General features: G+C 67.8%; 48 protein-coding genes and 4 tRNA genes. 29 read left to right on the top strand and 23 right to left on the bottom strand.

Annotated features, from left to right (window positions below):
- Positions 1–552 precede the first annotated feature (552 nt).
- Both B5F79_RS11160 and B5F79_RS09780 read left to right on the top strand, forming a co-directional pair.
- Positions 553–1,773 carry a hypothetical protein gene (locus tag B5F79_RS11160; protein WP_206391113.1) on the top strand — a complete coding sequence of 407 codons (1,221 nt, stop codon included), beginning with the start codon at positions 553–555 and terminating at the stop codon, positions 1,771–1,773.
- 133 nt (positions 1,774–1,906) lie between these two features.
- Positions 1,907–5,449, top strand: a complete 3,543-nt coding sequence (locus B5F79_RS09780; RefSeq protein WP_087220916.1) for an RCC1 domain-containing protein — start codon at positions 1,907–1,909, stop codon at positions 5,447–5,449.
- A gap of 360 nt (positions 5,450–5,809) precedes the next feature.
- Here the strand turns inward: B5F79_RS09780 and B5F79_RS09775 are convergent, their stop codons facing one another.
- The 6 genes from B5F79_RS09775 to B5F79_RS09750 form a co-directional block, all read right to left on the bottom strand.
- The gene (locus B5F79_RS09775) at positions 5,810–6,022 is read right to left on the bottom strand and encodes a DUF3006 domain-containing protein (protein ID WP_087220913.1); all 213 of its coding nucleotides are present in this window, start codon (positions 6,020–6,022) and stop codon (positions 5,810–5,812) included.
- 2 nt (positions 6,023–6,024) lie between these two features.
- Entirely contained in the window at positions 6,025–7,671 is a 1,647-nt protein-coding gene (locus tag B5F79_RS09770; RefSeq protein WP_087220910.1) for an S-layer homology domain-containing protein, read from the bottom strand.
- Positions 7,672–7,827: 156 nt separating this feature from the next.
- Positions 7,828–9,228 carry a site-specific integrase gene (locus B5F79_RS09765; protein ID WP_087220905.1) on the bottom strand — a complete coding sequence of 467 codons (1,401 nt, stop codon included), beginning with the start codon at positions 9,226–9,228 and terminating at the stop codon, positions 7,828–7,830.
- A gap of 2 nt (positions 9,229–9,230) precedes the next feature.
- A complete protein-coding gene (locus tag B5F79_RS09760; RefSeq protein ID WP_087220902.1) occupies positions 9,231–9,428 on the bottom strand; it encodes a hypothetical protein in 198 nt (65 codons plus the stop codon).
- Between the two features lie 5 nt (positions 9,429–9,433).
- Positions 9,434–9,820 carry a helix-turn-helix domain-containing protein gene (locus B5F79_RS09755; RefSeq protein ID WP_087220899.1) on the bottom strand — a complete coding sequence of 129 codons (387 nt, stop codon included), beginning with the start codon at positions 9,818–9,820 and terminating at the stop codon, positions 9,434–9,436.
- Between the two features lie 91 nt (positions 9,821–9,911).
- Positions 9,912–10,598, bottom strand: a complete 687-nt coding sequence (locus tag B5F79_RS09750) for a helix-turn-helix domain-containing protein (protein WP_087220896.1) — start codon at positions 10,596–10,598, stop codon at positions 9,912–9,914.
- Between the two features lie 273 nt (positions 10,599–10,871).
- On the opposite strand from B5F79_RS09750, the gene B5F79_RS09745 reads away from it, so the two are divergent.
- The 3 genes from B5F79_RS09745 (at position 10,872) to B5F79_RS09735 (ending at position 14,522) form a co-directional block, all read left to right on the top strand.
- Entirely contained in the window at positions 10,872–11,075 is a 204-nt protein-coding gene (locus tag B5F79_RS09745) for a helix-turn-helix domain-containing protein (RefSeq protein WP_087220893.1), read from the top strand.
- Complete coding sequence (locus B5F79_RS09740; protein WP_087220889.1) at positions 11,053–13,839, top strand: phage NrS-1 polymerase family protein; 2,787 nt, start codon at positions 11,053–11,055, stop codon at positions 13,837–13,839. The genes B5F79_RS09745 and B5F79_RS09740 overlap by 23 nt, the downstream gene beginning before the upstream one ends.
- 248 nt (positions 13,840–14,087) lie before the next feature.
- Positions 14,088–14,522: a hypothetical protein gene (locus tag B5F79_RS09735; RefSeq protein ID WP_087220886.1), complete on the top strand. Its 435-nt coding sequence runs from the start codon at positions 14,088–14,090 to the stop codon at positions 14,520–14,522.
- Here B5F79_RS09735 and B5F79_RS09730 read toward each other — a convergent pair.
- Positions 14,519–15,079 carry a DUF5714 domain-containing protein gene (locus B5F79_RS09730; protein ID WP_143786286.1) on the bottom strand — a complete coding sequence of 187 codons (561 nt, stop codon included), beginning with the start codon at positions 15,077–15,079 and terminating at the stop codon, positions 14,519–14,521. The genes B5F79_RS09735 and B5F79_RS09730 overlap by 4 nt on opposite strands.
- Before the next feature lie 115 nt (positions 15,080–15,194).
- On the opposite strand from B5F79_RS09730, the gene B5F79_RS09725 reads away from it, so the two are divergent.
- The 10 genes from B5F79_RS09725 (at position 15,195) to B5F79_RS09680 (ending at position 28,674) form a co-directional block, all read left to right on the top strand.
- Entirely contained in the window at positions 15,195–15,890 is a 696-nt protein-coding gene (locus B5F79_RS09725; protein WP_087220883.1) for a metalloregulator ArsR/SmtB family transcription factor, read from the top strand.
- Between the two features lie 67 nt (positions 15,891–15,957).
- A complete protein-coding gene (locus B5F79_RS09720) occupies positions 15,958–16,386 on the top strand; it encodes a hypothetical protein (protein WP_087220928.1) in 429 nt (142 codons plus the stop codon).
- A complete protein-coding gene (locus B5F79_RS09715; protein ID WP_087220880.1) occupies positions 16,379–17,656 on the top strand; it encodes a PBSX family phage terminase large subunit in 1,278 nt (425 codons plus the stop codon). The genes B5F79_RS09720 and B5F79_RS09715 overlap by 8 nt, the downstream gene beginning before the upstream one ends.
- Positions 17,657–17,790: 134 nt before the next feature.
- Positions 17,791–18,660 carry a GIY-YIG nuclease family protein gene (locus tag B5F79_RS09710; RefSeq protein ID WP_087220876.1) on the top strand — a complete coding sequence of 290 codons (870 nt, stop codon included), beginning with the start codon at positions 17,791–17,793 and terminating at the stop codon, positions 18,658–18,660.
- A 194-nt stretch (positions 18,661–18,854) separates the two neighbouring features.
- Positions 18,855–20,390 carry a hypothetical protein gene (locus B5F79_RS09705; RefSeq protein ID WP_241147310.1) on the top strand — a complete coding sequence of 512 codons (1,536 nt, stop codon included), beginning with the start codon at positions 18,855–18,857 and terminating at the stop codon, positions 20,388–20,390.
- 436 nt (positions 20,391–20,826) lie between these two features.
- Positions 20,827–21,222, top strand: a complete 396-nt coding sequence (locus B5F79_RS09700; RefSeq protein WP_087220873.1) for a hypothetical protein — start codon at positions 20,827–20,829, stop codon at positions 21,220–21,222.
- A gap of 770 nt (positions 21,223–21,992) precedes the next feature.
- On the top strand, positions 21,993–23,744 hold the full coding sequence (locus tag B5F79_RS09695) for a site-specific DNA-methyltransferase (RefSeq protein ID WP_087220870.1): 1,752 nt from the start codon (positions 21,993–21,995) through the stop codon (positions 23,742–23,744).
- A gap of 2 nt (positions 23,745–23,746) precedes the next feature.
- Positions 23,747–26,359 carry a DEAD/DEAH box helicase gene (locus tag B5F79_RS09690; protein ID WP_087220867.1) on the top strand — a complete coding sequence of 871 codons (2,613 nt, stop codon included), beginning with the start codon at positions 23,747–23,749 and terminating at the stop codon, positions 26,357–26,359.
- 9 nt (positions 26,360–26,368) lie between these two features.
- Entirely contained in the window at positions 26,369–27,895 is a 1,527-nt protein-coding gene (locus B5F79_RS09685; RefSeq protein WP_087220863.1) for an AbiH family protein, read from the top strand.
- A gap of 32 nt (positions 27,896–27,927) precedes the next feature.
- The gene (locus tag B5F79_RS09680; protein ID WP_083526987.1) at positions 27,928–28,674 is read left to right on the top strand and encodes a hypothetical protein; all 747 of its coding nucleotides are present in this window, start codon (positions 27,928–27,930) and stop codon (positions 28,672–28,674) included.
- 11 nt (positions 28,675–28,685) lie between these two features.
- Here B5F79_RS09680 and B5F79_RS09675 read toward each other — a convergent pair whose 3' ends face one another.
- Positions 28,686–29,303, bottom strand: a complete 618-nt coding sequence (locus B5F79_RS09675; RefSeq protein WP_087220860.1) for an SOS response-associated peptidase family protein — start codon at positions 29,301–29,303, stop codon at positions 28,686–28,688.
- Between the two features lie 130 nt (positions 29,304–29,433).
- Here B5F79_RS09675 and B5F79_RS09670 point away from each other — a divergent pair, with 130 nt between their 5' ends.
- Genes B5F79_RS09670 through B5F79_RS09630 form a run of 10 tightly spaced genes read left to right on the top strand, consistent with a single transcriptional unit; the run spans position 29,434 to position 37,074 of the window.
- Positions 29,434–29,964 (top strand): hypothetical protein, encoded by a 531-nt coding sequence (locus tag B5F79_RS09670; RefSeq protein WP_087220857.1) that lies wholly within the window; start codon positions 29,434–29,436, stop codon positions 29,962–29,964.
- Between the two features lie 3 nt (positions 29,965–29,967).
- Entirely contained in the window at positions 29,968–30,984 is a 1,017-nt protein-coding gene (locus B5F79_RS09665) for a hypothetical protein (RefSeq protein ID WP_087220854.1), read from the top strand.
- Complete coding sequence (locus B5F79_RS09660; RefSeq protein WP_087220851.1) at positions 30,984–31,370, top strand: hypothetical protein; 387 nt, start codon at positions 30,984–30,986, stop codon at positions 31,368–31,370. The genes B5F79_RS09665 and B5F79_RS09660 overlap by 1 nt, the downstream gene beginning before the upstream one ends.
- Positions 31,367–31,696, top strand: coding sequence for a putative minor capsid protein (locus B5F79_RS09655; protein WP_087220848.1), 330 nt, complete (start codon positions 31,367–31,369; stop codon positions 31,694–31,696). The genes B5F79_RS09660 and B5F79_RS09655 overlap by 4 nt, the downstream gene beginning before the upstream one ends.
- The gene (locus B5F79_RS09650) at positions 31,696–32,154 is read left to right on the top strand and encodes a hypothetical protein (protein WP_087220845.1); all 459 of its coding nucleotides are present in this window, start codon (positions 31,696–31,698) and stop codon (positions 32,152–32,154) included. The genes B5F79_RS09655 and B5F79_RS09650 overlap by 1 nt, the downstream gene beginning before the upstream one ends.
- Entirely contained in the window at positions 32,138–32,323 is a 186-nt protein-coding gene (locus B5F79_RS10860; protein ID WP_143786174.1) for a hypothetical protein, read from the top strand. The genes B5F79_RS09650 and B5F79_RS10860 overlap by 17 nt, the downstream gene beginning before the upstream one ends.
- Positions 32,320–33,036 (top strand): phage distal tail protein, encoded by a 717-nt coding sequence (locus tag B5F79_RS09645; protein WP_241147309.1) that lies wholly within the window; start codon positions 32,320–32,322, stop codon positions 33,034–33,036. The genes B5F79_RS10860 and B5F79_RS09645 overlap by 4 nt, the downstream gene beginning before the upstream one ends.
- The gene (locus B5F79_RS09640; RefSeq protein WP_087220842.1) at positions 33,037–34,209 is read left to right on the top strand and encodes a phage tail spike protein; all 1,173 of its coding nucleotides are present in this window, start codon (positions 33,037–33,039) and stop codon (positions 34,207–34,209) included.
- Between the two features lies 1 nt (position 34,210).
- Entirely contained in the window at positions 34,211–35,695 is a 1,485-nt protein-coding gene (locus tag B5F79_RS09635) for a BppU family phage baseplate upper protein (protein ID WP_087220840.1), read from the top strand.
- The gene (locus tag B5F79_RS09630; protein ID WP_087220837.1) at positions 35,695–37,074 is read left to right on the top strand and encodes a hypothetical protein; all 1,380 of its coding nucleotides are present in this window, start codon (positions 35,695–35,697) and stop codon (positions 37,072–37,074) included. Before B5F79_RS09635 ends, B5F79_RS09630 begins: the two co-directional genes overlap by 1 nt.
- A gap of 365 nt (positions 37,075–37,439) precedes the next feature.
- On the opposite strand, the gene B5F79_RS09620 is transcribed toward B5F79_RS09630, so the two are convergent.
- Positions 37,440–37,793 (bottom strand): hypothetical protein, encoded by a 354-nt coding sequence (locus tag B5F79_RS09620; RefSeq protein WP_087220831.1) that lies wholly within the window; start codon positions 37,791–37,793, stop codon positions 37,440–37,442.
- A gap of 13 nt (positions 37,794–37,806) precedes the next feature.
- On the bottom strand, positions 37,807–38,709 hold the full coding sequence (locus B5F79_RS09615; protein WP_087220828.1) for a MerR family transcriptional regulator: 903 nt from the start codon (positions 38,707–38,709) through the stop codon (positions 37,807–37,809).
- Between the two features lie 189 nt (positions 38,710–38,898).
- On the opposite strand from B5F79_RS09615, the gene B5F79_RS09610 reads away from it, so the two are divergent.
- From B5F79_RS09610 to B5F79_RS09600, 4 genes are read left to right on the top strand one after another with little or no spacing between them, the layout of a single operon-like run.
- Complete coding sequence (locus B5F79_RS09610) at positions 38,899–39,114, top strand: hypothetical protein (protein ID WP_072374353.1); 216 nt, start codon at positions 38,899–38,901, stop codon at positions 39,112–39,114.
- Positions 39,111–39,338, top strand: coding sequence for a hypothetical protein (locus tag B5F79_RS09605; RefSeq protein ID WP_206391112.1), 228 nt, complete (start codon positions 39,111–39,113; stop codon positions 39,336–39,338). The genes B5F79_RS09610 and B5F79_RS09605 overlap by 4 nt, the downstream gene beginning before the upstream one ends.
- Positions 39,331–39,471, top strand: a complete 141-nt coding sequence (locus tag B5F79_RS11015) for a hypothetical protein (protein WP_158094877.1) — start codon at positions 39,331–39,333, stop codon at positions 39,469–39,471. The genes B5F79_RS09605 and B5F79_RS11015 overlap by 8 nt, the downstream gene beginning before the upstream one ends.
- Positions 39,461–40,405, top strand: a complete 945-nt coding sequence (locus tag B5F79_RS09600) for an N-acetylmuramoyl-L-alanine amidase (protein ID WP_087220826.1) — start codon at positions 39,461–39,463, stop codon at positions 40,403–40,405. The genes B5F79_RS11015 and B5F79_RS09600 overlap by 11 nt, the downstream gene beginning before the upstream one ends.
- A 182-nt stretch (positions 40,406–40,587) precedes the next feature.
- On the opposite strand, the gene B5F79_RS09595 is transcribed toward B5F79_RS09600, so the two are convergent.
- From B5F79_RS09595 to B5F79_RS09535, 13 genes are all read right to left on the bottom strand, one after another.
- Positions 40,588–40,905 (bottom strand): hypothetical protein, encoded by a 318-nt coding sequence (locus B5F79_RS09595; RefSeq protein WP_087220823.1) that lies wholly within the window; start codon positions 40,903–40,905, stop codon positions 40,588–40,590.
- Positions 40,906–41,683: 778 nt separating this feature from the next.
- Positions 41,684–42,805: an IS1249 family transposase gene (locus tag B5F79_RS09590; RefSeq protein ID WP_143786285.1), complete on the bottom strand. Its 1,122-nt coding sequence runs from the start codon at positions 42,803–42,805 to the stop codon at positions 41,684–41,686.
- A 258-nt stretch (positions 42,806–43,063) separates the two neighbouring features.
- Positions 43,064–43,138: transfer RNA gene (locus tag B5F79_RS09585), tRNA-Val, on the bottom strand.
- A gap of 150 nt (positions 43,139–43,288) precedes the next feature.
- Positions 43,289–44,671, bottom strand: coding sequence for a lysylphosphatidylglycerol synthase transmembrane domain-containing protein (locus tag B5F79_RS09580; protein WP_241147308.1), 1,383 nt, complete (start codon positions 44,669–44,671; stop codon positions 43,289–43,291).
- A 99-nt stretch (positions 44,672–44,770) separates the two neighbouring features.
- On the bottom strand, positions 44,771–45,250 hold the full coding sequence (locus tag B5F79_RS09575; protein ID WP_087220817.1) for a YbaK/EbsC family protein: 480 nt from the start codon (positions 45,248–45,250) through the stop codon (positions 44,771–44,773).
- Between the two features lie 112 nt (positions 45,251–45,362).
- Positions 45,363–46,448 carry a tRNA 2-thiouridine(34) synthase MnmA gene (mnmA, locus tag B5F79_RS09570; protein ID WP_087220814.1) on the bottom strand — a complete coding sequence of 362 codons (1,086 nt, stop codon included), beginning with the start codon at positions 46,446–46,448 and terminating at the stop codon, positions 45,363–45,365.
- Complete coding sequence (locus tag B5F79_RS09565; protein ID WP_087220811.1) at positions 46,442–47,722, bottom strand: cysteine desulfurase family protein; 1,281 nt, start codon at positions 47,720–47,722, stop codon at positions 46,442–46,444. The genes mnmA and B5F79_RS09565 overlap by 7 nt, the downstream gene beginning before the upstream one ends.
- On the bottom strand, positions 47,719–48,714 hold the full coding sequence (locus B5F79_RS09560; protein ID WP_087220808.1) for a putative ABC transporter permease: 996 nt from the start codon (positions 48,712–48,714) through the stop codon (positions 47,719–47,721). The genes B5F79_RS09565 and B5F79_RS09560 overlap by 4 nt, the downstream gene beginning before the upstream one ends.
- 89 nt (positions 48,715–48,803) lie before the next feature.
- Positions 48,804–48,879, bottom strand: a tRNA-Gly gene (locus B5F79_RS09555).
- Between the two features lie 110 nt (positions 48,880–48,989).
- Positions 48,990–49,063: transfer RNA gene (locus B5F79_RS09550), tRNA-Cys, on the bottom strand.
- 39 nt (positions 49,064–49,102) lie between these two features.
- A tRNA-Gly gene (locus B5F79_RS09545) sits at positions 49,103–49,178 on the bottom strand.
- A 92-nt stretch (positions 49,179–49,270) separates the two neighbouring features.
- Positions 49,271–50,032, bottom strand: coding sequence for an anti-sigma factor antagonist (locus tag B5F79_RS09540; RefSeq protein WP_087220805.1), 762 nt, complete (start codon positions 50,030–50,032; stop codon positions 49,271–49,273).
- Between the two features lie 30 nt (positions 50,033–50,062).
- The coding region (locus B5F79_RS09535; protein ID WP_143786284.1) for a PP2C family protein-serine/threonine phosphatase at positions 50,063–51,155 on the bottom strand (1,093 nt) is incomplete at its 5' end.

Raw genomic sequence — 51,155 nt, 5'->3', positions numbered from 1 at the left:
CTCGGAGGCGACGTAGGCTATGTAGCCCTGCTCGGCCGCCCAGTCCGAGGGCGACACGTCGGCGAAGCCGAGGTAGTCGGCGCGGGCGGGCGCCGGGGCGAGCAGGGCCCCCAGGCAGACGGCCGCCGCCGCGGCGGCCGAAAGGATCGCGTGCCTCATGCTCCTGCGCATGGCTGGTACCTCCGTTTCCGAGGGGTGCCTCAGGGGGTGCTTCAGGAAACCTTAAGCCCCGGCGGCGGGCGGGGCGTTTCCGCGGCGTCACCTTCGGCGGGCGCGCGCGGCGCGTCGGCGGGCGGCAAGCCGCGTCCCTCTCGCCGCTCTTCTCGCCGCCAGGGCCGGAAGGAACGCAAGCGCTCGGAGCGCAAATTGGCTTCGCTGGCCGAACATATCAACCTCCCCGCTCCCCCGTGGCATACGTTTTCAGGAACGAGCGTTTCCCCTGTTTCCGCGCACGTCTACCGTCGCCCTTCGATTTCTTGTCTGATTCCCGCAAGACTGCGGGACGATATGCGTTTTTATGCTGGACGCGTGTCCACGTGGAAGGAGAGACCGATGATTCGAAGAAGGTTCCTGGCAGCTCTTTCCGCGCTCCTGATGGCGGCGCTCTTCCTTCCGGCAGCGGCGCTCGCGCAGGACGACGAGGGCTACTCGATCTCCGCCGAGCGAGGCGTGTACGTCTGCACGTACCAGTCCATGGAGGAGGCGGAGCAGTTCGGGAACATCATGTACCCCGAGCTCACCGATCCCGGCGAGCGCCAGCGCTACCTCAGGGCAGAGTACGACGTCCCCGTCGAGATGGTCGGCGGGGAGGACACCTTCAGGAACGGCCTTGCCCCCTCGTGGTCCTGGACCTCTCCCGACGTGGCGGAGATTGACGGCATGCTCATAACCAGCAGCGACTCCGTCCTCTCGTCCCCCACGGGCGGTTACTTCACCGCGGTCACCATCATGATGGTCCCCATCTCTCAGCAGCCGGTCGAGAGGGCCGTCATCACCGCCACCGGGACGGACGCGGAGGGACGGGTCACGAACTTTGACATCGACCTCGTGTACGCCGCGGGCGCGGGAGGCCGCGACATAGCCGTCTCCGGCGGCTCCGGCGTGGGCATGCAGCTGATCGAGAGCCCCTGGCTCGACTCCCTGTACCAGAGCGACCCCGCCGCCCTCGCGGCAAGCGCCACGCGCCTCTCCGCAGACGACCCCGCCTGCGCCGAGCTCGTCGCCAGCATCGATGACGGCGAGGTCGTGGGCGTCTTTGACTTCAGCCTCACGGTCGGCCCCTCCCAGAGCAGCGAGGGCTTCGGCACCGCATGGGTCACGTTCCCCGTTGACGAGAAGTACGACGGCTCGTTCGTCGACGTCTGGACCTGGCGTGCCGAGACCGCCAGCTACGTCTCTGACAGGCGCCACGCCGTCCTCAGGGGAACCTACCCCGTCTTCGGCGGCAAGGTGACCGTGCCCTTCAGCAGCCTCACGCAGGTGGCCCTCTCCGTCCAGACCCAGGGCTCCACGATGTCCATGTGCCGCCTCTACAACCCCAACTCCGGAGAGCACTTCTACACGCTCTCCACCGCGGAGCGCGACGTGCTCACCTCGGTGGGCTGGGTCTACGAGGGCACGGGCTGGACCGCGCCGGCCTCCTCCGGCACCCCGGTCTACCGCCTCTACAACCCCAACGCCGGCGACCACCACTACACGACCGACGCCTCCGAGCGCGACATGCTCGTGGCAGCGGGCTGGCACGACGAGGGCATCGGCTGGTGGGGCGTCTGAGCTGCCGCGTAGCCGACACCAGCGTTCCTCGGCACGGCCGACGAGCTGACGCGGAGCCCCGCCACGCAAGAGGTCGGGGCTCCGCCGCCTCGGCCACTGGAGCCACCAAAGCCACCGGAAGAAGGGACCCACCATGAAAGGGCCAAGGGCCGAGAAGGACCGTGTGGGACGAACCTCCACGATTGCGGGCCGGCTGAGAAGCGTCCTCGCCGTCGTGCTCTCCGCGCTCCTCGTGACGGGGTCCCTCCCCGCCGCAGCCCTCGCCGCAGCGGGGCCTGAAGAGGCTACGGAAAGCGCGGATTCGGACCTCCTGGAGAGTCAGGCCACCCTGCTCGGCGAGGAGGAGCTCGGAGTCGTCCAGGTCGAGCTGGAACACGACTTCACGGCTGCCGTCGCAACCGACGGCTCGCTCTGGACATGGGGGCACAACGACTCTGGGGAGCTCGGCAACGGGACGAAGGAGGACAACCCGGTCCCCGTCAAGATCATGGACGACGTTGCCTCGGTGGCGCTGGCCAAAAGCAACGGCGCGGCGATAAAGACCGACGGGTCCCTCTGGATGTGGGGGAACAACTCATGGGGGCAGCTCGGGAACCTCGACCCGGACCCGAGCGGAAGCGACCCGACGCCCCGCAAGGTCATGGACGACGTGGCCTCGGTACGGTTTCACGGCGACTTCACCGTGAGCGCGCTCAAGGAGGACGGCTCCCTGTGGATGTGGGGCAGGAACACGAGCGGGAGGCTCGGCAACGGGAGCTGGGACGACAGCGCCGCGCCCACGAAAATACTGGATGGCGTGGCCACGGTGGAATCCTCCGCCAGCACGACGGCAGCCATCAAGACCGACGGGTCCCTGTGGATGTGGGGCGATAATTCGTACGGTCAGCTGGGCACCGGAACGCTCACAAAGAGCTATGCGCCCGTCAAGGTCATGGACGACGTTGCCTGGGTGTCGCCCGGCAACATGACGGCGGCCCTCAAGACCGACGGGACCCTCTGGACGTGGGGGCGCAACGAGTACGGAATGCTCGGCAACGGTACCACCGCTGACAGCTGCCATCCGACGAAGGTGATGGGCGACGTCTCCTCGGCGTCGATCTCGGGAATCAACGGCGCCGCCGTCAAGACCGACGGATCGCTCTGGACCTGGGGAAGCAACAACTACGGCCAGCTGGGAAGAGGTGGGGAGACGTCGACGCCCGGCAAGGTAATGGGCGGCGTTTCCCAAGCGTTCATGGAGGACAGCCTCACGTCTGCAGCGCTCGCGACCGACGGCACGCTGTGGATGTGGGGCCTGAACGACCGCGGTCAGGCGGGCAACGGGAGGACAGGCGGAAGCGTCCGCTCGCCGGCAGAAGTGATCGAGGGCGTCTCATGGGCCCAGGGGCCCATCGGCAGCAGGAATGCCGTCGTGCTGTCCGACGGATCGCTCTGGCTATGGGGGGCTAACAACAGCGGGGGAATCGGCAACGGATCGACCGAGGACTGCCCGGCGCCCGTAAGGGTGCTGGATGATGTGGTATCCGTGACGCTCGAATCCGCGGGGACCTCTGCCGCCATCCAGACGGACGGCTCGCTCTGGATGTGGGGCCACAACAAGTACGGGCAGGTCGGCGACGGAACGAAGACGGACAGAACCACCCCCGTGAAGATTAAGATCGACTCCCTGAGTACGGAACCCGACGTTCCGCTGGACCCCGACAACCCCAGCAATCCCGGCGGCATTACGCCGACTAAGGAGTTCAGGATAGGGACCCACAGCAACTCGTTCGTGCACTCCAACACGGGGACGGGCGAGAACGTGGGATTCTCAGGAGTCGACGACTACAGCCTCTCGGTCTCCGCTCATGAAGCCCTGGCAGATCTGTGCTCCTCCGCAGGTGTCCTCAACGCGGTCAAAGCGAGGGAGAGCTCGGAATGGAACGGTTCGTGCTACGGCATCGCAGCCACGATGGGGCTCACCTATGCGGGAATCCTCCCGCTCTCAAGCATAAGCAGTGGAGGGAACACGTACTTCTCGCTGCCCCTCCCCTGCCAAGACGAGAAGCTCCTCGACGCGATCACCTTCTACCAGCTCTCCCAGTTTGTGGACACGGGAGGCGACGACTTCGCCGCAATAGAGTCCGCAACGCGACCGAGCTTCATAGAAGGCCTCACCAACTATCGAGGTGAGAATAGCGAACTTCGGGACTTCCTGAAGGAAATCGTCGAGACCCCGGAAGACGGGTCGGTGCGCATGCTGGAGTACTTCTATTCAGACTCGGGGCATGCCATCCTCGTCATAGGCGCCACCTATGACGAGCGCAACGACAGATACATCGTGAAGCTCTACGACGAGAACACGGTTCCACGGGGCAAGAAGGGTGCCGAAGAGGGGATCTTCACCATCATGATCATCGATGGGGACTTCTCCGGTTTTGAGCTCATAGGCAACGACAGCAAGGTCATAGCCGACGAGACGACCTACAAGGCGATGCATCTGCTCGACCTCGACAGGCTGCCCATATACGGGGCGACAGCCACGTCCGCTGCAGAACCGCTCGCAGCCGGGGAGAAGGGCGCCTCCGTAACCATCGAGCTGGCCCTGAACCAGCCCGTGGATGTCACCAACAGCTTGGGGGAAACGCTGCGGTATGACGGCAACAAGCTCTCGGGAGACCTCGAGGTCATCGACATCTCGACGATTGCCGGAAACCAGGGCTCGGCACTCGTCATAGAAACGACGCCGAGCGAGCGCTTCACGTTCAGCTCGCCCGGCGGAACCCTCGACGCAAGCGCGTACGACGCTCAGGGCGAGTTCTGCTCTGTTTCCGGCGAGGGCATCGATGCTGCCACCGTCAGCTGGGGCGAGAGTCTTGCCATACGGGGCGACGAGTCCTACGAGCTTGAGGCGTTCCTCTCGACCGACAGATTGGTCAGCGACTCCGAGACGGGCCTGCTTTCCATCAGCGGTAACGCAAGCGGCGAGGTCAGCCTCACGAAGGATGGCGAGGGAATCTCCATCAGCGGAGAGATAGGCGGAGCGACCCTCGCCTCGCACGAGAGCGGGAGGGTCTATGAGAACGAAGGCGTCGATGTCACGACGCCCATCCGCGTGGATCACGAGACGCTGGCCGCAGGCGACTCCCCCGACTTGACAAGCCCCTACCCCGACGTACGCGAGGGCGACTGGTACTGGGACGCCGTGATGTTCGCCGATACCTCCGGCACCATGACGGGCTACGCCAGCGGCACCTTCGGCCCCGCGGACCCCATCTCCCGCGCGCAGATGGCGACCGTGCTCTGGCGCCTCGCCGACGAGCCGGACTCTGACGCGCCGCTCCTGCCGGACTGCGACCCCGAGTCCTTCTACGCCGCGCCCGTCTCCTGGGCGCTTGGGACGGGCGTCTTCTCCGGGTACGAGAGCGGGCTCTTTGGCCCGGCGGACAGCCTCACGCGCGAGCAGGCCGCGACCGTCCTCTGGCGGCGCGCGGGCGAGCCCGAGGGCGAGGCCGACCTCTCGGACTTCCCCGACGCGGAATCCGTCTCCGCGTTCGCACGGGAGGCCATGAGGTGGGCTGTCTCCGAGCACGTGATCACCGGCACGGGCAAGGGGACGCTCGACCCAACGGGCACCTGCTCCAGGGCCGAGCTCGCAACGATCCTCATGCGCATGGACGAGGCAGGCAAGCTGTAGGCGGCTCCTGACGGGGCGTTCGAATGGCGGGGCGGTCGCTCTTGTCGGCGCCGCCCCGCCCCTCTGTCTGCGACGATTGGTCTCGCTGCTGCGACAGCGCCCGGGGTCGAAACTCGCAAAAATAGTCGAAACTCGCAAAGGGAGCGGCAGTGTCGAATCGAAATCCCTTCACTCCGACCTTCGGAATGGTACCGCCGCACATGGCAGAACTTGACTTTGACGTCCCCGTCCTTCGGGAGTTCCTGCTCCAGGTGGAGCCATAGGGCGTCGCCCACGTGGCGGCTCGGATCAGACGACGCGGGCCCCTCGCTTGGATTGGCAAGGGGCCCGCGGTCCTTGTCGGCAGCTCTTCCAACCGGCCTACCGGAAGAGGTCGCGCATCTTCTTGTCTATGCGTCGCTTCCTGGCCTCGGTGCGGTCGGGGTCGAGCCTCCACTCCCCGTCCTTCTCGACGAGGCAGTCGTGCCGGCGCACGCCCTCGGGAAGCCGAGAGAGCGGGACGTCAACGAACTCGAGGTCATCCCGCTCGAGGACGGCGACGTCGCCCTCGAGCCTGTCAACGATGTAGCGCATGGCTACGCCGGAGGGTTGCAGGTCCCGCAGGGCTCGTAGCCACGCGCCTTGGCGTCACCCAGGGTGGTCGGAATCTTGGACTTGCTGAGATGCCGGCATCCGTCGAGGTGGTACTTCTCGCCGGTCCTGGTGATGTAGACCGTCATGCTCATGTCCGGGCCCGGGTCGGGCGTGGGCTCGGGGTCCGGCGTGGGCGCGGGGTCGGGGTCCGGCACCGGTGCGGGGTCGGGATCCGGTGTGGGCGCGGGCTGGGTGGCCGGCGCGGTGGAGAACCAGACCTCGTCCATGTCGCTGTAGCTGGAGACGTTGCCCTGCTGGTCCGTGCGGTAGACGTTGGCCCCGCTGGCATAGAGCATGGCGAGGACGGCCTGGGTGGGGTGGCCGTAGGAGTTGCCGGCGCCGCAGGAGATCACGGCGTTGCTCGGCGTCACGCGGCCGAGAAGGACCTGGGAGGTGCCCGTGTTGGAGCCGTGGTGGCTCACCTTGAGGACGTCGGCGTGGCCGGGCGCCACGGCGGCGAGGTCGGAGGCGTCCGCGTCCCCAGTGAGGTAGTAGGTCCTGCCGCCGTAGTCGATCCAGGTGACCGCGCTGTTCTCGTTGGTCTCCCCCTCGACGATGCTCGCGGGAGCCACGAACCTGACGCTGAGCTCCCCCGCCTGCACCACGGAGGTCCCGGCCGTCGCCGTGGTGATGGTCATGCCCTTGGCGGCGATGGTGTCGAGCAGGTTCTCCCAGGTCTGGGTGGTGCTCCCGCACGCCGGTGCGAGGATCTGGCCCACGGGGAGTCTGCTGATGACGCGGGCCATGCCGCCGATGTGGTCGGCGTCGGGGTGCGTCATGACCACGTAGTCGATGCTCCCGTAGCCGGCCCCGCGGACGTAGTCCACGACGCGCTGGCCGTACTGAGAGGTCCCGGCATCGACGAGCATGGTCTGGCCGTTGGGGAGCTCCACGAAGCAGGAGTCGCCCTGGCCCACGTCCAGGAAGTGCACCTTGAGGAGCGCGGGGCGCTCGGTCCCGCCGTCGATGAAGGCGAGGACCATCTTGGCCGCCTCGGCACGCGTGGCGCCGCCCTGCGGGTTGAGCGCGGCGGAGTCCCCCATGATGCCGTTCTCCACGCACCAGGAGACGCCCTGCTCGGCGAAGTCGGAGATGCCGGCGCTGTCGGAGTACCTGAGCAGGCGGTCGGCGTCGCTCGACACGTCGCCGCCCTGCGCCGCATGGTAGGACGCGAGGACCTTGGCGAGCTGCTCGCGCGTTATGGGGTCCGCGGGGCCGAAGCTGCCGTCGGCGTAGCCTCCGATGACGCCCTCGGCGCGCGCCCACTCGACGGCGTCACCGTAGAACGACGCCTCGGAGTAGTCGCAGTCCGGAAAGTCCGGGGCGTCGGCCTCGGGCTCGCCCGCGGAGCGCCACAGGATGGTGGCGACCTGTGCGCGGCTGACAGAGTCATCCGGGCCGAAGGTTCCGTCGGCGTAGCCGCCCATGATGCCGGTCTCGACCGCCCGGTCGATGACGCCCGTGGCCTCCGCCCAGTGACCCTGGGCGTCGGGGAACTCGCTCGCCAGCGCCGGCGCGGGCGCCGCGGCGAGCCCCAGCGCGAGCGCGACGGAAGCGAAGAGCGACGCCATGCCCCCTGCTCCCCTCATGCTTACACCATCCTCTCACCTGGCTTGCAGATGAGTGCAGCGTAGCACCCGCACCGGACGGAAACCTTAGCTGCGAGCTAATGACGTAGGAGGCCGGTTGGTCCGAAAGGGCGAATAAATGCGCAGGTAGAAGGTATCGTTTCTTTTGACCTCCTTTCAGCGGATTGCCGCCTGGTACGAATCCGGTACGAATCGTTCTTGGGGTTGCTCTGAGGTACTTTCAGGGGCGTTTTCCACGCGCTCACGAGGTGAGCTTACGAGGGTGAGTCGGCGCCCGCCGTTGATGACGCGGGGCTCGACTTGGACGATCGGAGTGACGGCGGGGGCGGCCTCGACGGGTTCGGAGAAGAGGTCGCTCACGACGTCTGCCGCCGCACGCTTGGCCTCCATGTTCACGTGGGTGTAGATCTCCATCGTGATCTCGCTCGAGGCGTGGCCGGCCAGCTCCTGCATCACCTTGGGGTGCACGCCCCTCAGGGCGAGAGTGGAGAGGTAGGAGTGGCGAAGCTCGTGGAACGCCCAGCCATTGAGGCCGAGCGTCTCGCGGTCGCGCAGCCACCATGCCTCGAGCACGTTTGGGCTGAGCCTGCCCATGGTCGTGCTGAGAACGACCGGGGTGCTCTCGCTCTGCTCCAGGCGTTTTCCGGGCTTCTCGCCGTTCTTCCTCGCCAGCCTCTCCTGCTCCGCCGCGTACTCGTCAATGCGGGCCTTCTGCGCCTCCTTGTGCATGACGAGGGCGTCTCGGACGGAGTCGGGCATGGGGAGGCGCCGCACGCCGGCCTTCGTCTTGGGGTCCTTGAGGTTCCCGAAGCAGTCGTAGGACTTGCGGATCGATATGACCCGGCTCTCGAGGTCGACGTCGCGCCACGAGAGGCCGCAGACCTCCCCGCGACGCATCCCGGTGCTGACCGCGAGGAAGTACGCGATGTCGGCCTCCCGGGTGAAGTCGAGCTGCGCTATGAACTCCCGGATGGCCTCCGGCTTGAGGGCGCGGCGGGGCTGGGTGTCCCTGCGCGGCGTGTCCATCTCGGAGCAGGGGTTCTTGGCGACGACACCGTCCTTCACGAGGTCGTCGAACAGCAGCTTAAGCGTCTTGTGGATCTGGTTGAGATAGGTGCCGCTGGCGGGCTTGCCGGAGAGGGTGTCGCCGGAGCGCATGGCGGCGTACATCTTCTCGAGCGTCTCTCGCGTGACCTTCGAGGCGTCGGCGTAGCCGATGTGACGGTTGATTGCCTTGAAGAATCGCTCGTAGGTCACGTTGGTGTTCTCGGTGAACTCGCCGGACGCACGGCGCCTCGTCATGAAGTCCTCCGCGCACTCCTTGATGGTCGTGCCCGACCTCTTGTGTACCTCGTCGTTCTCGATCTCCTTGATGAACTCGCGCAGGGCCTTCTTCGCCTCGGTGTAGGTGCCGTTGAAGCGCCTCGTGCGGGTCTTGTACTTGCCCGTGCGGGGGTCGAGCCCCACGGGGACTCGCAGCTGCCACTTGCGGCACTTGCTCTTGGGCTTGTCCTTCTCGAGCTGGACTATGGTGCCCTCGCCCGTGACCTTTGCCATGGCTACTCACCGTCCCCAACGACGACGTAGGGCGGGCGGTAGTGCCACTCGAGGTCGCGGGCGAGCTCACGCTGCCAGGGCTCGTCGAGGCGCAATGCCTCGCCGGGGGCGGCGACGAGGGCGACGGCGGGAACCTCGTTACCGGAGCCGTCCGTGAGGGAGAAGGACACGACGCTGAGGTTCTTCTCGGCCTTGGTCATGGCGCTCACCTCCTGCCCTGGGAGCGGGCGGCGCGCTCGCCGAGCTCCACATAGGAGAGGTAGCTGTCCACGAGGGCGCGGCCCTCGGGGCTGAGAGCGTCGTAGCGGGGCTGGATTCCCTCGGGCTCGGGCGCGTCGATGTCCTCGCGGCCGATGACGAGGTCGATGGAGCAGCCAAGCTTGTCCGCGATCTGCCACGCCGCCGGCAGCGGGATGCCGCAGTCGGCGCCGTCGCCGGCGCGCTCGTAGCGCGCGTAGGTGGAGCCGGGGATGCCGAGCGCCTCGGCGAACTCCTTCGCGGAGCGGTAGCCCGCCTCGCGGCGCAGGCGCTGGAGTGTTCTTTTGCCGCTGATGGGCTTGTAGGGGGTTTGGGAGGTTGCGGCTAGTGACATATACTTGTCACCGTCCCTTCTGGATTTGCCTCTGGACCGGACGCCGGGCCCGCGGGAGTGCCAGCTCCCGCGGGCCCACCTGTTTCTCCTTCTACGCCTTCGCATCACCGCCCCTCGCGCTCGCCTCGGAGTCGTACTCGACCGCGACGCCGTGGTCGACGGAGCCCCACAGCACGCGCGTGCCGTCGAGCTCGAACTCGCCGTGGGTGCGGTCGTAGGCAGCCATGATCCTCTCGATGGTCCTGTTGTCGATGAGCTCCTGCGCCTTGAGCGGGTGCTTGCCGCGCTTCTTCGCCGCCTGCTCCCGGAGGAAGGACTCGAAGGCGGCGCGCGCGGCCTCGGCGCTCTCGAACGCGACGAGCTCGCCGAAGGCGGCGCCCTCGCCCATCTCCGCGAGCATCTGGCGCTCGTACTGGTAGCAGAGAGCCTCGTAGGGGCGCTCCTCCTCGCGGCGCCTGCGCTCTCGGATCTTGGCGTCCTTCATGAGCACGAACTCGCGGAGCTCGTCGGCGAGGGCCCTCGCCTCGGGCGTGAGCCCGTCGTACTCGAGCTGCACCTCGCCGCGCATGCACGCGGGGTCGGGCGCCTCGCGGTCGACGATGGCGTCGATGGTGGTGCCGAAGATGTCCGCGAGCTGCCAGGCGCGGTCCATGGGGATCTTGTCGGGGTTGGACTCGTAGCGCGCGTAGGTGGAGGTCGGTATCTCGTACTCCACCGCGAACTCGTTGGAGTTCTTGTAGCCCGCCGCCTTGCGGAGCTTCAGAAGGTTGCTCGCCATGCCCTCCGCCTCTCTCGGATGTGTTCGTCCTGTGGAGGGGTGCCCTCGGCGCCCTCCGTGTCGTTGTTACGCTTCGCAACAGATTCTATCACTAGTTGACAAGCCGTTCAATCGTATAGGGTCATTCTACCTCAAATCTTGCAAAGAATCTCATTTGTTGACAATTCCTGTGATATTCTACCGCTGCACGGCGACGAAACGTGCCACTTCGTGACAGAAGGGGCGGAGCCGCGCGTGCGGTCCAGAGGCAAATCGGATGAGAGGGAGCGAGAGATGAGTTTCGAGGAGCTGCCGTACTTCATGACCCCCAAGCAGCTCGCCGACGTGACGGGCGAGCACGAGGGATCCATCACGCGCGGCATACGCGAGGGGCGGATCCCCGCCGACAAGGTGAACGGTCGCTGGCGGATCTGCCGCGACGTGATCTTCAAGAACGCGAAGAAGGGGGCCTCGAATGACGGAGAGGGCCGCGAGTAGCCCACACAAGGCGGGCTCCCTCGCCGACGCGCTGGCACGCGTCCCTGCGGAGCTCAAGGCCGAGGCACGCTGGGTGTGCTGGCGGCGCGAGGAGCGGAACGGCAGGGCGACGAAGCTGCCGGTGGACGCCCACAACGGCCGCATGGCCAAGAGCACGGACCCGTCGACGTGGGCCACCTTCGGGGAGGCCGTGGCCGCCGTGGGGCGCTGGCGCTGCGACGGCGTGGGGTTCGTGTTCGGGCCCGACCGGGCGTTCACGGGGCTCGACCTCGACCATGTGCTTGTCGACGGCGTGCTTGACGCGGAATACCGCTGGGTGATGGACGAGGCCGGCACCTACACGGAGGTGTCGCCCTCCGGCGACGGGCTGCACCTGATCTTCCGGGGCGCGAAGCCCGACTGGGCTGAGCGCAGCCGCCGCAGGCAGCCGGGTGGCCGGGTGGTGGAGATGTACGACCACGACCGGTACTTCACCGTGACGGGCGACGTCTTCGAGGGGCGCGGCACGCTGGCCGAGAACCCCGGGATCGTCGAGCGGGCGTACCGGACGTGGATCGAGCCGGAGGCGGCAACGGCCCAGCCCAGGCTGGGCGAGGCAGCCGCGGGCGCGGGCGCCGGGGGCATGACGGACGCCGAGCTGATCGAGCGCATGTGCTCCTCGCGCAACGGGGACGCCATACGCGCCCTCATGGCCGGCGACACCTCCGCGCAGGGCGGCGACCACTCTGCCGCCGACATGGCGCTGTGCTCGCACCTCGCCTTCTGGTGCGCGGGCGACGCGGCGCGGATGGACAGGATCTTCCGCTCCTCCGGGCTCATGCGGGACAAGTGGGACAGCAGGCGCGGCGGCACCACCTACGGCGCGCAGACGATAGAGCGCGCGATCTCGGGAGCCACGGAGTTCTACAGGCCGAGGGCCGCAAGAAGGCAGAAAGGCAAGCCCCCTGCCGCTCACAACACAAACATATGTTCGTCTGCCGACGCGGGCGGGGCACGCGGGGGTACGGGACGTGGGGCCGCCGCGGGCGATGAGGCGCCCGACTTCGAGAACGCGCCCTCCGCGGAGGGCTGGCGGGTCGATGCGAAGGGCAGGCTCTGGGCCTGCGACCGGGACGGCGAGCTCCGCCGCTCGGTGAGCTCGACGGCGCCCTGGGTGGCCACCGACCTCGTGGACGTGGACACCGGCGACGTGCGCGCCCTCGTGCGCGTGACGGTGCCGGGCGGCGTGCGGGAGCGCGCCCTCGACCGCGACGTGCTGCTCAACCAGAGCAAGATCATCGGGGCGCTGGCGCCCATGGGCGCGAACGTCTCCTCGGCCAACGCCAAGGACGTGGTGCGCTACCTCACCGACGTGGAGCGCCGCTGGGGCTGGGCGCGGCCGCGCGCGAGGAGCGTCACGCACCTGGGCTGGGCGGAGGGCGCGCTCTCCTCCTTCATGCCCTACGACGCGGGCGGCAAGGTGAGGTTCGACCCGAGCCCGGACGAGGCGGTGAAGGCCCGAGCCTTCATGGAGCCGGCCGGGACGCTCGAGGGCTGGGTCGCGGGCGTGGCGCCCGCGCGAGCCTCCTCGATGGCGTTCCGGTGCGTGATGGCGGCGAGCTTCGCCTCGCCGCTGGTCTCGCTTCTCGGCGTGCAGACCTTCATCGTGTACCTGTGGGGGCGCAGCCGCTCGGGCAAGACGCCTACGCTGAAGGCGGCGGGGTCGGTGTGGGGCGACCCGACCGAGGGAGCGGACAGCTACTTCCGGACCTTCTCAGACACGCCGAAGAGCATCGTGCGGGCGGCGGCGCTTTTGCACGACATCCCGGTGATCGTGGACGAGCTGCAGAGCAAGGGCGCCGTGGGCGGGCAGGCCGGGAAGCGCCAGGTGGTGGAGGACCTTCTGTACTCCCTCTCGCTCGGGCACGAGCGCGGGGCGCTGAACAGCGACCGCTCGATGATGCGGGCGGGAAGCTGGCACAGCCTCACCATAGCCACCGGCGAGATCCCCATCGTGGGGGCGTCGACCCAGCAGGGAGCCGCCAACAGGACGCTCGAGCTCTGCGGGGAGCCCTTCGCCGACGTGCGCGCCGCCCAGGCGATGCACCATCTCGTTGCCGCCGAGCACGGCACGGCCGGGCGCGCCTTCGTGGAGGCGCTGAGGCGCAACGACCCCGCCTTCTACGCCGGAGAGTTCCGGCGCCTGCGCGACGCCGTGGGCAAGGCTGCGAACGGCCACCCGCAGGCGGACAACGTGGCCCTCTTGGCGCTCGCCGACGCGCTCGCGCAGTTCTACGTGTTCGCGCCGGGGACGGAGTGGGCGGCGTGCCTGGAGGGCGCGATGCGCATGGCCTCGTGGGCGCTCGTGAACGCCACGGGCGCCGACGGCACCGACACCGACCTCAAGGCCATCCAGTTCGTGGCCGAGTGGCTGGTGAGGAGCCGGCTGCACTTCGAGAGCTCGGCGGAGATGGACCGGCTGGAGCGCTGGGGGTGCGTGGAGCAGTACCGTGACCGACCGGGGTTCTGCTGGTGGGTGTTCTCCTCCGTGCTCGACCGGGCGCTCGCCGACGCGAACTTCGACCGCCAGAAGACGCTGCGCCGCATGGCGGACGAGGGCCTCCTGGTTGAGGGGCGCGGGCGCGGGTTCACGCGGCAGAAGCGCTTCGGCGACACGCGCGTCTACTGCGTCTGCATCGACAACCAGGCGCTGGAGGCGCTGCTCGACCGCGCGGCGGGGGCGGCGCCCAGCGTCCCGCCGTCTCAAGGGGGCGGGCCATGTTGAGACACGAGTCAAGACGGGGGTTCCGGCTGGTGAGGGTGGCCGCGTCCGGCTCCTGTCTCTCCGTCTTGACTGGGTTGGTGGGTACGGGCCCCTCGCGCGCGGGCGGGCGCGCGCGGGCGCGCACGCGCACGGGGGCTCTGGGTCGGAAACCGGTCAAGACGTCGAGACAGGGGGGCGTTCGTCCTGCTCAGGGGCATCGTCTCTGTCTTGACCGGGCATGAGGCGGTCGGTCCGAGGGGGTGGCGGAGATGAGCTGGTGGACGGAGGAGCAGGACGACGTCCTGCGCGAGGTGAGCTTCCGAGGAGCGGAGTTCGCCGCCGCCGAGATCGAGCGGAGGTGCGGCGTGCGCCACTCCGTTCGGGCGGTGGAGATGCGCGCGAGCAGGATCCACTGCTCGCTGGCCGTGCAGACGGTGTGCCCGCAGTGCGGGGCGGTGGGCGTGAAGATCAACCGCCAGACGGGCATGTGCCGGCGGTGCACCGAGGAGTACCACCTCGCGCAGGAGCGGGCCTTCAACGAGCAGCTGGAGCGCGAGCGGGCGCACGCCGAGGACGCCGCCGACATAGACGACGTGCGGCGGGAGCGGGACAGGATGCGGCAGCGGAACTCGCGGCTGTGCAGGAAGTACGGGCTTGCGGGGAAGCGGGAGCGGGGTGATTCGCTCCGCCGCTCTCACTCTTAACCGTGGTACGGGCAGCGCGCGCCGATGCACGCGACGTTGTCCGACGAGACGGCGCAGACCGGCTCTGAGGTCGGCTGCCGAAGGTCAACGCCCAGCACCTCGTTGAACCAGCGGACCGCGCCCCGCACGGCCACGCGAGAGTCGCGCTTGCAGCAGCGCGGGGAGCCGGCCTGGGCAATCTGCCCCAGCAGGTCGGCGACCATCTTCTGCGTCTCGCTCCAGCCCTCGGCCTTGAGAGGGGCATTGCCAAGCAGGATCGAGAGCGCCATGCCGCACGATGCGGCAGCACCGCACACGCCCCAGCGCGCGCACGCGCCGCCGGGAACCGCGCCAGAGCGCTCGGAGAGCTCCTGGAGCTGCCCCCTCAGGTCGCCCGAACCCGTGGCGTTGCGCACGGACGCCAGCAGGGCGGCCCCCACGAGGAAGTGGTGGACGGGGCCGAACGCCGCGCACTCGGGCGCTGCCATGAGGTCCTCCAGGATGTCCGCAGGGCTGGTCGAGGTGCTGTTCTCGCAGATGACGGAAGCCCAGGAAGGGACGTCGTTGCTCGTAGCCATGATAGCTCCCCTTTCTGTAAACACATTGATGGATGTCGAAATATTATACATCGAAGAACGTCGATATATAGTAGAATAATTGCGTGAGTCACGCTTTCAGAACAGGGAGGGCCACATGGGAGCACGGAGCATCGGGCGGCCGCGCGTCGCCTTCGTCTGCACGCACAACGCGTGCCGGAGCCAGATGGCGGAAGCAATAGCACGCCAAATCGCGGGCGACGTGCTTGACCCCTGTTCCGCGGGCACCGACCCCGTGCCCGAGGTCGATCCCGGTGCGCTGCGGGCGCTCTCGGAGCTCTACGGCATAGACGGAACGGGCCTGCGCCCCAAGACGCTCGACGAGCTGGGAGAGGCGGACATCGTGGTGACTATGGGGTGCGGGGTCCGGTGCCCCGTGTTCCCGTGCGCGCACCGCGAGGACTGGGGGCTCGAGGATCCCGCCGGCCGCGGCCCCGAGGCGTTCCGGGAGACCGCCCGCGTCATCGAGGCGAGGGTGCGCGACCTGGCATGCCGCGTGGAGCGCGGCGAGATTCCCGGCGTGACCGCGCCCGTGCGCGCCGACGTCCTTCGGGCGCTCGCCGACGAGCGGCGGCTCGCTGTGGTCGCCTCCCTCGCCGAGGGCGGAGAGACCTGCGCCTGCGAGCTCCTCGAGGGCCTCGGCATCGGGCAGCCGACCCTCTCGCACCACATGAAGCTCCTCACCGAGTGCGGCTTGGTCAGCGCCCGAAAAGACGGTCGCTGGCTGCGCTACACCCTCGACCGCGAGCGCATCTCCGCGCTCGGGGACGCGCTGAAAGAGCTCGCCCGCTGACCCTTCTTGTGACGCGTGGCGAGAATCCACCGTGAGAGACCTATTGGACTTCACGGGGGTGATTCGCATGGCGAGGCGTCCGAAGCTGACGCAGGAGATGGTGGACGAGGCGATCCGCCTCAAGGCGGACGGCCTCTCCAACGGCGACATCATCTGCGCGCTGGGCATCCACGAGTCGACGTTCTACCGCTGGATCGGCGACCCGAAGAACAGGCTGCAGCGCGCGTTAAGCGAGGGACTAAAAAAGGAGGAGAGCGCGTTCAAGCGGACGCTGCTCACCACGATCCGCTCGGCGGCGCTGGCGCGCAACCAGTACTGGACGGCGGCGGCGTGGCTCCTCGAGCGCAAGTACCCCGAAGAGTTCGGCAAGGCGGAGCGCAAGGGCGACGACACCAGGGCCGACGCCGCGCCCAGGATCGTGCTCGGCGTGGTGGCGCAGCCGGTGCAGGAGAGGTTGCCGCTGGACGGGCTCGGCGAGGAGCGCGCCGATGGTTGACGCCTCCTCGCTCGTCATCCCGCGCTTTCACGACGTTCTGGGCGACGTGATGGCGCACGGGCACACGCACTACTGGCTCCACGGCGGGCGCGGCTCCACAAAGAGTTCGTTCATCTCCGTGTGCGTCGTCCTTCTCCTCCTGGCGCACCCGGAGGCGAACGCGGTGGTGGTGCGCAGGTTCTCGAACACGCTGCGCGACTCCGTGTTCTCGCAGATGACGTGGGCGATCGCGGCGCTGGGGCTCGACGCGTGGTTCCACGCGCGCATCTCTCCGATGGAGCTGACCTATTTGCCGACCGGGCAGCGCATCGTGTTCCGCGGGGCGGACGACCCGCTCAAGCTCAAGGGTGTGAAGTTCGCGCGCGGCTACGCTGCGGTGGTCTGGTTCGAGGAGCTGGACCAGTTCGACGGCATCGACGCGGTGAGGAGCATCCTGAACTCGCTTCGGCGCGGCGGCGACGACTTCTGGATCTTCTACAGCTACAACCCGCCGAGGACGCTGTGGTCCTGGGTGAACCGCGAGAAGCTGGAGCGCGAGCGGCGCTCGGACACGCTCGTGCGGCAGTCGAGCTACCTCGACGTGATCGAGAGCCACCCGGAGTGGCTGGGCGGCCCCTTCGTGGAGGAGGCCAAGTACCTGCGCGAGGTCGACGAGCAGGCGTGGCGCTCTGAGTACCTGGGAGAGGTCACGGGAACGGGCGGCTCGGTCTTCAACAACGTCGTGAGCGTGCGCCTGTCCGACGCGGCGTGCCGGGGCTTCTCGCGCACGCGGTGCGGCGTGGACTGGGGCTGGTTCCCGGACCCGTGGCGGTTCGTGCGCTGCGGGTGGGAGCCCGGCGAGCGCAGGCTCACGATCTTCGGCGAGCTCTCGGCGAACCGCAAGACGCCGAGCGAGACGGCGGCGATGGTGGCCTCGGCGCTCACCTACGCGGACGGACCCGGCGAGGACACCTACCTGCACGACGAGCTGATCTGGTGCGACGACACGCCGGACGGCAAGCAGAGCATGGCCGTGTGGCGGCGCGAGGCGGGGCTGCGGGTGCGCCCTGCGAGGAAGAGCAACATGCGCAGGCTCTCCTACGAGTGGCTGGCGGGGCTCCGCGAGATCGTGATCGACCCGGAGCGGGCGCCCCTGGCTTACGAGGAGTTCAGACTCAAGGAGTACGACCGCGACCGCGACGGGACGTGGCTGGACGACATTCCCGATGGCAACGACCACTCGATCGACGCGGTGCGCTACGCGATGATGGACGACGTGCTGAGAGGGTAGCGACGCGGGTGTTCTTCTCGGCAGCTAAATGATGGTGCATGTATGTATGGACGTGCGATAGCCGGAAATGGTCGCCGCGCGTTCTTCTCGCCTAAAATGAACTAGTAAATTGCAGCTATGCGGGCAGGTGTGCCATGAACATCCCTCTGAACAGCATCCTCAACCTCACGGAAGAGCGGATTGAGAACAGCAAGATCGAGCTGAACATGAACGACGGAAAGACCAAGGAGCCGTTCATCGACCGATGGCTCGACCGTCCGGAGGACGAAAGAGCGGCCGGCCTGGCCAAGAGGTGCTCGTACTGGACCTGGTACAGGCCGGACCGAAGGAACTTCCGGGAGGGCAACTGGGTGTTCAGCTTCATGCGCCTCTACCGCCAGGACGAGTGGCTTTTCGTGTCTGCCGCCGAGATTGTGGACACACCTGAGTACGGGAGCGAGAACGGATATGCGACGGTACGGATTCTCGAGACCTACGCGCCCCTGTTCGGGAGGCTCATCATCAACCTCCACAAGGGCAACAAGTTCTCGCTCTACGTGTTCAGGCTCGACAAGTTCCTCGGCGAGGCGACGGTGAAGGAGATCCTGCCGGCGCTCTACACCGGCGAGGCGTTCGATGGGTACGACCGCGTGCACCTGCCCTACGCGAAGCTCGACAGGATTTTCAGGCGCGAGATCATGTCCTCCTACCATGACGCACTAGAGAGCGTGACCGGGGTCTACTGCCTCACGGACACCAGGACCGGAAAGCTCTACATAGGCTCTGCCACCGGTGAGGGCGGCGTGGCGGCGCGCTGGGGCAGCTACCTTGACTCCAAGCACGGAGGCAACAAGAAGCTGCGAGAGCTCTACGATCGCGAGGGCGAGGGGTACTTCCGAGAGAACTTCGAGTTCACGCTCCTGGAGTACTTCGGCATGAGCTACGACCCGCAGAAGGTGCTGGAGCGGGAACAGTGGTGGAAGGACTGCCTCGACACGCGGGCTCACGGATACAACGATAACTAGACGGGCGTTCTTCTCGTCCAATCGAAGATGGTGCGAAGACGCACGGGCGCGCAGTAACCGGAGACGGTTGCCGCGCGTTCTTCTCGCCTCATCAAACTGGCAGATTCAGTTGGGTGCTGAATCTCGGGCGTTCTTCTCGACCTTTGTGACGGGCGGGTTCAATGGGCGTGTTCGGACGAGGCGGGAGGTGCGCTGTGCAGGGGCTGGATGACGAGTACTGGGTGCCGGAGCACGTGAGGGAGTGGCTGAGGTCGCTCGGGTTCACGCTGCCGCTGGAGGACATGGAGCCTCACATCCGGGCGTGGGATAGGTGGATGCGGGCGCTCGGGGACTTCTACGACTATAGGGACACGGACGGCGTGGGGCGGGTGTACGAGGTGCACCGGCGCTCGATCCACCCCGCCATGCGCGTGTGCCGGGAGTGGGGGTCGCTGCTGCTGAACGACCGGACGCAGGTCGCGTGCGCGGAGCAGGCGTGCACGGACTGGCTCGCGGCGTGGATGGCGCGGACCGGCTTTCTCGCCTCGGCTCAGGAGTGCGTTGTGCGGGCGTTCGGCCTGGGCACGGGCGCGTGGGCGCTCTGGGTGGACGCGGGCGCGGGCGAGGTGCGCGTGCGACGCTACGACGCGCGGATGGTCGTGCCGCTCACGTGGGACGAGGAGGGCGTGACGGAGTGCGCGTTCGTGACGCGGGCGTTCTGGCGCGGGAGGGCCGTCGACCAGGTGCAGCTGCACCTGAGGGGCGCGGGCGGCGCGTTCTTCTCGCCAAGCGAATCTCTCGGAGAGGGCGCGAGCTCGAGTTCTTCTCGCCTGACTGACGATGCAGGCGAGGGCACGTACCGGATCGTCACGGCGTGCTTCGACCGAGACGGCAACAGGGTCGAGCCGGAGGGCGTGTGCCCGGTGTACGACACGGGTTCCGTATGGCCGACCTTCTCGATAGTCAAGCCGGCAATCGACAACACGCGCGTGGACATGTCGCCCTACGGGCAGAGCGTGTTCGCGGACGCGGTGGACGCGATCCAGGCGGTCGACCTGTGCTACGACGCGATGATGAGCGAGATCGACAACGGGAAGATGCGCGTGTTCCTCTCGGACGTGATGTTCGATACGGAGCGCGACGGCAAGGGCGGGCGCGTCTCCATCCCGTTCGGGCGCCAGGACTGCACGGTGTTCAGGAAGGTCATGTCGACCGAGGACACGATCCACGAGTTCGCGCCGACGCTGCGCACCGAGGCACAGGCGCGGGCGTTCCGGGTGGCGCTGCAGACGCTCGGCGACCTCTGCGGCTTCGGCATCAACTACTTCGACCTCGAGAACGTCGGCTACGTGAAGACGGCCACGGAGGTGTCTGCGGACAACAGCGCGCTGATGAGGAACATACGCCGGCACGAGCGCGCGCTCGAGGGCGCGCTCGCGGGCATCTGCCGGGCGCTCATGGCGGCTGAGCGTCGCCTGGGTGTGGAGCTCCCCGACGAGGGTCTCGTGCGCGTGACGTTCGACGACAGCATCATCACGGACACGACGGCGGAGAAGCGCCAGGACATGGACGAGGTCGCGGCGGGGCTGCTGGAGCCGTGGGAGTACCGGACAAAGTGGCATGGCGAGGACGAGGCGACGGCTCGCAGGGGCGCCGCCCGGTCGGGCACCGGCGACGCCGGGCGCGGGCGAGCCGGATCCGCCAGCGCCGGGGCCGACGGCGCTAAGGCGCGCGCCGCCGGGCGGGCGTGACGACGGCGTGCGCGCCCGCATCGGCCGCTGCAGGCCGCGCGAGAGCGGAGGGAAGCGGCTGAGCCCCCTGGCGAGGGCAGACCGCGCAGCGGGCTGACCCGAGTCGGCGGCGAAGACGCGACCGGAGCGGGGCGCGGCCGTGGGACTGCCCTCCGCGCGCACGACGGCGGCACGGACGCCCCGTGCGCGCGACGCAGCGGCGGCGGTCACGGCGCGCTCGGCCCCTGGTTGGCAGCGGCCGGTGGCGGCGGTGCCGGGCGGGCGGCGAAACAATCGCCCTTCTCGTCCTTCTCGACGTTCTTCTCGCCCTGTACTTGTCGACAATTCTCTATCGTCTGTCGAAAACGAGGCTCAGGTCAGACGTACTGTTGCGAAGCGTCGTTCTTCTCGTCATCCCTTGTGGGACAATCGTCTCGGACGAGGAAGGGAGGATGTCGTGGAGGGACGCGACGTCGCGCGGTTCGCGCGTGAGCTCAGGGAGAGGATCGAGGAGTGGGGCGCCGCCGCGCTCGATAGGTTCGACTGGGCGGAGCGCTTCTGGGGGCTCGGCTTCAGGATGGACTGCGGGCACTCGTACGAGGAGCGCTACGACATCGCCCTGCACGACGTGCGCGGCCTCAGGCGCGAGCTCTCGCGCATCGACGACGTGCAGACGCTCGGGGACGCGTGCTTCTCGCAGTGCCGCTACATCACCCACTGGGCGATGGGCCCCTGCGACGATCTGGTCGAGTGGCTCGGGGTCGCGCTCGCGAGGCTCGAGGAGCTCGCCGGCGGCGTCGAGCTCGCTTGGGACGACGAGGCGGACGCCTGGCGGAGGGCTGGCGACCGCTGAGGGCGCGGCCGCGACCGGGACCGGCGGAGCCGGACCGCGCGCGGCGCGGTTGCCGGAGGCGGCCTCGGCAACGGCCCCGTCGCACTCGGGCACGGGCCTCGCGCCGGGACGCCCGCCGCCGGGCTGGGTGCCGACACTGCCGGCAGCGGACGAGCGAGACGGCGCAGCAGCCCGACTGCCGTAGCGGAGTGCGCGCCGCAGCGAGGGGCCGACCCGCCCCTCGCGAAGGTTGACCGACGTCAGGCCGCCCCGGACGCGGAGGCTGTGTATGCGCGCGGTGCGAGCGACAGACGGCGGAGCCCGAAGCATGCGCCCGCCGCGAGGGGTGGACGGCGCAGCCGGCCGGACCGAGCCGGGCGCGATGCGAGGGCGCAGCCGGCTGGAGCGAGCCGCGGCGCAATACACAGCCGGAGCGGGCGGGGCGGCCGTGGGACCGGCCCTCGCGCGTGGGGCGGGGCGGGCCCGAGCCGTGCGCGCAACGGAGCGGAGGCGGGCGGGCTGCGGACAGCCCTCGATGGGCAGCGGACGGCGGTGGCGGCACCCCGGGTGGCGGCGGGCAAAACTCGAGCAGGATTGGGCTGCGTCCAGGTGGTCGCTACGGCAATGGGTTTATCTCGGGTCGTTCGGATCGAGCATGGTGACGTGCCGACGTTCTTCTCGTTCTTCTCGCCTTGCACGGCCCTGACTTTTCAACATGACCGGTCCCTGTGGGATAATGATTGCATTGTGTTATGGACCGTCACGGCGTGTGCCGGATTGGATGTGCGTCAATGCCGACTCTCAACTGGATGGGTAAGGAGAAGGTGGTCAACCACCACCGCGACGTCCCGTATCGCGTGCTCGAGCGCGTGCCCGAGAAGGGCGTACTGGACAGCCACGGCTCTGACTGCGGGAACATGGTCATCCACGGCGACAACCTCGAGGCGCTGAAGGCGCTGCTGCCGGAGTACGAGGGGAAGGTCGACTGCGTCTACATCGATCCGCCGTACAACACCGGCAACGAGGGGTGGGTCTACAACGACAATGTGAACGACCCGAGGATCAGGAAGTGGCTCGGTCAGGTCGTCGGCAAGGAGGGCGAGGACTTCAGCCGCCACGACAAGTGGCTGTGCATGATGTACCCGAGGCTGCAGCTGCTGCGGAAGCTGCTCGCGCCGACGGGGGCGATCTTCATCAGCATCGACGACACGGAGCTCGCTAACCTCAAGCTCATCTGCGACGAGATCTTCGCCCCGTTGTGCTTTGTAGGTGATATTTCTTGGCAGAGAACCTACTCCATGCGTAATGATTCCAAGGGTATTCCCACGGAAGTCGAGCACATTCTTGTATACGGAAAAAGTGCTGGCTGGCAGCCAAACAAACTTCCTCGAACGGCCGATATGGATGCTAAGTACAAAAATCCTGACAACGACCCAAATGGCCCGTGGCAGAATACTTCGGCATTTGCGCCTGGTGGAGCATCTCATCAGGGCATGGTCTATGCAGTCCAGCATCCGTTTACCGGGAAGATGATATATCCCACGCAAGATGCTCACTGGCGTTTTCAGCAGCAATCTCTGCTCGAAATCATGAACGGATGGGCGCCCTATGAACTGTGCAATCTTCATGATGAGGCAGAGCGTGGACTTGTTTGCAATTTACGTCCTGGTGAAGTTCGCCAGGATGTTCTCGGATTGGTTCTCTCTGTCCCACTTGAAGAGGCGAGACGTCTCGCCAGTAGTGTTATGGAGCGTGGCCAATGGCCCCGCCTGTTTTTCACGCGAGGCGGGAATGGAGGTGTTCGTCGAAAGACCTATCTTTCCAATGTCGAGGGCTTGCCTCCTACCAATTGGTGGCCTCATAGCGAAGTCGGACACACCGACGAAGCAAAGAAAGAACTTAAGTCCGTCTTTGACGGAAAGATTCCTTTCGATACTCCAAAGCCCACACGCCTTATAGAACGTGTGCTTCAAGTGGCGGCTGGTGACGACGCGCTCGTTCTCGACTCCTTTGCCGGCTCTGGAACAACTGCTCACGCTACGCTGAGGCTGAACGCCGAAGACGGCGGCTCCCGTCGCTTCATCCTCGTGGAGCTCGACGACTACGCCGACACCGTCACCTCCGAGCGCGTGCGCCGCGTCATCCACGGCTACGGCGAGGGCAAGAGCGCGGTCGCAGGCATCGACTCCGGCTTCTCCTACTACGAGCTCGGCCCCGCGCTGTTCCGGGCGGACGGCTCGATCGACCCCGCCGTCACGCGCGGCGACCTCGCGCGCTACGTCTGGGCGACCGAGACGCGTGCGCCCTACGAGGACCTCACGGACGAGCACCCCTACCTCCTCGGCGAGCGCGCCCAAGCGGTCTACTACCTCGCCTGGGAGCCCGGCAAGGAGACCGCGCTCACCTACGACCTTCTGCGGGGCCTCCCGCGCAAGGGCGCGCCGACCGTGATCTACGCGGACCGCTGCGCCATCGCGCCCGAGCGCCTCGACGAGATGGGCGTCGTCTTCAAGCGCGTGCCCGACCAGATAGCGAGGATCTAGCCATGGAGCTGAAGCAGTACCAGAGGGACGTCCTCAGGGAGGTCGGCCGCTTCGCGAGGACGTACGCGATGACCAGGGACGCGTCGACGGCCTACGGCGTCTTCATGAACGCGGTCGGGCTCACGCCCGGGCAGGGCGGGGTCGAGCGCTACCGCGACGACCTCGGCGGCGCGCCGAAGGTGTGCGTCAAGGTGCCCACGGGCGGCGGCAAGACCTTCATCGGCGCGAGCGCCGTGCGCGTGCTGACCGAGGCGCTGCCCTCGGCCGCCAACGTCGTGGCGTGGCTCGTGCCGAGGCGCGAGATCCTGTCGCAGACGCTCCGCAACTTCCGCAACCCCGGGCACTTCCTGCGCATGGCGCTCGACCGCGACTTCGGCGGGCGCGTGGAGGTGCTCGACAAGGAGGACGGCCTGCGCGGCCGCTCGTTCACCGCGTCGACCGTCGGCGAGCAACTCACGCTCTTCGTGCTCTCCTACGACTCGTTCAAGAACAAGGACGGGAGGCGCGCCTACGCGGAGAACTCGGCGCTCGCCGGCCTCACCGCCCACCAGCGTGACGCCGGCACCGCCGTGGACGTGGAGGGCGCGGACGACACGGCGCTCATCACCGCGCTCGCGGGCACGAACCCGATCGTTGTCGTGGACGAGAGCCACCACGCGCGCTCGAAGCTCTCGCTGGACATGCTTCGCAACCTCAACCCCCGCTTCGTGCTGGAGCTCACGGCTACGCCGGCCAGGGGCGCGAACGTGATCGCGCAGGCGACCGCGCGCCAGCTCAAGCGCGAGGAGATGGTAAAGCTGCCCGTGGTGGTGTACCGCCGCCCCGACAAGCGGACTACCATCGCCGACGCCGTCACGCTCCAGCGCAGGCTCGAGGCGATAGCCGAGCAGGACGAGAAGAGGACCGGGCGCTACATACGCCCCATCGTGCTCTTCCAGGCCGAGCGGCGCGGCACGGAGGGCGCCGAGACCTACCAGAGGCTCAAGGACAAGCTCGTCGAGGGCGGCATCCCTGCCGAGGAGATTGCCGTGCGGACGGGCGACGTGGACGAGATCGGCGGGGCCGACCTCATGAGCCGCGAGTGTCCGATACGCTTCATCATCACCGTGGAGGCCCTCGCCGAGGGCTGGGACTGCCCCTTCGCCTACGTGCTGGCCACCGTCGCCAACAAGAGCTCGCAGGTGAGCGTGGAGCAGATCGTGGGGCGCGTGCTGAGGCAGCCCCACGCGGCTCGCGCGGGGGCGCGCAGCCTCAACATCGCCTACGTGCTCACGGCGTCCGCGGACTTCGACGCGACCCTCACGCAGGTGGTCGACGGCCTCAACGGCGTGGGATTCTCGCGCGAGGACGTCGAGGCCGCCGGGACTGCGCCCGCAGTACCCGCGCAGCAGGACCAGATCGAGTTCCCGGACGAGCCGGCAGACGACCCCGAGGGCGGCGAGGGAGACGACCTCGACCTCGACGGGCTCGACCTGACCGTGCCCGACAGCGCCGGCGACGCCGCCGTGCCCGCGTCCGTGGACGACATCATCGGCACCTCCGAGCACGTCGAGGAGCGCTTCGAGGAGGAGGCCGGCTCGGGCGACGCCGGCCCCCTGCTCGGCGGCCTGGGAGGGGGATCCAACGTATACCGCATGCGCGAGGCGGTCTCAGACTCGGCGAGGGAGCTCGCCGTCCCGCAGTTCATGATCCGCGTGGACGGTGGCCTGTTCACCGATGACGAGACGTGGAAGCCGCTCGACCGCGAGGACCTTCTCGCGGACTTCAGGCTGTCCAAGTACGGCATCGAGGACGTGAAGGTCGACCCCGACACGTTCTCCGAGGCGCGCGAGGTCGACCTCGCCTCGGACTCCGACGAGTACCGCATCCGCTGGCTCGAGGACGACGTCAGGAAGAACATGGCGATGCTCTTCGCCAACATGTCAGACGAGGGCAAGCGCGAGAGCCTGAAGGCGCTCGTCCTCCAGGCGATGTCTTCTCAGTTCAAGAACACCTTCGGGAGCGCCCAGCTCACGGGCTACATCGCCCGCGTGGTGGACGACATGGACTCGCCCGTCGTGGACGCGTGCCTCCACAGCGTGGGCGGCGTCGCACGCGCCGTCACGGACGCCGTGCGCGGGCTCGCCGACGACTTCTGCGAGGACCGCTTCGGAAAGCTCCTCTCGCGGGGTGACGTGCGGCTCGAGCCGGCGTACCGGTTCCCCGAGTCGTTCGTGCAAGCAACCCCTATGACTGCCTACGACGGGGCGCTCTATGAGGCCGAGGACGGCCGCGTCGACGGGCTGGAGCGAAAGATGGTGGACCTGCTCGCGAACAACCGACGCGTGAGGTGGTGGCACCGCGTGGTGGAGCGCAAGCCCGGGGAGTTCGGCATCAACGGGTTTGTCAACCACTACCCGGACTTCCTCGCTTTGCGCGACGACGGCGTCCTCATGGCGATAGAGACCAAGGGCGAGCATCTGGCCGAGGACGCCAGGCGGAAGCTGCGTCTGGGAACGCGGTGGGCCGACATGGCCGGCGCCGGGTTCCGATACTTCATGGTGTTCGAACGCGAGGCGCCGGACGCGGATAACGCGTTCACGCTGGCGGAGTTCGGCAGCGAGATTCTGGGATAAGGGGGCAGCTTGGATCAGCTAGGCGAAGGGCAGGGGCGCACGGCTGACGCGACGAAGGGAGTCGTCTCCCACATTCCTCAATTTGACAGTTCGGCGATTGGCCAGGCGTCAAAGCTGGCAGACATCGCCAGCTCGGTAACTGACCCTATCCGAGACGCTCTTGCGGGCACAGACTTCGGATCTCTGTCCAGCTCGTTCCCGTCTTCTCTGACGGACGAGGTGACGAAGGCTTTTGATGCTTCTGCGCTAAAGCTACCCGATTATGATCTGGGCGGAGCATTTGAGGTCATGACCCCAAACTACACGATTCCTGACCATTCTTCTATGTATCGTGAGCTCTCTTCATATCCGAAGTCCAGCTGGCAGCAGCTCATCATCCTGGGGAACGGCTTCGACCTCCAGTGCGGGCTCCACTCGAGATTCGGCGACTTCTTCAAGCCCCGATTCGAGGTGATTGCTGGCATCGAAAGTTACAGCAGGGCAGCTTGGGAGAGTGTATTAGAAGACTCCGACCTGACCCTTTGGGACTTTATTCTCGAGGCGAACATAGATGACGCGTGGTGCGACGTCGAAGGCGAAATGGAGAGGTGGATTCTCTCCTACTCTGACCAAAACTCCAAGACGTCGTTGTTCTGGGGCGCGCTTAAGGCAGTGAAGCGCGCGGACCTGTTCACTGACGGGATGACATGCACCGTGTGGCGCGAAGGCGGCAGACGCCTTGCGGGCGAAGAGGATGACAGAACCCATCTCTTTTGCAACATCGCTCGCTACGTCCTAACAATCAACCCCGAGCTCTCCGACGAGCAATGCACTCCAGAGTTTTTCGTCAAGCTGCTTAAACGAGATCTGGGAAGGCTCGAGCGGGCTTTCGGTGCCCATCTATCCAAGGAGATTGACGACAACAACGAGTATGTCGGGGAATGTAGGAACCTCTGCCGGATGATTGTTGAGGACGGCAAGCAGAGCGACGAGGACTTCTATGTGTCGACTTCCGTTCTGAGCTTCAACTACACGAGCGTTGCCGAAGACCACTTCGACAAGGGCGACGACGGCGTGTTCGTCAACATCCACGGAAAGCTTGGGGAAGACATCATATTCGGCATAGACGGCAAGGACTGCATGGACAACCCCGTCGCAGTCCCGTTCACCAAGACGTACCGTCTCATGCTGCGTGGCGGGTCGAGGACTGGTGGTCTGATAAGCACTGCAAACAGCTCAAACCTTCAGGATGCGACCGACGTCATTAAGTTCTACGGGCACTCGCTCGGCAGGGCAGACTACTCCTACTTCCAGTCAATATTCGACGGCGTTGATCTTTACGAGAGTGAGACTGTGCTCGTCTTCTATTTCCCGCTGGACAGTTCAGATAACTCGGAGAGGATCAACAACGAGCGGCGCTCGAAGCTCGCAAACTCGATCAACAACCTGCTGGTTGCATATGGGGCAACCATGGACAACTCAGATCATGGCAAGAACCTCATGCACAAGCTTCTGCTTGAGGGAAGACTGATAATTCGCGGGCTGCCGGTTGACTGAATGAGTCCGATGAGACGATCTTGGGGGCACCAATGATTGACATGAGGCGTGTTGAGCTTATCGATCGAGTCGTAAGGAGGGTCATAGACACCTTCGACAACGGCGATTGGCAGCTTCTTGCCATGTACCTAGGGAATTACGGCACGATCATCACTGGCCACGACAGGCTCCTGAGGAGCCTCTATTTTGGGGACGAAGACTATCCGTCATGTGTCGCTTCCGTCATTGGGCAGCTCTACAGCAAGGACCCCGACTCACTGGCACTGGTTGAGAAGATGCTTGCCGACAAGAGCGCCGGAGACCAATCACATCCCGAAGGCACGAACGGAGGGCCCATGAACCCAACATCCGCCGCTTCAAAACTCGACATCTCGATGGCTGCGGTGATGATTCCATTCACCCCACAATTCGATGACGTCAGAAACGCCATGGCCCGGGCATGCCGAGAGAACCACTTGACGCTGAAGGCTGCGGATGACGTCTGGGAGGAATCCATCCTCATCGATGACATAATGAATCTGATACGGACGGCGTGTATCGTGATCGTCGATTTCTCGGGCAAGAACCCCAACGTAATGTACGAGACCGGTGTCGCGCACGCCTTGGGAAAGGAAGTCATCCCAGTCTCTCAGTCCATCGATGACGTCCCCTTTGACGTCAAGCATCACCGCGTGCTCGTATATGAAAACAACGAAGCGGGTCGCGAGTCTCTCAGGAAACGTTTGGCTAGTCGAATTAGAACCATACTTGACCGAAACGACTGGTATATCCCGTTTTAATCTCTTGGGCGCTAGGGCTCCGGTCTTGAAATAAGCGAAATGCCGTCTCGCCTCCCTAGTGTTGGAAAGTCCGGTCCGAGCCACACGCCCGACTCCCCGTGCCCGAGAACGAGTGGCATGCGGTCGTGGACGGGCGACACGCTGGCGTTCGGCCTGGTGGTGACGATCGAGAACCGGTCGCCCTCGCGCACGGCGGCGAGCAGGAACGCCCTGGCGCCGGGAAGCCGGAACAGGTACTGCCGGCGAACCGGCCTGCCGGTCCTCTCGCTCTCGACCTTCTCGGTCATGTGCCCCTCGTAGAAGGCGCGCACGGGCACGAGGCAGCGGCCTTCCGCTATGGCCTTCGCCCACATGCCGCGCCTGCCCAGGCGCAGCTGCTCGAGGGCGGACTCGATGCGCGTGTTGAAGACGGCGTTGGGCTTTCCGTCGAGCGGGAAGCCCCATGTGAGGCGAGCTACGGCAAGTCCATCGTCCTTTGGAACGTACACGGGAACGAGGCTACCGGGGCGGGCGTCGCGCAGGGGGTCCGGGCGCTCTATGTAGCGGATCGCGTGCGTGCCGGGAGTGGCGCGCGCGTCCAGCACCGCCTGCGCCTCCTCCATCGTGAGCGGGCACATCCTCACGCACATCGTGGCCTCCTCTCGCCCTCGTCCTTCTCCCCATTATCCCCGCGTCGGGTCTTTGTGACACGCCCATAGCCTGTACCCATCGTTTGGGTGCGGGCTATTTCTTTGCCCGCCTTACTGGAAGGACGGGCAGATGGATGGCTTGCAGGACGAGGCGAAGCAGGTCGACGAGGTCGCGCGGCAGCAGGCGCCGCAGCGCGACGACCAGGATGAGGCGTCGCAGGCGCAGGTGAGCGCAGCGGCTGCCGGCGGTGACGCGGCCGCCCAGGCGCGAGCGGACTACGAGGCTGCGCTCAAGGAGCGCGACGCGCGCATCGCGGAGCTCGAGGGCGAAATCGCGGAGGCCGCGAAGACGGCCGAGGGCGCGGAGGCGCTCCGCAAGGAGATGGACGAGCTGCGCCGGAGGGGCGACGAGGAGCGCGTCGGCTTCGAGCTGCAGCTCGCCGGCGCCCGCAACGTCAAGGCCGCCCGCGCGCTCCTCGCCGACCACGACAACGACATCGAGAAGCTGAAGGCCGCGGAGCCGTGGCTCTTCTCGGCGTCTCCCGCCTCCGCTCCGGCAGGAGCCACGGGACTCCCGAGCGCCGGCGCCGCCGGGGCCGACGAGTCGTCGCAGATGAGCCGCTGGCGCAAGATCGCCGGCCTTCCCGAGAGCGAGGAGTAGCAGATGGCAAACAGCATCGCGTACACCAAGAACTACACCGCCGTCCTGGACGAGGTCTACAAGAGGGCCGCGTGCTCGACGTGCCTGAACAGCCCGCGCCGCATGGCGCGCGCCGGGCGCAACGCCAAGGAGATCATGGTCCCGAAGATCGAGGTGACTGGGCTCGGCGACTACACCCGCAACGTCGGGTACAAGACGGGCTCGATCACCTACGAGTTCGAGACCAAGACGTTCAACTACGACCGCGGCATCAAGCTGCTGGCCGACGTCATGGACGTCGAGGAGGCGGGCGTCCTCGACTGCTTCGTGGCGGCGGGCTCCGAGCTCCAGCGCACGCAGGTGGCGCCCGAGGCCGACGCCTTCACGTTCTCCGAGATTGCGGGGCACGAGGGCGTGACGCCCACCGAGGAGGACTTCGCCGACGCGGAGGCCGAGGACGTGCTGGCGAGCCTGCGCGCCGCGACGAACGCGATGGACGAGGCGGAGGTCACGACCGGGAGCCGCATCCTCTTCATCACGCCGACGCTGAAGGGCGTGCTGGACGACTTCAGCCTGGCGAACCCGGCGCGCTCCAACCGCGTGCTCGAGCGCTTCAGCCGGATCGTGGAGGTGCCGCAGACGCGCTTCTACAGCGCGATCGCGCTCAACTCCGGCGACGAGGACCAGTTCGGGTACTCGCGCGCCGAGGGGACCTACCAGCTCACCGAGGACACCTCCGTGGTCTCGGGCAAGACCTACTACACGAAGAGCGGCGAGCAGTACACGCCCGTCTCGAGCCCGGCCTCGGGCAGCCTCTCCAGCTACTACGAGCTCGTGGGCGCGGGCGCCCCGATCAACTTCATGGTCGTGGAGCGCTCCGCCGTCATCAAGTTCGACAAGCACGTGGCCTCGAGGGTCTTCTCGCCCGACGAGCTGGAGAACCTGGACAGCTACATGATGAAGTACCGCAAGTACGGCATCGTGGAGCTGCTGGACAACAAGCTGGACGGCGTGCGCGTCTCCTGCGCGCCGCTGGCATAGTGGACGGGGCGACGGGCGCGGCGGGCTGCGGCCCCGCGCCCGTCTCCTACGGGTTCTACCAGGACGGCTACGGCGGGGCGCTTTCCGCCGAGGCGCTCGCGGAGGCGCTGCCGGCGGCGGTGCGGTGCGTGGGCGCGCTCACGGGGGCGCGCGACGTGCGCGATGAGTGGGACGACGATCAGGCCGAAGCCTGGCGGCGCGCCGTGTGCGCGGCGGCCGACGCCTACGCCGAGTACGGCGAGGGGCGCGTGGGCGGCTTCTCCGTCGGGTCCTTCTCGGTGACGAACTACCGCGACGAGGGGGCGACCGGCTCGGAGGTGGCGCGGGAGGCCGCGCTCGCGGAGCTCGCGGGGACGGGCCTCTGCTTCTCGGGGGCGCGCCGATGAGGTACCTGAGGCCGATACCCAAGAGGCTGCTGCCCGACGACATGCTGGTGTTCCTGCCCGCGGAGGGCGGCGGGCGCGGCGAGAGCCGCCTCGTGCGCCACGTGAGGTTCGAGCGCGCGGAGGGGGTCGTCTCCGACGCGCACCGCTCGGCGGACGCGGGGCACGGGACCGTGTTCGTGGACGCGGTCAACAGCGAGGGCGCGCTCGAGGTGCCGGCCGGGACGCGCGTGCTCATAGGGGCGGGGCCGTCGATGCTGGTCAGGGCCTGCAGGCGGTGCTGCGTGGTGCGCGGCCAGGTGCACCACTGGGAGCTGGAGGTGGGCTGATGGCATGCTCCGAGCCCCTCGGCGCGCACGTGCCGGACGACTGGGACGCCGAGGGCGGCGGGGTCGCCGGCGCGGCGGCCGCGCTGCTCAGAGCGCTGGGCTACGGCAACGCGTTCTGCTCGCCGCCGCCGGCGCGCCTCTGCTGCGAGCCGATCGTGCTGACCCAGGGCGCCTGGGAGCGCGAGGCGCGGCTCGCGGACGGCACGGAGCGCGGGCGGGTGCCCGTGGACGTGCTCGTGTGCTGCGAGGACCCGCGCGACGCCGAGGCGACGTGCCGCGCGGTGGAGCGCGACCTGCGCCGGGACTCCTGGACGGGAGCCGGAGACGGGTGGCACTGCAGGGTGGCCGCCGCGGACTCCGGCGGGTCCGCGCCGCGCGGCCGCGACGGATCCGGGCGGTGGCTCTGGGGGTTCACGCTGATTCTGACGGTGGTGATCGACTTTGGCGGACAGGGTTAGGGCCGGGCGCGGCGTGGACGACCGCGACGTGGTGCGCAAGAGCAACCCCCTCCAGAGGGCGGCGCAGGGCGCGCGCGAGCAGCGGGCGGGCTCGGCGGAGACCGACCGCATGGGGCGCGAGCAGCAGCGCCGCGCGACGGCCTACGGGCGGGCGCGGGGGCGGCTGTGAGCTCCATCGTGTACAACGGGCACGACCTCTCGCCGTACGTGACGGCCGAGCTGGTGGAGCCGGCGGGGCACGCGCTCTCGCCGAGGGCGCTCATGGTGCCGGGGCGGCCGGGCGCGGCGCTCTTGGGCTGCGAGCTGCCGCCGCGCGTCCTGCGCGTGCGGCTCTTCCTCGACGCGGGCATTTCTCTCGGTGCGGACGAGCGCTCGGAGATCCGTCACGTGCTGTACAGGTGGCTCGTGGCGCCCTCGGGCGCCGAGCTCGAGCTGCCCGGCGAGCCGGGGCTCTCGTGGCGCGACGCCGTGGTGACGGACGCCTCCGACTGGGACTCGCTCTTCGAGGACGGCAGCTGCGAGCTGGCGTTCACGTGCTTCGACCCGGTGGCCTACGGGGAGGGGAAGTCGAGCGCGGCTAGCACGCTGACGGTCGGCGGCACGTGGGCGACGTGGCCGGTGGTGGAGATGACGGCGCTCGCGGGCTCCTCGGTGAAGGTGGCCGACGGCCTGGGGCGATACGTGCTGGTGGAGCGCGAGTTCGCAGCCGGGGACGTGGTCCTTCTCGACTTCGCGTCCGAGGCCGTGACGGTAGAGGGCGAGGCCGCCCCCGCCGACGTGGCCGTGGAGAGCACGTTCTTCTCGCTTGCCCCCGGCTCTCACACCCTGGCCTTCTCCGGGTGCTCGGCGCATACCGTCGAGTGGGTGGAGAGGTGGCTCTAGATGGTGCCGACGCTCTACCTCTTCGACCGCTTTGACGGGCGGCTGGGGATCCTGCCGGCCGTGGGCGGGATCACGCACGTCGAGGAGATCGGCGGCGAGGACACGATCGAGTTCGACTGCCTCTCCGCCCCCGAGAAGGGCGAGCGGCTGCTGTGGCGCGACCCGACGGACGGCGTCTGGCGCGAGCACGTGGTGGTGCGCACCGACGAGCCGCTGGGCGGGCGCGCGCACGTCTACGCGGAGTCGTCGCTCTGCGAGCTGCTGGGCGACTTCGTAGAGGAGATCCAGCTCGTGAGCAAGACGGCCGCGCAGGCGCTCTCCTCCGTGCTCGGGGTGACGCGCTGGTCCGCGGGCGACGTGGGCGTCGGCGACGCGGCGCGCGGGTGCCTGCTCTACCACGTGAACGCCCTCGCTGCGCTCAGGCGCGTCGAGGAGGTCTGGGGCGGCGAGGCCGAGGCCGTGATCGCGGTTTCCGGCGGGCGCGTGAGCTCGCGGACGGTCAACCTGCCCGCGCGGCGGGGCGCGTGGCGCGGGGCGCGCTTCTCCCACGGCAAGACGCTCGCGGCGTGCACGCGGACGGTGCTCGAGGACGAGGTGTTCACGGCTCTCTACGGCTACGGGAAGGGCCTGCCGATCTACGACGAGCAGGGCGTGGCGACGGGCGGGTTCACGCGGCGTCTGACCTTCGGCTCCGTGAACGGCGGCGCCAACTGGGTGGGCGACGAGGCCGCGCGCCTGGTGTGGGGGCGCCCCGACGACGCGGGCGGGAGGGCGCACCGCTTCGGGCACGTGGTGTTCCCGGACTGCGAGGACGCGGCGGAGCTGAAGGCACTGACCGAGGCGGCGCTCGCGGCGGCGTGCGAGCCGCGCGTCTCCTACGAGGTGGACGTCGCGGCCGTGGACGGCGGCGCGGGCGTGCGGCTGGGCGACGACGTGGCGGTGATCGACTCGTCGCGCAAGCCCGAGTGGCATCTGCGCGCCCGCTGCGTGCGGCGCGTGCGCGAGCTCGGCGAGGGCAAGCCCGTTGTGCGTCTCACGCTGGGCACGGTCGAGCGCACGACGTGGGCGGCCTCGGCAGACGTGGCCGCGCGCGTGACGGCGGTCGAGGAGACGGCGGCGACGGCGTCAGACACGGTGGCGTCCTACGAGGACCTGGGCGAGAGGGAGTTCTGACATGGCTGACGAGAGCACGTTCCCGCTGGACGGCGACGGGCTGCGCGAGGTCGTCTGGGACGAGTGCGACGCGCCCTTCGCGGGGCCGTTCGTGGCATCGCCGGCGGACGCGGAGGGGCGCGGGATCGCGCTCTCGGTGACGCGCGGCGGGGAGGCGGCGGACCTGACGGGCGCCTCGCTCTACCTGCTGTGGCGCCACCGGGAGCTGCGCGTGCGCGGCTGCGAGCCGCTCGAGGAGGTAGACGCCGAGACGGGCAAGTTCCGCGTGTTCTGGCCCGCCGCGATGGCGCGGGCCGAGGGTACCGTGGACGCCCAGGTCATGGTCTCCTGGGACGAGCGTACGCTCTCGTCTCTGAGCTTCGCGGTGCTGGTGGGGCCGGCGCTCGTCGGCGGCGAGGGCGGGGGCTCCGACGGGTACTCGCTCTTTCTCGACGCGCTCAAGAAGTTCGAGGACGCGGACGGCGTCATCGCCGACGCCGTGGCCAAGGCACAGGAGGCCGTGACGACGGCCCAGGGCGCGGTGGCCACGGCGGGACAGGCGGTCGAGGCGGCGCAGGGGGCGTCCGGCGCGGTCGCCGCCGCCAACGCGGCCGCCGCCGCGGCGACGCAGGCGAAGGACGAGCTGCTCGCCGCCGCAGAGCGCGGCGACTTCGACGGGGCGGACGGCCTGCCGGGCGCCGACGGCGAAGACGGCGCGCCGGGCGCGGACGGGGCCGACGGCGTGAGCCCGACCGCGAAGGTCGAGCAGACCGAGGCGGGCGCGCTGGTGACGGTCACCGACGCTGTGGGCACCACCACCGCCACCCTCTCGCACGGACCCAAGGGTGACAAGGGCGATGACGGGGAGAAGGGCGACAAGGGGGACCCGTTCACGTACGGGGACTTCACGCCGGCGCAGCTGGAGGCGCTGCGCGGCCCGCAGGGCTTGCAGGGGCCTCCGGGCGAAGATGGCGAGGACGGGCAGGACGGCGCGCCGGGCGCGGACGGCGTCAGCTGCACGCACTCGTGGTCCGGCTCCGTGCTCACGGTGACGAGCGCGAGCGGCACGAGCTCGGCGAACCTGCGAGGCCCGAAGGGCGACGCCTTCACCTACGCGGACTTCACCGCCGAGCAGCTCGAGGCCCTGCGCGGTGCGGACGGCTCCGACGGCGCGCCGGGCGCGGACGGTCAGGACGGCGCCCCCGGCTCTGATGGGCAGGACGGCGCGGACGCCGAGATCACGGGGGCGACCGCCACGGTGGACGCCTCCACGGGAACGCCGTCGGTGACCGTGACGCTCGGCGGCACGCCGGGGGCGCGCACGTTCGCCTTCGCCTTCTCCGGCCTCAAGGGCGAGGTCGGCGAGCAGGGGCCGCAGGGCGCGCCCGGGCAGGACGGCGAGGACGGCGCGCCCGGCGCGACGCCCGACCTCTCGGCATACGCGACGAAGCAGTACGTCGACCAGGCGATCGCCGCCCTGGACGACCTGAGCGAGGTGGAGTTCTGATGGCCGTGGGGACGATCCAGAGGAGCGTGCTCACCGACATCGCGAACGCCATCCGCGCCCAGAACGGCGGCACGGGCACCTACCTGCCCTCGGAGATGGCGGCGGCGGTGCTCGCGCTCGACGGCACCAGGGCGGGGGCGCCTCTCCAGGCGACGCCGGGTGCCGGCACGGGCGTGATCTCGGACTCCGTGTTCGACGGCATCGCCGGCGCGATCCGAGCGCAGAACGGGCTCTCCGAGACGTACACGCCGGGCGAGATGGCGCCGGCGATACTCGCGCTCTCCTGGGACGTGGGCGTGAAGATGCGCGCGATCCTGCTCGCGGACGGCACACTCGAGTTCAACTACCGCGACGGACGCTCCTCCGACGTGCCCGGTGCGGTCATCCTGGACGTCTGGGAGGTGGACCCGGAGGGCTACTCGTCGGCCGGCGCCCGCCCCTGGGACGACGTGAAGCTCTCCGTGACGCGCGTCGTGTTCGACGGCGACTTCTCCGAGGGCGGGCTCGCCAACGCGAGCTACCTCTTCCACGGGTTCGAGAACCTCGTGGAGGTGGAGGGCTTCGAGGAGCTCTCCGGCGCGACCAGCATGAACCAGATGTTCGTGAGCTGCGCCTCGCTCGAGACGATCTGGGCGGACGGGTTCACCTCGTCCGCCGCGAACGGGTCGCTCATGTTCAGCGGCTGCAGCAGGCTCGTGGGCGGCCAGGGCTACGTGCCGGGGCAGATGGACAACCACGCGGAGCTCAACTACGGGGCGGACGGCGTGCTGACCGACCCCGCGAGCGACCAGCGCGAGTGGTTCCGCTGCTTCCTCTACGCCGACGGCGGGCTCGTGCTGACGGCCGCGGCCGAGCCCGAGGCGGGGCGGGAGCTCGTGTCGTCGGGACGCCTGTGCGCGAACGCCCGGTACAACTCCGTCGGCTACCAGCCATGGTACGACCACCGGCACGACGTGGAGGCGGTGGAGATCGCCGCCGACATGGCGGCCTACGACCACGTGAACACGAACTACTGGTTCTACGGGCACCAGTCGATCACCGACGTGACGGGGATGGGAAACCTCTGCGGCGTGCGCGAGATGCAGCACACCTTCAACAGCTGCGTGGGGCTCACCGAGATCGACCTGTCCGGGCTCGACCCGTCCTCGCTCGAGGACCTCGCCTACACCTTCGGCGGGTGCGGGTCGCTCGTGACGATCTGGGCGGACGCCGACTGGGCGCTACCGGCGTCCGGCGTCTCCGGCTTCCAGACGTTCTACCAGTGCTCCTCGCTCGTGGGAGGGGCGGGAACGACCTACTCGAGCTCGCGCGCGGGCTATCAGTACATGAGGATCGACGGCGTGGGCGGCGCCGGCTACCTCACCGCGAAGAGCTCTTGACAAGCACCCCTCCGGCGCGTGCGGCGCCTGCGCCGCATGTGCCGGAGGGGTGGACGCGCCGCCGGATAGCCCTCGGGACGAACCCGCCGTGCGGGCGGCGCGAGAGGCGGGACATTGCCGCGATTATGTGCCGAGACTTACTCTGAAAAACGACAGCACTTATCCCGTATAGCTCCTGTTTACCAGCTTGCCGCCCACATACGCAAGTTCATGAGCACTCTCCGAGATATATTTTGCTACGGAGTGCCACTCTCTTTTGAACTTGAAGAACAACTCGCCGTCTATTCTTTTGATCGGGCAAGTGTATGTTCCTGTTCCTGCTGCGATCCGACACCATTCGCAGGCTTTGTTGACCATCATCACTATCATGCTTCCTCGCTCTCCCCTCCTGTATCCTCTTCTCCTTCTTCTGGCTCGGGTGCATCCTCTTCTTGCTCAACCGCTGGCTCCTCGACAGTCGTTCTCTCTGCCTGCATTTCGTAGGCGTGTATCCCGTTTACGAGTTCCGCTTTCGCCTCATTTGCCAGGGCCTTCTTCTTGCTGTACTGCCCGTAGATTAAGGCTGCTCCTGCGAAGAGGGACCCGGCCACAAGGGCGCCTATTCCCGCCCCCTCAATCCTTCCTTGTCCGTGTGCGTTCTTCTCAAGCGTGCTTAGCAGGAGGTCGGGCCCACCCGCCTCCTTGGCCATGTGCGAAAGATCTGCGTAATCCCAAGACATGCATGCTCCTTTCTCAGTTCTCAAGCTCCTCAATCTCTTTGCGGCGCTCTTCAGTCAGCTCAAGAGTTTCAATGAAACCGCTCATTGCCTCTGCTATGTAAGTCTCAGCAACATGGAGCCGTTCGAGTGACCGCTCATCCATCCGTGCCAGCATGCTCGGTGGCGTCATCCCACCTTCTTTGTAGAACTTGCCGAGTATGTAGAACGTGACATAGGGGTCGTCCTCGTTTGCGTTCTCAGCCGCGGAGTACGCAGCGGCCACGGCGGCGTTCGCCTCTTCTGACCTTGCGGGGATTCCCCGCGCCTCTAGGTCTAATAGCGCAATGAGCATTTGATTTACGATGTAAGCGAACGGCCCGAACTCCTTCGATTCCTCGATTATCTGGGCCATTCTCTCGTCCAGCTCGGACATGTCGGCATCAGCCATGCGGCTGTTCGCGCTCTCCGCCCACTTGAAGTAGTTGACAAGCTCCCTCTCCCCCTCGTCCCCTTCATCCGCCAAGATCCAGGCGTACTCGGGATGACGAAGCAGGGCGTGCATGGCCTCTCCCGTATTCGGGCCGGACCCATTCCCGATGAGCTTCCTCACTTCCTTGGCGAGGAACAGGCGCTCCCTGCCCTTGCGCAGCTGCGTCTCGAGCTCTGAGATTCTGCAATCGAGAGACTCCCGCACATCGAACCCTGGCGCAGCAAGCGCTTCCCTGACCTCCTTTGTTATGTATCCAAGGTCCTTAAACAGCTTGATGAGAAAGAGGGTAGTGAGGTCATCCTCAGAGAAGAGCATGTATCCAGCCTCGCTCCTTTCCGGCGAGATCAGGCCCCACTCCACATAACGCTGCAGAGTCCTCTTTTTTATCCCGGTCAGCTTGCTGACCTCCCCAGTTTTTATCATCTCCTTCACCTCCATCTTGAGCATAAACTGCGACGTAGTGTCGCAGTCAAGCGACTTTTTCGAAATCGTCCAAATATATCTTTGTGAACTCCTTTGTGAAGCGACGGAAGGCTACGCTTCGCAACATATCCGCAGCTAGACATGCTCGTTTGTGACCGCGTCGGACACTTCTCCCAGAGGGCGGGGCGTTCCCGCTCGAGGGAGGAGGCGCGCATGGAGTCGGTCGTGGCGGCGCTCGTGACGGGGGTGCTCACCCTCGCCGGGGTGCTCGTGTCCAACTCGCGCAGCCGCGCGGTCATGGAGGTCAAGATCGACAACCTGACGCGTCAGGTCGAGAGGCACAACTGCCTCGTCGAGCGCACCTACGCCCTGGAGCAGGACGTCGCCGTCGTGAAGGCGGAGATCGACAACCTGAGGAAGGGGCAATGATGGAGGCTTTCCTGACATCCAACGAGTGGCCGTGGCGCCTGGCGCGGACCATCGTGCAGGGCGTGCTCGGCGTGGTCGTGGCCAACGTGGACATGCTCGTGGGCTGCGCGGTGCTGGAGCCGGAGTGGCGGGCGATCGTGGTGGCGCTCGTGATGGCCGTGCTGTCGCCGGTGATGGCGGAGCTCGGCGCGGCGCTGCCGTCGGGCGGTGGTCCCGATGAGTGAGCGCGAGTTCGCGAGCGAGGAGGAGCGCTGGGAGGCGCTGCGCGGCGAGGGCGTCGAGGCGGCCGCGCCGGACGGCTGGGAGCCCGACGAGGGCGAGGACGGCGGCTTCGAGGAGGTCGCCGATGGCGTATAGCATCCTCTTCAAGCAGTGCGGGAGTGACCACATGACGCGCGGGCGCTCGCGCGCGATCGACCGCATCGTGGTGCACTTCACGGCGACGCTCGCCTCCGCGCGCAACAACGCGACGTACTTCGCGCGGAACGAGGGCCAGGGCGCGAGCGCCCACTACTTCGTCGACGACATCACGCCCGAGATCTACCAGAGCGTTGCCGAGGGCGACACCGCCTGGCACGCCGGCGACTGGCAGATGAACTGCCGCGCGATCGGCATCGAGGTCGTCTCGGCCGGCGAGGACTTCAGCGCGACCGAGGTCGAGAAGCTGGGCTGGCTCGTGAGGAAGCTCATGGCCAAGTACGGCATCGGCGCCTCCGGGGTCATCCGCCACTACGACGTGACGGGGAAGCTCTGCCCCGCGCCCTACGTGGCAGCGTCCAAGTGGGCTGCGCTGAAGGCGCGCATCACGGGCGGGGGCTCCTCCGGCGGGACGACTGCGGTTGCCCCGGAGGGCACGGTCGCGGAGCTCGCGCGGCGCGTCATCGCCGGGGAGTTCGGAAACGGGGACGCGCGCCGCGCGGCACTGGGGAGCCGCTACCCGGAGGTGCAGGCGGAGGTGAACCGCATCCTTGCGGGCGGCTCCGGCGGGGGCGCGGCACAGTCGCCGGCGGCCGACGACGTGGACGACCTCGCGCGCCGGGTGATCGCGGGCGAGTTCGGAAACGGGGCGGCGCGCAAGGCGGCGCTGGGCGACCGCTACGCGGAGGTCCAGGCGCGCGTGAACGAGATGCTGGGCGCCGGGGGCTCCGGCGGGTCGTCCGGCGGCGCGGACGTCGACGCGCTGGCGCGCGCCGTCATCCGCGGCGACTACGGTAACGGCACCGAGCGCAAGCGCCGCCTGGGGAGTCTCTACGACGCCGTGCAGGCTCGCGTGAACGAGATCCTGTCGTGACGCGGGAGGACGCCCGCTGGGGCGTGGGCGTGGTGCTCTCGGTGGTGCTTCTCGTCGTCGCGCTGCCGCTCGTGCCGCTGCTCTGGCTCGCGGGCAGGCTAGATCCGTAGCGTTCCGTCGCTTCACGAAGGTCTACACAAGGAGAGGCCCTCGTCCCTGGGATGGGACGAGGGCCTCCGTCGCTACCGCCTCCGGCGCGGGCCGTCTCTGAGCGTCGGGAAGTCGCGGTGCCTGGGGCCGTCCACGAGCACCTCGTACCACCACTCGCGGCTTCGCGGCCCGTCCGCCGCGAGGTCGTCGATCAGGCGGGTCTGGGTGACCTCGTCGAGTTCCGCGAACTCGTCGCGCATCGCGTTCTCGATGGCGGAGGAGCTCGCGATCATGTCGTGTAGGATCTGCTTCTTCTCCTCGATGGTGAAGCTCTCAGGCGAGATGTCCATGAGCTCTGCCATGAAGTAGGCGTGGTCCTCGGCGTCCTCGAGTGCCTTCCAGTCGGTCATGTCTGTGCTCCATTTCTCTCATGTAGTGAGTTTTCCCCTTATCTGGGGTGGTACGAATTGCGGTACGAATAAACCCGCTCGGAGCGTTTCACGCCGTTGCGAAGTGTTATTCGGACTTCAATACGACACCTATAACTACCTGCGAGAATGTTGCATTCTGTTACCCGCTGTTCCGAACTGGGGTGCGTCTCCTAATTAGCTCGCGGCTATGCGGAAGACGGCGTTTCGGCGAGCGTGGTCGCGGCGCTGCCGGGCGCGAGGGGGCGGGGCGCCGGGGCGCCCCTCGGGACCGCTGGATAGCCGCCGAGCACGACCCCCGACGAAGGTGCAGAAGGCTATCGAAGCGGTCCGGCTGACTGCAGCCTTCGACGGAGTCGACCATACAACACCCGCCCCATCCGGACGGAGTTGCGAAGGAATGCGTGGAATTGCGGGTTGCCGAGGCAGAGGGAGAACAGTGCGGGAAGGTCGGAATGGGAAAGTTTCCTGATCGACGCGACTACACCGTTGAGCGCGTCGCCGTTCATCATTTCACCCGCCGGTCGTTCTTCTAGTCACCGTATGGCATCCAGCATCAATTTAGGCCCCATAATCAACTAGAGCCAGTCCCCGAAAGGACCGGCCCTTACAAAACCTCGAAGGTTTTTGCATCTAGAGACATCGTGTCATCAAGGACACATGTCGTCAAGCAGCCTCGAAATGAAGAGTCCGGCTCCCGAATCGATTGGGCCGAACAATGTTGGACAGCTGTGGCTTATAGGACAAAAAGTGTGTCTGCTCAGTCCCAGTCCATGCGGTATGGCTCCGAGTGGTGCAGCTCCGACCAGACGATGGCGTCGCCCCACCGGGGGATGGTCCCCTCGAGCCTCTCGCGCTCGCCCGGGCGCTCGTAGATGGCGGCGATCGAGCGGTCCGTGGGCATCACGCGCAGGACCTCGGCGGCGGGCAGCGGGCTCGGGCTGTGCATGTAGCACCACCAGAAGATCGCCTTGAGCCTGCGCTCGATCGACAGCCCCCCGTGGTCGCGCAGCATCGCCCTGAGCTGCGCGTTGGCGCCTCCCTCGATCCGGTTGTTGGTCGAGGGGAGCGGGCCGTCCCGGACCAGCCCGGGGTCGAGGTAGGTGAAGAGCGTCCCGGCGTTGACGAGGCGCACGGGCGAGCGGCGGGCCTTCACGAGCCCCTCGTGGGTCAGCGTCGCCCTGCCGTCCTCGCCCCTGGTCGTCTCGGCCAGGAACGAGTCCCAGCGCTCGGACCACGCGAGCAGCGCCTGGACCCACCCGTCCGCCTCCCCGAGCGTCGTGATCGAGAGCAGCGCCCTCGCCAGCCCGTAGAGCTCGGCCCCGGCCTGCGTGCGGAGCCTCCTCGTGGTGTAGCGCCTCACCTGGCAGAAGGCGTGGAACACGCACCTCTGGTGCCTCGTCCCGGGCCACGTCCCCCTGAGGGCCCTGGCGAAGCCGTCGCCGCCGTCGGAGACGGCGACCTCGGGCGCCGCGACGCGCGACATCAGCGCCGACCAGGCGCGGCTGTTCTCGGCGCGGCACAGGTGCCAGCCGAGCGCGCGCTCGTCGTCGGAGGCTATCAGCACGACGGCCCTCCTGCCGAGGTGTATGCCGTCGAGGTAGACGACCCTCCCGGGCGCCTCCACCTTCGGCGGCATCGGCCAGATCTCCCGGAAGGAGGCCGTCTTCCTGCGGAACGTCCGGCCCCCGCCGGGCATGTCCGCCTGCCTGGAGCGGCCGAGCAGCCAGCCCAGGAAGAGCGCGAGGAGCTTGGCCGCGCCGTCGATCCTCCTGACCGAGCTCGCCCCGCAGGAGGTGCACCTCCACCGCGTCCGGCCCGCGCTCGTCTTGCCGCTTCGCTTCATCTTCGCCCCGCAGAGGGGGCAGAATCTCGTCTTCACCGCAGGGACCGCCTCACGACCAACTTATCGGGCCGCTTTAGCATGGTCTAGCTGGTCGTTCGCGGAGGGGCGGACACACATTTTGTCCAGGCGGGCAGTTGGGGCGGGCCAACTCCAGCACCTAGTTCTATGGCTCCTACCTGCGGATACGAGGGTGATTCGGACACACTTTTTGTCCTATAACCCACAGCTGTTTGGACGCCATTTGGACAGATACGAAAACAGCTCAGAGCCGATATGCTCTGAGCTGCGAATTCGTGGTGGGCGTTACAAGATTTGAACTTGTGACCTCTTCCGTGTCAGGGAAGCGCTCTCCCCCTGAGCTAAACGCCCTTATGTTGTTCACGCCACATAGGGGACTGCAGCGCGAGGGATATATTAGCAAGGAACCTCTCCCAAGCGCAAGCCCCAATTTGGACTTTTTTCTGAACCGGACCGATGCCGGTCCAGTCCTCGCGGGGCAGCCCCACCGCGCGCGGGGCCCTACTTCTCCCCCGCCGCCTCCGCGGCCTTCTCCGCCTCCGCCTTCTTTGCGGCGGCAGCAGCCTTGCCGGCGGCAATGCGGGCCTCGACGTCCGATCCGCCGGCGGCCTTCTTGGAGCCCGCGATCACGGCCTTCTTCTTGGCGCCGGGCTTGACGGTGACGCCGCCACGGGCGCCGCCGGCCTTCTTGGATCCGGTGCCCCTGCCGCTCACGAAGCCGCGGACGCGCTTCCAGACGCGCTTGACACGGCGGTTGATTGACTCGCCACTCGTGGAGCGCAGGCCCATGCAGGGCGCGGCGATGATGACGGGCAGCAGGTACTCGATCGCACGCCAGATGACGAAGCCGGCCGTGAGGTGGATGCCGTACATCCCCTTGAAGAGGTAGGCGAAGCCCACCTCGGCTCCGCCCGCGCCGCCCGGAAGCGGCACGGCGTTGACCAGCAGCTCGAGCATGGAGCCCGAGGCGAGGCAGATCATGAAGTCAGCCGGCTCGCCAAAGGAGCGCAGCACGAAGTACGGCAGCGCATACATGCAGCCCAGCTGAAGCAGCGTCACGCCCATCGTGGCGAGCATCTCGGGCACGTTGACGGCCGCACGCTTGAAGGCGCGGGAGAACTCCATGACTTGGGTGTTCACCACGTCGTAGTACTTCTCGTACTTGTCGTCCTTGAGCCACTTGCGGCGGTTGGCAAAACGCAGCGCCCAGTTGCCCACGGCCATGACGGGCTTGGGCAGGAGACACAGGGCAACGAAGCCGGCCACCTGCACGACCTTGAAGCCAAAGAGGAAGAGGCCGACGAGCGTTACGTCGCCGAAGGTCTCGTAGAAGTAGCTGCCGCAGAAGAGCAGCATGATGGCAGCAAAGACGCCCTCTCCGGTCTCGTAGATGATGGTGCGCGTGAAGTTGAGCGCGCTCGCGGCGCCGGCGGACATGCCCGCGCGCGTGAGGCGGAAGATCTGCGCGGGCGGGGCGCCGGCGCTGTTGGGCGTGAGGCGCATGAAGAAGACGCCCGAGGCCTCGACGCTCATGAGGTCGCGGATGCCCACGGGGCAGTCCGGGTCCGCCGCGACGGAGAGCACGTAGGCGAGGATGCCGAAGACGTAGTAGAACAGGAAGCAGACCACGCCCGCCACGATCCAGGACATGTCCACGCCGGCGAGCGACGTCACGAACTCGTCCACCTGCCCGGTGAAGACGAGGTAGAGCGCATAGGCAACGGCAACGAAGCCAAGGAAGACGACGGTCTTGCGCACCTGTCCCATGGACTTCTTGTCCGCCGCGTTGTCCGCCGGGGAGACCGAGCGCACGGCAGAGACCTTAAGCGCGACCTTCTTGGGCGCCGCCTTGGGCTTCTTCTGGGTGTCCTGCTCTTCTGCCACGCGGCGCTCCAGACGTCGGGCCGTTACGTTAGTCAGACTAGTGTAGCGCGGGCCCGCCGCGCCCGGAGCGCTGGCTGCCGGCGAGCGGCGACTCTACGCCTATTCTCCCTCTCTCCAGCCCTTGGCCACGTCGACCCATCCGCGCGCGCCCGAGGCGAGCTCGAGCTCGTCGCAGGTGAGCTCCACGGCCGAGCTGGAGCTGCCCGCGGCGGGCCACACGGTCTCAAAGCGGCGGAGCGACTCGTCGAGAAAGACGTCGACCCCCGGGTTCACGCCAAAGGGGCACACGCCTCCCACGGCGTGGCCCACGAGCTCGGACGCCTGCTCGGCAGAGAGCATCTTGGCCTTGGTGTGGAAGGTGGCCTTGAACGCCTGGTTGTTCACGCGGGCGTCCCCGGCAAAGACGATGAGCGTGGGGGTCTCCCCCACCATGAAGCTGAGCGTCTTGGCGATGCGCGCGGGCTCCACGCCCACGGCCTGCGCCGCGAGCTCCACCGTGGCGCTCGAGACGTCGAACTCGCGAATCTTCTCGGCAAGGCCGAACTGCGCGAGGTGCGCCCGGGCCCTCTCTATGGACATGGCTCCTCCCTCCGAGCATGTGTCCCATGTCCCGTTTGGGGACAGGATACTTTTGGGACATCTGGGGGATGTCCCAAAAGTATCCTGTCCCCAAACGGGACATGGGACACGTTCACTGCACGATGCCGCCGCCGAGGCAGCGAAGGCCATCGTAGACCACCGCGGACTGGCCGGGGGCCACGCGACGAACGGGTTCGTCAAAGCGCAACACGGCGGAGGCGCCGTCCCCCGGCTCGACCCACGCCTCGCGAAGCTCGCCCGTGTGGCGGGTGCGCACGAGGTAGCGCCCGGGCGCGGGCGGCTCGCCCGCGATCCAGCGCACGTCCGAGAGAGAAACCTCGCTCGCAAAGAGCGCGGGGCTGTCATGATTCGCCGTGACGTACACGACGTTCTTCTCGACGTCCGTGGAGACCACGTAGCGCGCCGGCCCGCCGCCGAGGTCGAGGCCGCGGCGCTGGCCCACCGTGAAGAGGAAGGCACCGTCGTGGCGCCCCAGCACCCGCCCGGTCTCCCACTCCACGACGTCGCCCGCGCGGCGCTCGAGCGCGTCGAGCAGGAAGGTGCGGATGCCCACCGGCCCGATGAAGCATATGCCGTCCGAGTCCGGCTTTGCCTCGACGCCCAGGCCGCGCTCGGCGCACATGCGGCGGACCTCAGCCTTGTCGCGAATCTCGCCCACCGGGAGCAGCGCCCGGGAGAGCGCCTCCTCGCCCACGCGCCAGAGGAAGTAGGTCTGGTCCTTGTGCTCGTCCAGGGCGCGCAGGAGGCGCGTGCGACCGTCCTCCCCGCGCTCGACCCGGCCGTAGTGTCCCGTGGCCACGTAGTCCGCGCCCTCGGCGAGCGCCCGCTCGAGGAAGGTCCCGAACTTGATGGTCTGGTTGCACATCACGTCCGGGTTGGGCGTGTAGCCGTGGGCGTAGGAGTCCACGAGGTAGTCCACCACGGTAGCGCGGTACTCCTCCTCGCAGTCCCAGACCTCGAGGTCTATGCCCAGCGTCACCGCCACGCGCTCCGCGTCCGCCAGGTCGTCCGCCCAGGGACAGCGAAAGCCGGGCAGGTCGCGCGACCAGTTGCGCATGTAGACCGCCGTGACGTCAAAGCCCTGCTCCAGGAGCAGGGCGCAGGCGAGCGCGGAGTCCACGCCGCCGGAGAGGCCGCAGAAGACGCGCGCGCCACGCGGTGTCGCCCGGCTCACCATGCGTACCCGTCGTTTCCGGCGGCGCCTCCCGCGCCAGGCCGACGGACGCGCATGGACGCCCCCGGAGCACCCGCGAGAAGCGCCTCGACGCGCGCTGCCTGGCCGGCGTCGTCGAGCCCCAGGCGCTCCATCTCGGCGCGCACGGCGCCCGCGATGGCCTCCGCGGCATAGTCGACGTCCTCTGGGGAGGTGGGGCGGCCGAGCGTGAGGCGCAGGCTCCCCTCGGCAAGCTCGCGCGGCATGCCCACGGCCTCGAGGACGTGGCTCACGCGCATGCGGCTCGCCGCGCAGGCGGAGCCCGTTCCCACGTAGACGCCAGCGCGCTCGAGTGCGATGACGAGGCGGCGCGCCTCGATGCCCGCGAAGGAGACGCTCAGAAGCCCCGGGAGCCGGCGCTTGGGGCTGCGCGGCCCCGCCACCACGGCCCACGGCACCCGCTCGACGATTCCCGCGCGCAGGCGCTCGCGCAGCCCGGCGAGGCGGCGCGCCTCCTCAGCGCGACGCTCGCACGCGAGCTCGAGCGCCCGCGCAAAGCCCACGATTCCGGCGACATTCTCGGTGCCGGAGCGCACGCCTCCCTCCTGACCGCCGCCGTAGACGAGCGGGCGCAGCCGGACGTCATCGGACGCCCAGAGCAGGCCCACCTGCTTGGGGCCGTAGATCTTTGCGGCGGAGAGCGTGAGCAGGTCGACGCCCAGAGTGCTCACGTTGACGGAGAGGGTGCCCGCCGCCTGGGAGGCATCGGTGTGCAGGTAGATGGGCGTCCGCTCCCCCGCCTCCAGGCGCCGGGCGCACTCGCTCGCCACCACCCGGGAGATCTCCCGGACGGGCTGCACGCAGCCGATCTCGCCGTTTGTGAGCTCAACGGAGACGAGCTCGGTATCAGGCCGTATGGCACGCGCCACGACGGCGGGGTCCACGAGGCCGTCTGCGCCCACGCGCACCGTGCGCCGGGCGTGCGTGGCGGCGCAGGCGAGCACGCTCTCGTGCTCGATCGCATCCACCACCACATGTCCCTCCACGGCCGCGAAGGCCAGGTTGTTGGCCTCCGTGGCGCCCGCGGTGAAGACCACGTTGTCGGGTCGGGCGCCGATGAGGCGCGCGACGGTGCCCCGGGCGCGCTCGACGTCGTCCCTCGCCTCGCGGGCGCGGGAGTAGGGCGCGGAGGGGTTCCAGAAGCGCTCCGTGAGATAGGGCAGCGTCACCGCCACGACCTCCGGGTCCATGGGCGTCGCGGCGGCGTAGTCGAGGCAGACCTCGCGACCAGGCGTCATGGGCGCACCCCCTCGCTCTCCCCGCCCGCGGGCTCCTCGGCCTCCGCAGCGGTCTCCTCCAGGATGATGTTGCCGTTCTCGTCGACCTTGTCGCGCTTGTCGCCGATCTTGAGGTTCTGGAAGCGACTCGAGATGAACTCGTCGGAGTAGTTGGTGTCCACCCACTGCTCGAAGGCGTTGGCGGGAGGCTCGCCGGCGTCGCGCTCCGTCTTGCGGTCGAAGCACACGAGCGTCATGGCAACGTCAGCCACGAGATAGATTGCCACCAGGGTCACGAAGACGGCCTGGCGGCGCGTGGTGGGCATGCCGATCTGGTAGAGCAGGCGCGGCATGACGGCGCGGCACCACACGAGACCCAGAAGGCCCCAGGCGGCGAGGAAGCGCCACGCCACCCACTGCGTGATGTGGTCCGGCAGGTGAAGGTAGGTCCAGGACTCCGCGTCGAAGAAGGTGGACATGGACCACCCGGCAAGCTGCTCGAGCACCCCGCCCACGAGCGCGGAGACCAGGAAGACCTGCCACCCCTTGGCGCCGCGGGAGCGCAGGAAGAAGCTCAGGACCGTGAGCAGCACCGCGCCAAGGCCGTAGAGGGGCGAGAAGGGCCCCCATACCAGGCCCACGCGGTTCTCCGTCAGGCCGGCGCTCACGAGCATCCAGACCTCCTCTATGAGAAGGCCCGCCATCGAGCCCACGAAGAAGATGATGACGATCTGGTACCAGCCCAGGTGCAGGTGATCGAGGTACTCCTCGACGGCGGCGTTGGAGGCGCGCCAGCGGGCGAAGATGCGGCCGAGGCCGCGCTGGCGCCCCGCGCGGGCGAGCTCCCGCTCGAGGGCGTCCTCCGACTCCTCGAGCGCCGTCTCCGCGCGCTCGACGTCGTCCTCGTCCAGCTTGTCCCCGCGCGAGAGCCACTCCCAGAAGTAGACGACCGTCCTCACGAACCCCTGCATGACGGCAAACAGGAAGGCAAGGAAGAAGACCGTGAAAAGCATGCGCTCAAGCTCCCCTACGAAGACGGCTGCGGACGTTGGCTGTAAAGAATAGCAAAAGGGCCGGTCTGATGACCGGCCCCTCATTCACATGGAGCGGGCTACGGGGTTCGAACCCGCGACCTCCACCTTGGCAAGGTGGCGCGCTACCAACTGCGCTAAGCCCGCGACGCAAGGAGATATATTACGCGAGCGGCCACGGGATTGCAAGCGTCAATTTGGGTCGGCAGCGGCGAGTCAAGAGAAAGGGCACCCCCGTGGGGGTGCCCGTCACGTCCTGGAGGCGAAGCCCGGATTCGAACCGGGGGTCAGGGCTTTGCAGGCCCGTGCCTTACCACTTGGCCACTTCGCCGTATGAAAAAGGCCGAACGAATCCGGCCTGGTGCTCACATGGAGCGGGCTACGGGGTTCGAACCCGCGACCTCCACCTTGGCAAGGTGGCGCGCTACCAACTGCGCTAAGCCCGCAAGCGCAGGGAATACTATACGGGGCCGCGCCCGCCGGCGCAAGGGGAAAATCGAGAAAAGATGAAGGACTCGTGGAGGCCGGGGCTCGCGCCCTATGCCGCAGGGGAGTCCGGCGAGGCGAGCGCGTCGTAGAGCTTGACGAGGCGAACGACGGTGCCCTCCCCCGTCTGCTTGGGTGCGATGCTCACGGAGTCTGCCAGCAGGCGCATGAGGCGTATGCCCCTGCCCCTCTCAGAGGCGGGGCCCGCCTCGGGCGGCTCCTCGTCCTCCCCGAGGGAGAAGCCGCAGCCGCAGTCGGTGACCTCAACGGTCACCCGATCCGGGTAGGCGGCGACGGTGGCGAGGACCCCTCCCCCGCAGGTGTGGTCGACGGCGTTGCCGAGAGCCTCTCCGCAGGCGAGCGTCATGTCGAAGACGTCGTCCGAGGAGAGGGGGAGGTCGGCGAGGAGCCTCGACAGCCTGTCGCGGGCGCCGGAGAGCTCCCCCGCGCCCACGCGAAACGTCGTTCGCCAGCGCGGGAGCACCGACGGGTCGAGCGCCGTCACGGTGCGCCGGGCGCCCGCGCGGGAGACCGGCATGAAGTCGACCATGCGCATGAGGCTGAGCGCGCGGTAGAGCTGGGCGGAGACGTTGATGAGGGAGAGCAGGCCGCCGAGCTCCCTCACGCGCCTGAGCTCGGAGAGGATGAGAGCCATGCCGGCGGAGTCAACGTAGCCAACGTCCGCCATGTTCATGAAGATGCGCCTGGAGCCAGACGCAATCAGGCCGTCCAGCCTGTGCCTGACGGCGGGGACGGAGCTGACGTCGAGGTCCCCGCTCACGTCCACGAGCCCTATGTTCACCGATGCGCCCATGCCGGGTTTATTCCCCAGATGGCGCCGTTCTTATCGCTCGTCCGAAGAGTTCGTCCCAAGTTTTAGGCCCGTCTCGTCGATGCGCAGGGCCAGCATGGCGACGTCGTCGTCGAGGTTCTGTCCGGTGAACGCCTCGAGCGTCGCCAGCAGCCGGTCCACGAAGCCGTCGAAGGGCTTCGTGGAGTCGGACTCTCTCATGACCATGTCGCGCAGCCCCTCCTCGCCGAAGAAGGCACCCGAGGGGTCGCGCGCCTCGGTCGTGCCGTCCGTGTAGAGGAGCAGGACGTCGCCGGGCGCGAGGCTCACCTTTCCGTCGACGTAGGTCATGTCATGGAAGGCGCCCACCACGCCCGACTGCACGTCGAGGATCGAGATCTCGTCCGCGCCGTCGTGGATGAGCAGCGCCGGCGGGTGGCCGGCGGAGCAGTACCTCAGGGTCCCAGCGGAGAGGTCGACGATGCCCACGAAGAGCGTGGCAAAGGTCTCGATGCGCGAGAAGCCCAGGAGGAACTCGTTGAGCGAGCGCACCATGCGTGCGGGGGCGAGCCCCTCCCACGCATAGGCCCCGAGCGCCGTCTTGACGGCGGCGGAGACCGAGGCCGCCTCCACGCCCTTGCCCGAGACGTCGCCCATGATGACGCAGGCGCGGTGGTCCGGCAGGCGGATGAGGTCGTAGAAGTCCCCGCCCACGAAGGCGGCCTCCGTGGCCGAGGAGTAGACGGCCTGCGCGGTGATGCCCTCCACCTGCTGAAGCTCGTTTCTCATGCCCGCCTGGAGGGCCTGCGAGATGCGCTTGTCCTGCTCGCGGGCGAGGACGCCGCGCGCGATGTCGCGCGCGTCCTCCGCCAGGCCGCGCAGGAAGTCGAGCTCGAGCTCGTCGAAGGGCTCCGCCCCGTCCGGGCGCAGCACCATGGAGCAGAGCCGCCTGCCGTCGAGCACGCCGAGGTCGATGAGCGCGCCCACGCACGGCTCCCCCAGGTCGCGCAGGTACGTGCTGAGCTCGGAGTCGGGCACAATGGGAACCACGGCCACCCCGTCCACGAGGTGCGGGGCCACGAGGGCGGCGAGGTCGACCGGCAGCTCGCGCACGCCCGTGAGCGGCAGGTCCGCCACGACGACCCCC

It is taken from the genome of Olsenella sp. An285 (genome assembly GCF_002159625.1).
GTDB lineage: Bacteria > Actinomycetota > Coriobacteriia > Coriobacteriales > Atopobiaceae > Thermophilibacter > Thermophilibacter avicola.
The sequence above is the reverse complement of the archived record's forward strand: the minus strand, read 5'-3'. Positions and strand labels throughout refer to the sequence as shown.

What these genes read in the sequence shown, in the direction of transcription:
- B5F79_RS11160 (WP_206391113.1), top strand. Translation starts at nt 553, where the DNA reads ATGATTCGAAGAAGGTTCCTGGCAGCTCTTTCCGCGCTCCTGATGGCG.
- B5F79_RS09780 (WP_087220916.1), top strand. Translation starts at nt 1,907, where the DNA reads ATGAAAGGGCCAAGGGCCGAGAAGGACCGTGTGGGACGAACCTCCACG.
- B5F79_RS09775 (WP_087220913.1), bottom strand. Translation starts at nt 6,022, where the DNA reads ATGCGCTACATCGTTGACAGGCTCGAGGGCGACGTCGCCGTCCTCGAG.
- B5F79_RS09770 (WP_087220910.1), bottom strand. Translation starts at nt 7,671, where the DNA reads ATGAGGGGAGCAGGGGGCATGGCGTCGCTCTTCGCTTCCGTCGCGCTC.
- B5F79_RS09765 (WP_087220905.1), bottom strand. Translation starts at nt 9,228, where the DNA reads ATGGCAAAGGTCACGGGCGAGGGCACCATAGTCCAGCTCGAGAAGGAC.
- B5F79_RS09760 (WP_087220902.1), bottom strand. Translation starts at nt 9,428, where the DNA reads ATGACCAAGGCCGAGAAGAACCTCAGCGTCGTGTCCTTCTCCCTCACG.
- B5F79_RS09755 (WP_087220899.1), bottom strand. Translation starts at nt 9,820, where the DNA reads ATGTCACTAGCCGCAACCTCCCAAACCCCCTACAAGCCCATCAGCGGC.
- B5F79_RS09750 (WP_087220896.1), bottom strand. Translation starts at nt 10,598, where the DNA reads ATGGCGAGCAACCTTCTGAAGCTCCGCAAGGCGGCGGGCTACAAGAAC.
- B5F79_RS09745 (WP_087220893.1), top strand. Translation starts at nt 10,872, where the DNA reads ATGAGTTTCGAGGAGCTGCCGTACTTCATGACCCCCAAGCAGCTCGCC.
- B5F79_RS09740 (WP_087220889.1), top strand. Translation starts at nt 11,053, where the DNA reads ATGACGGAGAGGGCCGCGAGTAGCCCACACAAGGCGGGCTCCCTCGCC.
- B5F79_RS09735 (WP_087220886.1), top strand. Translation starts at nt 14,088, where the DNA reads ATGAGCTGGTGGACGGAGGAGCAGGACGACGTCCTGCGCGAGGTGAGC.
- B5F79_RS09730 (WP_143786286.1), bottom strand. Translation starts at nt 15,079, where the DNA reads ATGGCTACGAGCAACGACGTCCCTTCCTGGGCTTCCGTCATCTGCGAG.
- B5F79_RS09725 (WP_087220883.1), top strand. Translation starts at nt 15,195, where the DNA reads ATGGGAGCACGGAGCATCGGGCGGCCGCGCGTCGCCTTCGTCTGCACG.
- B5F79_RS09720 (WP_087220928.1), top strand. Translation starts at nt 15,958, where the DNA reads ATGGCGAGGCGTCCGAAGCTGACGCAGGAGATGGTGGACGAGGCGATC.
- B5F79_RS09715 (WP_087220880.1), top strand. Translation starts at nt 16,379, where the DNA reads ATGGTTGACGCCTCCTCGCTCGTCATCCCGCGCTTTCACGACGTTCTG.
- B5F79_RS09710 (WP_087220876.1), top strand. Translation starts at nt 17,791, where the DNA reads ATGAACATCCCTCTGAACAGCATCCTCAACCTCACGGAAGAGCGGATT.
- B5F79_RS09695 (WP_087220870.1), top strand. Translation starts at nt 21,993, where the DNA reads ATGCCGACTCTCAACTGGATGGGTAAGGAGAAGGTGGTCAACCACCAC.
- B5F79_RS09690 (WP_087220867.1), top strand. Translation starts at nt 23,747, where the DNA reads ATGGAGCTGAAGCAGTACCAGAGGGACGTCCTCAGGGAGGTCGGCCGC.
- B5F79_RS09680 (WP_083526987.1), top strand. Translation starts at nt 27,928, where the DNA reads ATGATTGACATGAGGCGTGTTGAGCTTATCGATCGAGTCGTAAGGAGG.
- B5F79_RS09675 (WP_087220860.1), bottom strand. Translation starts at nt 29,303, where the DNA reads ATGTGCGTGAGGATGTGCCCGCTCACGATGGAGGAGGCGCAGGCGGTG.
- B5F79_RS09670 (WP_087220857.1), top strand. Translation starts at nt 29,434, where the DNA reads ATGGATGGCTTGCAGGACGAGGCGAAGCAGGTCGACGAGGTCGCGCGG.
- B5F79_RS09665 (WP_087220854.1), top strand. Translation starts at nt 29,968, where the DNA reads ATGGCAAACAGCATCGCGTACACCAAGAACTACACCGCCGTCCTGGAC.
- B5F79_RS09655 (WP_087220848.1), top strand. Translation starts at nt 31,367, where the DNA reads ATGAGGTACCTGAGGCCGATACCCAAGAGGCTGCTGCCCGACGACATG.
- B5F79_RS09650 (WP_087220845.1), top strand. Translation starts at nt 31,696, where the DNA reads ATGGCATGCTCCGAGCCCCTCGGCGCGCACGTGCCGGACGACTGGGAC.
- B5F79_RS09640 (WP_087220842.1), top strand. Translation starts at nt 33,037, where the DNA reads ATGGTGCCGACGCTCTACCTCTTCGACCGCTTTGACGGGCGGCTGGGG.
- B5F79_RS09635 (WP_087220840.1), top strand. Translation starts at nt 34,211, where the DNA reads ATGGCTGACGAGAGCACGTTCCCGCTGGACGGCGACGGGCTGCGCGAG.
- B5F79_RS09630 (WP_087220837.1), top strand. Translation starts at nt 35,695, where the DNA reads ATGGCCGTGGGGACGATCCAGAGGAGCGTGCTCACCGACATCGCGAAC.
- B5F79_RS09620 (WP_087220831.1), bottom strand. Translation starts at nt 37,793, where the DNA reads ATGTCTTGGGATTACGCAGATCTTTCGCACATGGCCAAGGAGGCGGGT.
- B5F79_RS09615 (WP_087220828.1), bottom strand. Translation starts at nt 38,709, where the DNA reads ATGCTCAAGATGGAGGTGAAGGAGATGATAAAAACTGGGGAGGTCAGC.
- B5F79_RS09610 (WP_072374353.1), top strand. Translation starts at nt 38,899, where the DNA reads ATGGAGTCGGTCGTGGCGGCGCTCGTGACGGGGGTGCTCACCCTCGCC.
- B5F79_RS09605 (WP_206391112.1), top strand. Translation starts at nt 39,111, where the DNA reads ATGATGGAGGCTTTCCTGACATCCAACGAGTGGCCGTGGCGCCTGGCG.
- B5F79_RS11015 (WP_158094877.1), top strand. Translation starts at nt 39,331, where the DNA reads ATGAGTGAGCGCGAGTTCGCGAGCGAGGAGGAGCGCTGGGAGGCGCTG.
- B5F79_RS09600 (WP_087220826.1), top strand. Translation starts at nt 39,461, where the DNA reads ATGGCGTATAGCATCCTCTTCAAGCAGTGCGGGAGTGACCACATGACG.
- B5F79_RS09595 (WP_087220823.1), bottom strand. Translation starts at nt 40,905, where the DNA reads ATGACCGACTGGAAGGCACTCGAGGACGCCGAGGACCACGCCTACTTC.
- B5F79_RS09575 (WP_087220817.1), bottom strand. Translation starts at nt 45,250, where the DNA reads ATGTCCATAGAGAGGGCCCGGGCGCACCTCGCGCAGTTCGGCCTTGCC.
- mnmA (WP_087220814.1), bottom strand. Translation starts at nt 46,448, where the DNA reads ATGGTGAGCCGGGCGACACCGCGTGGCGCGCGCGTCTTCTGCGGCCTC.
- B5F79_RS09565 (WP_087220811.1), bottom strand. Translation starts at nt 47,722, where the DNA reads ATGACGCCTGGTCGCGAGGTCTGCCTCGACTACGCCGCCGCGACGCCC.
- B5F79_RS09560 (WP_087220808.1), bottom strand. Translation starts at nt 48,714, where the DNA reads ATGCTTTTCACGGTCTTCTTCCTTGCCTTCCTGTTTGCCGTCATGCAG.
- B5F79_RS09540 (WP_087220805.1), bottom strand. Translation starts at nt 50,032, where the DNA reads ATGGGCGCATCGGTGAACATAGGGCTCGTGGACGTGAGCGGGGACCTC.